Raw genomic sequence first — 57,671 nt, 5'->3', positions numbered from 1 at the left:
TCGGGCGCTACGGGGTCGGGTGCGAGTGTGGTCATGACAGCCGGATCCTCGGGTCGATGAGCCCGTACAGCAGGTCGACGGCGAGGTTGACCAGCGTGTAGACCAGCGCCACGAACAGGCTGACGCCGAGGATCGCGGGCAGGTCCAGCGCCGTCGCGCTGCGGTACGCGTACTGGCCGAGGCCCGGCCAGCCGAAGATGTTCTCCACCAGCACCGTGCCGGAGAGCAGCGAGGCGAAGGCCAGACCGGAGACGGTGATCACCGGGACCAGCCCGGCCCGCAACAGGTGCCGGCGGAACACCACCCGGGCGGGCAGGCCCTTGGCGTACGCGGCCCGGATGTAGTCCTGCTGGAGCACCTCCAGCATGGACGAGCGGACGAACCGGACCAGCATCGCCACGGTCAGGCTGGTCAGCACGAGCACCGGCAGGACCAGGTGCTGGGCGGCGTCCCAGGCGACGTCCCACTGACCGGCGAGGGCGGCGTCGACGGTGTACATCCCGGTCACCGTCGGCGGCGGGCTGAAGTCGGTGGAGAGCCGGCCGCCGCTGGGTGCCAGGCCGAGCTGGTAGAAGAACACGTAGAGCACGACGAGCGACAGCCAGAACGGCGGGGTGGACAGGCCGAGCAGCGCGCCGACGCGGATCAGCTGGTCGGTGATCCGGCCGTTGCGGACCGCGGCGAGCATGCCGATCCCGGTGCCGATCAGCAGCGCCAGCACCATGGTGGGGATGGCCAGTTCCATGGTCGCCGGCACGTACTGCAACAGGTCGTCGGCCACGGTACGGCCGGTCTGCTGGGAGATGCCGAGGTCGCCCGTCAGCAGGTTGCCCAGGTACTGGAAGTACTGCACGTACAGCGGCTGGTCCAGGCCCCACTTCTCGCGGAACGCGGCCACCGTCGCGGGGTCGTTGAGCGCCTGGTCGGAGAGGTTGGCCGTGACCGGGTCGCCGGGCACCACGGTGACCAGGCCGAACGTCACGATCGTGACGCCCAGCAGCAGGCCTGCCGTGATCGCCACCCGCTTGGCCAGGAACACCAGCAGCGACCGGTGCGGCCGAGGCCGGGACGCGGTCGTGGTGACCGCGCCCGGCTTGGCGTCGTCGACTGTCGTCGTCATGAGATGGTTACTCCCGGCCGACGGCGGCCAGGTCGACCTGCCAGCCCGCGGCGGTGTAGTCGGTGCCGGTCAGGTCGCTGCTCGCCACGACGGTGGAGGAGTTGTTGGCCAGGACGACGTACGGCGAGGCGGCGTTCATCGCCCGCTGCCACTCCTGCATGGCGGTGGCCCGGGCGGCCAGGTCGAGGGTCTCGGTGACCTTCTTGCCGGCGGCCACGACGGCCGGGTCGGCCCGCTCCACCGTCCAGCCCGAGCGCAGTGCGGTGGCCTGGCCGGGGGACATGTTGTTGATCAGCGAGTCGGCGACCGGGTAGTTGAGGCTCTGCGGGGTGAACCCGAGCGCCATCTTGCCCGTACGCATCTCGTCGAGGAACGTGGTGAGCGGCTGCGGGGTCAGCTCCAGCTTGATGCCGGCCTCGGCGGCGTCGCCCTGCACCTTGGTCGCCACCGTGCCCAGGTCGACGCCCTTGTACGTGATGGCCGGGTAGTTGAACTTGACGGTGGGGTTGGTCAGCCCCGCCTCGGCGAGCAACGCCTTGGCCTTCGCCACGTCACGCTTCGACTCCTCGCCGGCGGGCAGCGCGCCCGGGTAGGCCGGGGCCACCAGCCCGGCGCCGGGGGCGGCGCCCTTGCCGTACAGCCCGGCGATGCCCTGGTAGTCGATGGAGGCCCGCAGCGCCTGGTTGAACTTCGCGTTCGAGGTGACCCCGGAAACGGCCGGGTCGGCGTTGAGGAAGAGGAAGTAGACGGTGTCCTGCATGGCGGAGGTCTTCAGCGTGTCCGGCAGACCCTCCAGCAGCTTGCCGGAGATGTCCAGCGCGATCTCGGAGCCGCCGGCCCGCTGCATGGTCAGCTTCTGGGTCTGCACGTCCATGTTGCGCAGCACGACCCGGCCGAACGCTGGCTTGGTGCCCCAGTAGTTGGGGTTGGCCTCCAGCACCACCTGCGCCGACGGGTCGTACGACTTCAGCACGTACGGGCCGCTGCCGATGGAGTTCTTGTCGAGGTACTGCTGGGCGGTGTCGGTCTTCGCGGCGTCCGCGGCGTCCGTTGCGCCGTTCTCCTTGGCGACCTTGGAGTTGACCACGCCGGTCGAGGGCATCGCGAGGACCACGGGGATGTTCGGGTCGGCGGTCGCCGAGGTGACCACCACGGTCCGCTCGTCGGTCTTGGCGACCGTGAGGCCGCTGACCATGACCGCCGGGCTGGCCTTGACGTTCTTCAGCCGGTTGAGGGAGAAGACCACGTCGTCGGCGGTCAGCGGGCTGCCGTCGGAGAACTTCACCCCCTCGCGGAGCTTGAAGGTGAAGGTCTTCGCGTCGGCGGAGGCCTCGTACGACTCGGCCAGCGCCGGGACGGGCTTGCTGACGTCCGAGCCCTTGAAGGTCAGCAGGGTGTCGTAGAGGGAGTGCACGGCGGTGAGGCCGGTCGCCTCGTAGATCCGGCCGGGGTCGAGCGTCTTGAGGACGAACGAGGTGTTGACGGTGAGGGTCTTGGCCGAACCACCGTTACCGTTTCCTCCGCTGCCGCCCGCGGTGCACGCGGTGCTGGAGGCTATGACCAGCGCCGCCAGAGCGATTGCTCCGACGCGGAGCCGGCGAGGGGACACCGACATGCTGTTCCTACCTTCGTATGGGCCGGCCCGCGCGGGACGGGCTCTGGGGGTTGTCGCGCCGACGTCGCCGGTGACGCCGAGGTCGGGGGCCGGTGTCAACCGATGGCGGCTCGCGGGGCTTCGCCCGTAGACCGTCATGAGGTTGGATGTATCCGGACGGGACTCCTGTCTGGTTCGTGCCCCGACGTCGCTTGTCTAGTTACGCCAAACACGTTCGCCTTGTGTTTGACCATGCTAGACAGAGGCGTATAGTTGCGTCAAACATTTCTAGCCACACTGTTTGGAACGAGGAAAGACGCATGCTCGGTGACCAGCTCCGCGACCTGCGCCAGCAGCACTCCCTCACGCTGCGCCAGCTCGCGGCCGCGGCCGACGTCTCGCCCGCCCTACTCAGCCAGATCGAGAACGGCGCCACAGACCCCAGCCTGGCCACCCTGCGTAAGCTCGCCAAGGTCTTCGACACCTCCATCGCGGCGCTGTTCTCCGAGCCGGACGCGCCGCTGGTGCACATCAGCCGGCCCGGCTCGCGGACCCGACTCGCCGCTCCCCCCGGGCAGATCGCCTACGACCGGCTCACCCCAGGGCGGGGCGACCTGGAAGTGCTCGAAGCCGAACTGGCACCCGGCGACTCCAGCTCCAACGAGCCGTGGGCGCACCCCTCGACCGAGTGCGCGATCGCCGTCACCGGCGAGGTCGTCGCCGAGATCGGTGGCGAGAAGTACGTGCTCAGCACCGGCGAGGCGATCACCTTCGACTCCCGGCTGCCCCACCTCTACCGCAACGCCAGCGACCAGCGGGCCCGGCTCATCATCGCGGTCACCCCGCCCACCCCCTGACCCACCCGGCACGTCACCCGGCCCGCGTCGCGCACGCGGGCGGTACGACGCCGCCCGTCGAAAGGACCCCGCAGTGGACCGCGACAGCGTCGACTGGTTCGGCTACCTGCCGGCCGTCACCACCCCGTTCACCGCCACCGGCGAGCTGGACCTCGCCGCCTGGCGCGTCCAACTGGACTGGCTCGCCGCCGAGCGGCTGCACGGGATCATCGTCGGGGGCACCACGGGCGAGTGGTTTAGCCTCACCGAACAGGAACGCGCCGCGCTGTTCCGGACGGCCGCCGAACGGGTCGGCGACCGCCTCACGGTGCTCGGCGGCTGCAACGCGTACACGCCAGCGGAGGCGATCCGGCACGCCGAGGCCGCCCGGGACGCCGGCCTGCACGGCATCCTGCTCACCCCACCGCCGTACGTGGTGCCCACCCGGTCGGAGATCGTGGCCTTCTACCGGACCGTCTCCGAGGCGGTCGACCTGCCGCTCTGCGTCTACAACTGGCCCCGTGGCACCGGCGTCGACCTGGACGCCGACCTGCTGTCGGAGCTGAGCGGGCTGGACACCGTGGTGGCGGTCAAGAACTCCACCCCGGACTTCGGCGGATTCGTCCGCAGCCTCGTCGCCCTGCGCCACCGCGTGCGCTACTTCGGCATCCCCACCAACGAGGTCGGCATCGAGCTGATGACCACGATCGGTGGCGACGGGCTGATGGGTGCCGGCGCCGTGCTCGGCGCCGACCACCCCGACTTCTTCCGCGCCCTGCGCGCCGGGGACCTCGACCGGGCCCGGCTCCTCGGCGCCCGCGACCGGGTGATCATGGAAGACTGGTTCGGGCCGGACTACGGCGCCCGGTTCGGCAACGCCCAGGCGATCATGAAGTACGCGCTCACCCTGCGCGGCGTACCGGCCGGTCACGTCCGCGCGCCGCTGCTCCCGCTGACCCCCGCCGAACAGGACCGCGTCCGGGCCACCATGACCCAGCTCGACCTGCTCCCATGACTTCGTACGACACGGCGGTCATCGGCGGCGGTCTGCTCGGCTGCGCGACCGCCTGGCACCTGGCCCGCGCCGGCAACCGGGTCCTGCTCGTCGAGAAGGACCAGGTCAACCGGCACGCCTCCGGGCAGAACGCCGGCAGCCTGCACTTCCAGCTGGAGTTCCGGATGGTCGAGCACGGCGACGACGCGGCCCGCGCGGCGGCCCGCGCGCTCCCGCTGCACCTGGACGCCATGCGGGCCTGGGCCACCGTCGAGGACGAGCTCGGCGAGCGGTGCGGGGTGTCCCGCACCGGCGGGCTGATGCTCGCCGAGACCCCGGCGCAGATCGCCGTGCTGGACCGCAAGGCCGCCCTGGAACGCGAGTACGGCCTCGACGTCGCCGTGCTCTCCGGCCCGGAGCTGCGCCGGTTCGCGCCGTACCTGGCGGACACCGTGCTCGCCGCCGGTCACGTGCCCGGCGAGGGCAAGGCCAACCCCCGGCTGGTCACCCCGGCGCTGGCCCGGGCCGCCGGCCGGTACGGCGCCGTGCTGCGTACCGGCTGCCGGGTCACCGGGCTGCACCGGCGCGGCCGGCACTGGGAACTGCGCACCGGGCCCGGGCCCGGGGACACCGCCGGGGAGACCCACCTGGCCGACACGGTGGTGCTCGCCGGCGGGGTCTGGACCGCCGAGCTGGCCTCGATGGCCGACGTCCGGCTGCCGGTCTTCCCGGTCGGGTTGACGATGAGCGCCACCGCCCGCAGCCGGCCGTTCCTGCCGCACCTGATCCAGCACGTCGGCCGGCGACTGTCGATGAAGCAGACCGAGGACGGCAACGTGCTGATCGGTGGCGGATGGCCGGCCAAGCTGGTCAGCCGGGCCGGACAGGTCGACCTGGAGACCAACCCGGAGTTGCGGTACGAGTCGCTGGTCGGCAACGCCGACGCCGCTCGGGTGGTCCCGGCGGTGTTCGACCTGCCGGTGATCCGGACGTGGACGGGCATGACCACGCTCACCCCGGACCACCTGCCGTTGCTCGGCGCGGTCCCGCGCCGGCCCGGACTGTTCGTCGCCACCGGCGGCTCGGCCTTCACCCTCGGCCTCACCTACGCCCGGCTCCTCGCCGGCATGGTCGTGACCGGCGAGACCGACCGGTCGATCGAGGACTACTCACCCTCCCGCTTCGGAGCGCTGAACTTTGTCTGAACACCGCCCGTCGAACCCTCCGGGCACGCCGAGGCGCACCCCGATGGGCCGACCCGAGCCGGTCACCATCGAGGTGGACGGGCGGACCGTTCCCGCCCACCCGGGCGAGTCGCTGGCCACCGCGTTGCTCGCCGCCGGTGAGCGGTCCGTCGGCACCACGCGCGGCGGTGCCCGCCGGGCGCCCTACTGCAACATGGGGATCTGCTTCGAGTGCGTCGTGACGGTGAACGACGTGCCCTGCCAGCGTTCCTGCCTGATCCGGGTGCGGGCCGGCATGCGGGTCCGCACGGCGGTGCCCCGGTGAGCGCGCCCGACGTGGTGGTGGTCGGCGCCGGCCCAGCCGGGCTGGCCGCCGCCGCCACCCTCGGCCGGCACGGCGCCGCCGTCACCGTCGTCGACGAGCAGGAGCAGCCGGGCGGGCAGATCTACCGCCAACCGCCGGCCGGGTTCACCCCGCCGCCCGGATCGTCCTCCGCCGGTCGGGCGCTCCTGGCCGAGGCCACCGCCGCTCCCGGCGTCCGGTGGCTCGCCGACACCACGGTGTGGGGCGTCCTCGGCACCCGGGCCGGCCTCGACGGGTACGCCGGCGACCAGCCCCCGCCGGGCCGCTACCGGGTCGCCACGCACGGTCCGGCCGGGGTTCGCCTGCTCGAACCCCGGGCGGTGCTGATCACCGCCGGCGCGTACGACCTGCCGGTGCCGTTTCCGGGCTGGACCCTGCCGGGAGTGCTCACGGCGGGTGGTGTGCAGACGTTCGTCAAGGCACAGGGCCTGCTGCCGGGCGGCCGGTTCGTCCTCGCCGGGGGCCACCCGCTGCTGCTGGTCGTGGCCGCCCAACTGGTTCGGGCCGGCGCCCGGGTGGTCGAGGTCGCGCTGATCCAGCGCCGCCGCGACCTCCTTCCCGGACCGGCCGGGCTGGCCGCCGTGGCGGGTGCGGGAGGCAAGATCGCCGAGGGTGTCGACGCGCTGCGCGTCCTACACCGGGCGGGCGTGCCCGTCCGGTTCGGCACGGTGGTCCGCCGCGCCGCCGGCGACCCGGACCTGACCACGGTGACCCTCGCCGAGGTCGGCCCCACGGGGCTGCCGGTGCCCGGGACCGACCGGGACGTTCCCTGCGACGTGCTGGCGCTGGGGTACGGCTTCGTCCCCTCCGTCGAGCTGGCCCGGCAGGCCGGTTGCGCGGTGACCTGGGATTCCCCCGCAGGCGGCTGGGTGGTTCGGCACGACGAGTGGCTGCGGACCTCGGTGCCTCAGATCGCGGTGGCCGGCGAGCTGACCGGCGTCGCGGGTGCCGAGCAGGCGGAGGTCGAGGGCCGGCTCGCCGCCCTCGGCGTGCTGCGCGACCTGGGGCTGCTTGACGAGCACCGGGCCGTCACGCTGGCCCGCCCGATCCGCCGGGAACTGCGCCGCCGGCGACGCTTCGTCACGCAGGTGCTCGACCGGTTCGCGCCGGACCGGGCGGCCCTGGGCAGCCTGGTCACCGACGACACCGTGCTCTGCCGGTGCGAGGAGGTGCGGGCCGGCGACGTGCGCCGCGCGCTGCGGGCCAATCCGCACCTCGGCACCGCGAACGCCGTGAAGCTGGTGACCCGCGCCGGGATGGGCCTGTGCCAGGGGCGGTCCTGCCAGCCGGGCCTCTGCCAGCTCATCTCCACGCTGACCGGCCGGGGGCCGGAACAGGTCGGCGCGTTCACCGCTCAGGCGCCGGTCAAGCCCGTCCCGCTGCGCGCCCTCGCGGTCGGCGACGAATTACAGTCCCACAAGTAGTTGGCATCGACCGAGGCATCGTGATCGAGGTCTTCCGTCCGCCGGCGACGCAGATCGACGGTCGGCGTACATCCAGGGGCTGCTGAAGAACGCGCCGATCCTGGGCACCGGGTACCACTACCGCGGTAGCGACGGGACAGTGCTGGTCCGAGTCACCGGCGTCGAGCCTGGATGGGAGCAGGTGGCCGACTACGCGCTCGAGTGGGCGATGAGCCACGCGCGAACGTGACAGGGCTGACCAACCGCAGACAGCGGCATGTGGTCCATCCGGCGAGCGCCGTGCCCGCACTTGGGCGGGATGCCAGGTATGGCGGGTGCCTCACACTCAGGTATGGCGACGACTCCTTCGTGGCATCACGGTGCGTGACTTGGACCTTGTCCGCTTCGCCCAGGGCTCAACACCGCCCCTGCAAGACCCTCGGCTTCATGACACCATCCGAGAAGATCGCCGAGTTCCTGCGCACACCCTGGAACCCGCCGTGTCAAGCATCAGCCGGGATGGGACCGAGCGCTTCCTGTGATTGTGATCCGACCACTGATCTGCGGTACTCGTCCGCCACCTGAAGTGCGGAAGGTCCAGCGACCTAATAGGGCCTTGCAAGAGCCTGACCGTGGTCCGCTCACCAGCCCCGTGGTTAGTCGACTCTATGCGGGGTACGCACCGAAGCCGCGTGTGCAGGCCCGTTGAACCCGGCCGTTCTTGCCGACCTAATGGAGAGGAACAACGGTGTCACACGAGTACCGCAAAAGCCCCGAGGCAGTTTCTCGTCTGTCACCCGAGCAATACCGAGTTACTCAGGAAGCGGGGACGGAGCCAGCCTTCGACAACGCCTACTGGGACAACGAGGAGCCGGGGATCTACGTCGACGTCGTGTCCGGTGAACCTCTGTTCGCTTCCGTCAACAAGTACGACAGCGGCACCGGCTGGCCGACCTTCACCAGGCCGATCGAATCGGAGAACGTGGTCGAGGTCCGGGAGTCGAGCCACGCGATGTTCGGCACCGAGGTCCGGTCGGCGCACGGGGACAGCCACGTGGGCCACGTCTTCGACGACGGTCCGCCGGAAACTGGCGGACTGCGTTACTGCATGAACTCGGCGGCGCTTCGGTTCATCCCACGCGACGACCTTGAGCGCGAGGGCTACGACGAGTACCGCAGAATTTTCGAGCACCCGGACGGGGAGCGACGATGACCGAGACGACTGAGAAGGCGATTCTGGCCGGCGGCTGCTTCTGGGGCATGGAAGACCTCATCCGGAAGCACCCGGGCGTAGTCGACACCAGGGTCGGATACACCGGCGGAGACGTGCCGAACGCGACGTATCGGAACCATGGATCCCACGCCGAGGCGGTCGAGGTCGTCTTCGACCCCGCGAAACTGGCCTACCGAGAGCTTCTCGAGTTCTTCTTCCAGGCCCACGACCCGACAACGAAGAATCGCCAGGGCAACGACGTGGGAACCAGCTACCGGTCGGCCATCTTCTATTGCGACGAGCAGCAGCGAAAGGTCGCCGAAGAGACGATCGCTGACGTCGACGCCTCCGGCCTGTGGCCGGGCAGGGTGGTCACCGAGATCACCCCCGCTGGCCCCTTCTGGGAGGCCGAGCCGGAACACCAGGACTACCTGGAGCGAAATCCCGGCGGTTACACGTGCCACTACGTCCGGCCGAACTGGAAGCTTTCCCCTCGCAAGGAGAACGCGAGCTAACGCGCGGGTAGGTGTAGACGCCCTGCCAGGTGGTACTCGAAGGCCCTTACGAGGAGAGGAGACCAGGTGGCTGTCAAGACCGAAGCGCCAACGCGTGTCGCAGGCGTCCGGCCGTTCACCATAGAGATCCCCGAGGCGGAAATCGACGCGCTGCGTGCGCGCATCAGGGCAACGCGCTGGCCCGAGAAACAGACCGTTGACGATCAGTCGCAGGGCGTGCCGCTCCAGACGAGCCAGGCGCTCGCGCGCTATTGGGAGCAGGAGTACGACTGGCGCAAGGTCGAGGCGAGACTGAACGCCCTACCGAATTTCATCACCGAGATCGACGGGCTTGACATCCATTTCATCCACGTTCGCTCAAAACACGAAGACGCGCTGCCGCTCATCGTCACGCACGGCTGGCCCGGCTCGGTGATCGAGCAGTTGAAGATCGTCGGTCCGCTCACCGATCCCACAGCCCACGGCGCGGACGCGTCGGACGCCTTCCACCTGGTGATTCCGTCGATGCCCGGCTACGGTTTTTCGGGTAAGCCGACCACGCCCGGCTGGGGCCCGGAGCGCATCGCACGTGCCTGGATCGAGTTGATGAAGCGCCTCCGCTACACGAGGTTTGTGGCGCAAGGCGGTGACTGGGGAGCGCTTGTCACGGATCTGATAGGGCTGCAGACGCCTCCGGAACTGCTCGGCATTCACACCAACATGCCTGGTACGGTTCCACCCGATATTGACAAGCTGATCCAGTCCGACATCACCGGGCTGAACCAGGCACTCGGCTCACTGCCCGCCAATCTCTCCGACGAGGAAAAGCGCGCCTGTGAGCAGATGGATTTTTTCTGGAAGCACGGCGCCTACGCTCTCATGATGGGCACCCGCCCAGAGACGTTGACCGGACTCGCGGATTCGCCCATCGCTTTGGCGAGCTTCATGCTCGACCATGACGCAGCCAGTCTGGAGCTGATCTGCGGGGCCTTCGCCGGGCAGCCTGGAGGCCTCACGCGGGACGACATCCTCGACAACATCACGCTCTTCTGGCTGACGAACACGGGGGTTTCGGCGGCGCGTCTCTACGCGGAGAACAAGTTCTCCTTCCTCGCCGCCAAGGGAGTCACGGTCCCGGCCGCCGTGAGCGTCTTCCCTGACGAGCTCTATCAGGCCCCGCGGAGTTGGGCAGAACGGGCCTATCCCAATCTCATCCACTACAACAGGCTCGACCGGGGCGGGCACTTTGCGGCCTGGGAACAGCCGCAACTCTTGTCAGAAGAGCTCCGCGTCGGCTTCCGGCCGCTTCGCTAGATCCTTGGTCGCCAACTTCTCGGCACTTGAGTCCTCCCTGAATGAGCGGGGCCGGTCAGGGGTGGATCTTGAATGTATTGCCGCTTTCTGCTCCGGTCCGGTCGGCTTCTGACGCGCGTTGTCTCGCTGCCGGGGCCAAGGCTGGCCGGAGACACCCGTCAGGGGCTTGGCCTTGACGCCGGCGAGAACGACGAACCCTGGGGGCGCCGGAGGCGCGGGTGGCTGCGGCACCGCGGCCTGGCTCCGTCGGCTTTATTCCGGCGTACGAGCACGGCCTCACCTGACCCCCCGAGACCGGACCCCCTCCCGACTTGGCACCCTGCCGAGCAGGAGGAAACCGCGTGGGTCGACAGAGCACGTACGTACCCCCGAGGAGTTCTGGTGTCAGGCCGTAGCGCTGGTGCTGGATTCCGACCGCAGGATCTGGGACGTGGGTCGGGAGTTGGGCGTCAACCACGAGACGCTGCGTAACCGGGTGGCTCAGCTGAGGCAGGAACCGGTGCAGCAGGGTGGGTCCTGGCACGTGATACGACCCGACAGGTGATGACGGCCAGGAGTAGTGACCGCGTGGGGAGGGGGCGGGCGGTTGGCCGGAGGCGGCGGCTTGACCCGGCTGTCCCGTACCGCCGGTCTGCTGGGGCTACGCTACCCCGGCAGGCCGGAGCTGAACGAAGAGCGGCACGCCACCTGGCTTGAGCTCTTCTTCGACCTGGTATTCGTCCTGGCTCTGTTGGGCGTGACCGCACGGTTGGACACCCGGGCATCGCCGAGTGCAGCAGAGCTCGTCGTTGCCGTCGTGCTCTACTTGCTCATCCAGTGGTCATGGATCGGCCAGTCTTTCTACGACACCCGCTACGACCCGGACGACACTCTGCACCGACTGCTCGTGCTGGCCGCGACGCTCGGCGCGGGCGCCATTACCCTCGGTGTGCCGGAAGCTCCATCCGGGCTGTTGTTGCCGGTCGGGTACCTGATCGTGCGTGGCTGTCTGCTCCTGATGTACCTGCGAGTCCTTACAGCCGACCGGTCCTCCTGGGATCTGGTCGCCGTCTACCTCACCGGATTTGGTACCGGCTGGTTGCTCTGGGCTGGGTCGCTGGCCATCTCCCCGGCTGCGCGGCCGGCAGTGTGGATCACCGCACTGGCCATCGAGCTGCTCACCCCGTGGCTCGGCCGCCGCTGGCTCCGCCGCCATCCCGTACACCGCACCCACCTGCCTGAACGGCTGGGGCAGTTCACCATCATTCTGCTCGGCGCCACGCTGACCAATCTGCGTGACGCGGTACCCACCGCGCACCCGCCCGCCCGCGTGGTGGCCGCCGCCTTTGCGGCCTTCCTCCTGCCAGCCAGCATCTGGTGGATCTACACCACCTACGTGAACAGCAGGCTCGCCGTGCCGCAGTTGGGCAGCGGTCAGGGCTACGCCTATCTCCACTCACCCGCTGGCGCCGCCGTGCTCTTCCTGGGATGGGCGCTGGGTGTAGCGGTGTACGAGATCGGGCAGTCGCGTCAGATGCCGTTCAACGCGCGACTCGTGCTGGGCGGGTCGATCGTCACGTGGATGCTGTGCGGGTTGGGTCTGCACCGCTTCGCTCTCGGTCGCCTGCCCCGGCGCCGGTTCATCGTTGGCCTGGTCGGAATCACGCTGGCCATCGTGGTGACACTGGTGGTCACCGAACCTGGCCTGCTGCTCGGGCTCACCTCGGCGCTTCTCGTCGGGTACGCCATCGTGGTCAGCCCGCAGATCGTCAAGGCCACCAAAGATTATCGATGAGCTTCCCTGCCGTAACGGCGGCGCCGGCAACCACCAGCTGGTGCCGTTGCCAGGCATCGGCAGGACCACGCCCGGCGTCGACAAGCTGTTCATCGAAGTCAGCCAGACTGCCTCATTTCTGTCGAAGGAATTGCAGGATCTTCGCGGTGAGTTCGGCAGGCCGTTCCTCGAAGATCCAATGACCGGAGTCCTCGATGACGCCGCCGCTTACAGTCGTGGCGTACTGCTTGACCTGGCTAAGTACTGCGGGCCCGAGGCTGGCTTGGGCGCCGAGGGCGAGTACCGGCATGGCCAGTTTTGTTTTGCCGTACTCGGCGTTGTCGGCGATGTCTTGGGGGAAGGCCCGGAAGTACTCGAAGCTTGCTCGCAGGTGGGCGCCGTCCTGCAAGTGGCGGGCGTACTCGTGGATGTCGTCATCGCCGATGCCGTTCTTCTGCACCCGCAATGAATCGATGAACCGGTCCACCCAGAGGGCTTCCCGACCGGCCACGAGCTGTTCCGGCAGGCCGTTGGCCAGGCTGAAGAAGCCGAAGTTCCAGACGCCGGGTCCCTTCGGGGTCAGGGCCGGCACCTGGTACAGACTCTGGTCGGGGATGGGTGCTTCCGTGAGTACCAGCCTGCTCACCTGGTCGCGGTGCACGGCGGCGTACGCGTACGCGACCATGGTGCCGACGTCGTGGCCGACGAGGCTGACCTCGCGGTCAAGGTCAAGTTGGGCGAGCAGCCCGTACACGTCGCCGGCGAGGGTCTTCTTGTCGTAGCCCCCTGTCGGGGCGTCGCTGCCGCCGGCTCCTCGAAGGTCGGGGGCGATGACCGTGAAGTACTGCGTGAGCTCCGGCAACACCTTGCGCCACATGTACCACGTCTGTGGATACCCGTGTAGCAGCACCAAGGTGTTGCCTTGACCGCCGCGAACGTAGTTGATCGTGACATCACCCACCCGCGCCGTCTGCTCAGTGAACGGATGCGGAACTCGCTCGTTACCCATGGCCACTCCCTCTGCCGCCATACGCAGCGCTCGGGCTACCCGACTCCGGTGCTGGTACACCTCCTGGCTGGCGGCGGCGTTGCGGGAGTTCTCGCCGTTGTGCCCGGCCGGGTCGCCCTTTGTCACAGCCCAGGTGATCGGTGATTTCGCCGTTCAGCGCGGCTTCCAGACCCGCTTGGTCAGCTGCTGCAACAGCCCACCCTCACCGGTGAGTTGCAGACCCACCGCCCTCGCCTGCTCCACTACCCTGGGCCAAGAGCTGATCGTCGATCCCGTCTCCCACCGGCCGCGCCGGTCTATGCTTCGCCATTTGATCAGTATCGACCTCGGTGATCGAAACATCCGTCATCAGGTCCTTGATCAGGAGTTGCACCCTTCGTTTAAGACGAAGGACCCACCGATGCCTTCCACACGTCGTTCCCATGACACCACCGCCGGGCCGGCCACCGAGCGGAGGCGGTCGGTGTGGACCGCGGACCAGGTCCGAGCTCTGGGCCTGACCACCGACCTCGCCACGGCCGCTGACATCCTCGGAATCTCACGGTCAGCGGCCTACAAGCTAGCCCGCCGGAACTCCTTCCCGTGCCGCTCATCCGCGCCTGCACCCACTACCGGGTGCAGGCGGGATGGTCACTATGCGATGGATGACTCCACGGGGTTGGGTTGGGCCGGGGCGCGCGTGGTTGCGAGCAGGTCGTCCAGCAGCGACCGCGTGTGGACGAGTTGGTCGATGTCGTTGGTGATCCGGCGGCGCTCTGCTTCGAGACGTTCGCGGCAGTCGTCTAGCAGCAGGGATTCGCCGGACAGGCATGCCAGGATCTCGCCGATGAGGTCCATGCCGAGGCCCGCGGCGAGGAGGGTCTGGATGTGCGCCACCCTGCGGATTTCTGAGTCGCTGAAGATCCGGTACCCGCTGGGGGTTCGGTCCGGCCTCAGGGCACCCTTCTCCTCGTAGTAGCGCAACGCTCGCACGCTGACTCCGGTCCGGTCCGCCAGCTCTCCGATTTTCATCTGGCCGCTCCGTTCGCTACTCGGGCTTGACTCTCACACCGACGTGAGAGTTTAGCGTGCCAGGCATGCTCCGACTTGCCATCCTCATGTTCTGCGTCTTCAGCATTACCACCGGTGAATCGTGGTGGCCGGAATCATGCCCGAAGTCGCCACCGACCTCGAGGTCACCGTCGGCACCGCAGGCCTGCTGATCACTGCCTACGCCGTGGGCATGATCATCGGCGGCCCGGTGCTCACCGCGGTGACCGCCGGGATCGACAGGAAGCGGCTGATGCTGGCACTGCTGGCTGTCGCGGTCGTAGGGAACGCGGTCTCCGCCCTCGCCCCCGAATTCTCCTTCCTCTTGACCGCCCGGGTGGTCACCGCGCTGGTGACCTCGACCTTCTTCGCCCAAGCCATCGTGGTCGCAGTGCAGTCCGCGCCACCCAAGCGAGCCGGGACCATGGTTGCCCGGCTGGCCTTCGGGATGAATCTGGCCATGATCCTTGGAGCGCCCATCGGCACCCAGATCGGCAGCCAGTGGGGTTGGCGCGCGACGTTCGCCGCGATTGCCGTTGCGTGCCTGATGGGGCTGGGCCTTGTGTTCCTGCAGCTCGCACCGCCGAGCGACGCGGGTCGGACCTCGGCGGTCTCGGAGTTGCTGGTGTTGCGACAGCGGCCGGTGCTGGTGGCGCTGGCCATCACTGCGGTCGGCAACGTCGGTGTTCTCATGGTGTTCAACTACCTCGCCCCGCTGCTTACGGATCTGGGCGGCCACCCCGCCACCCGGCTGCCGGTCCTGCTCCTCGCCTACGGCATCGGCGCGACGATCGGCAACCTAGTCGGCGGCACGCTCTACGACCGCAACCCGTGGCTCTTCCAACCAGCCCTCCTCGGGCTGCTGGCCGCAACCCTTGTGGGCACCTGGTTCGTCGCCGCCTCAACCACACTCACCGCGGTGGCGGTCGTGGCAATCGGCCTCCTCGGCTTCGCGATCATCCCCGGCATGCAAGCACGCGTGATGATGACCGCCGCCGAAGCGCCCACGCTGGCCATGGCCGTCAACGCGTCCGGATACCAGGTCGCTGCTGCCTGCGCCGGCCTGTTCGGCGGACTGATCGCCGATTCCGCTGCTGGTCCCAGGCCCATCTACCTCGTAGCCGCGGGCTTGACCATGTGCGGCCTGCTCACGACCGCCGTGGCTACCCGTTCCCTGCACGGGACCCACCGCGAAGGCGCCGCAGTGACCGCGGACTGACGCCCGTCGACCTGGGTCTCGAACGATTCGGGCCCAGGACTCACCCCAGATGTCCGCTGGGCACACCCACTCCTCCTCCTCGCGGGTCGCGGTGCGATCCGTGACACGAGAGCCGACTCAGTCTGTTCCAGCAGCGTCCGTACGCGCGTCAAGGTCCGGTCGACATGGCGGACCGGGCGGCGGCCCGCTCCCCAGGAGGGCGGGTCGACGGCAGACAGTGAGGATGGCAGCAGAAGCGGGGGGTTCGGGTCACGTTGTGCGCTGACGCACTCCGCGGGCGACTCGGACAACGAGCCAGGTGCCGCCGGCCAAGAGACTCAGTCCGAACAAGGCGATGACAGTCTCATAGATCCGAGAAGAATCGCCGAGAGACGGCCCATCCGGCGGCAGGCCATCCCAAGCGCTCCAAGCGCCGTAGACGAACAGCACACCGACAACTGCCAACGCGAGCGCCACAAGCAGAGACGCGGCCCGCCCGATCCACTTCAACATCGCAGCAGTATTGCAGCCCTAGCCGCCCCCGGCGAGGCCAGACGACTCCAGAATGGAGTTGTCAACGGTTCCGGAGGGTGGTTGGGGATCTTGCGGCGCCTTCGGTGTCCGTCTCTCCTTGATGAGGGTGGCGACGGTCTTGCGGAAGGTGTGGGTGACCCAGTCGAGATCGATGTCGGCGCCGGCCTGGCGCCACTGACGGCGGACGTTGTTGGGCGACAGCCAGGTGCCGCGTCTGGAGGCGAGGATCGCGTCACGGGGGTTGTCGGCGGCGACGAGCTTGCGGGTCAGGAGCATGCCGACGGGGAAGCTGCAAGTAGAAGCCCGCAGCGGCCCGCGGGCCGCACCCCGCGCCTGGGCGGTCGGCGGCACCGCAGCTCCAGCCCGTTCCGTCGGCGCCGCCCCGCCGACCCGCATAGAATCCGGCCGACCGGCACGAAACAGGCCATTCCGAGCCAGGCGTACTGTCAGACTGGCGCCGTGACGAAGGAAGGACCGACGGCAGGAGGTGACAGGGGGAAGACCCCAGGGCGCAAGCCCGTACGCGCGCACCTGCGCGACGCCGTCGTCAGCCTGCTCGGCAGGCGGCGGGTACGCGAAGGCACCCGCACGGCCACCGAGGAGCTCTTCTTCGACTTGGTCTTCGTGTTCGCCTTCGTCCAGCTCGTCGCGCTGATCCGGAGCGACTACACCCCTCAGGGCGTGCTTCGCGGAATGCTCGTGCTGGCCCTGCTGTGGTGGTCCTGGGGCGCCTTCGCGTGGCTGACCAACAACCTGCAGGCCAGTTTCGGGGTGATGCGGTTCGGGTTGTTCGTGGTCACCGGGATCACTTTCGTGATGGCGCTGTCGACCCTCGTCGCGTTCACCGACCGGCCCGGCGGGCTGTACGGCCCGCTCGTCTTCCCCATCTGCTATTTCCTCGTGCGGTCGCTGCACCTGGCGCTGTACGCGTACGCCGTCTCGGCCCGGCACGTGGCCCGGCACATCCTGGTGCCCGCGGTGCCGATGGTCGCCAGCACCGCCCTGCTCGTCTACGCCGCGCTCGTGCCGCACCGACTCCTCACCGACCAGCGACAGGTCGCCATCGCCGTGACCCTCCTCTGGCTGCTGGCCGTGCTCGTGGACTACGTGGGTAGCTTCACGTTGCCCGTCTGGGAGATCGGCATCTTCTCCGCCCGGCACTGGTGCGAGCGGTACGGGTTGATCCTGATCGTGGCCGTGGGCGAGAACATCATCTCGATCGGAACATCCAGCTCCAACGTGTCGCTCAGTTGGCAGCTCCTGTTCGCCGTCATGCTGGCCATGACCGTCACCGGGGCGGTGCTCTGGACCTACTTCGACGTGGTGGCGCTCGTCGGTGAGCAGGTGCTCGAGCGGGCCGACCCGAAGACCAGATTCGCCCTCGCCCGGGACGCCTACAGCTACCTGCACCTCCCCATGGTCGCCGGCATCCTCCTGCCAGCCCTCGGGATACGCGAGCTCGTCAAGAACGTCGGCCACATCGATGGACATCACCCCGACGAACGGCTCTCCGCCATCGGTCTCTTCGGCCTCTACGGGGGGATGGCCCTCTTCCTCCTGGCCAACGTCGCCTACCAGCTGCGGATGGCCCACACGATCAGGACAATCATCTGGACCCGGGTGGCTGCCGTTCTGGTGCTGGCCGCGTTCGTCCCTGTCGCACGGCGGATATCGGCCATCGGTGCGCTGGGCCTGCTGGCGGCTGTCTCCTTCATTCTGATCGTCGTGGAGGTCATCGTGGCCGACGGGCAGCGCCGTCGCCTGCGCGAGTCGGGCCTGGCCGCCCGGATGCAGGTTTGAGGAACCTGCATCCGGCGGCCGACTAGATGGTCACGACGATCGTGTTGGCGGTTGCCTCGCCACTGCCCCCGTTCACGCCGCGGGTAGCGTCGTGCCGTGCTTGGGTGGGCATTGCGTCGGTGGGGATTCGGGGTGCGGTGGCGGCGATGAGGGCGGCCATCCGGCAGCGGGGCTGTCAAGACATGTCGACTTGAAGCTCGTGAGCCGGCTGGAGTTCGGCTCGGGGGCAGTGGCGATGCGATACGAGCCGAGAGGGTTGCCATCGGGCTGGTAGCCCGAGCCGGCGGCATCATCATGGGGCTTTGGTTCACGGATCTCGTTACTGCAATGCGGCCCAGTGGCTGTCCACAGCTACCGCCTCGCCAACGGACCCGCCGGCTTTCGGGCGAGGTATTGGCGACCGAGGGTCAGGTCCATACACTCACCGCGTGATCCCGCCCGGATACCCCGCCCAGTCTCGACCATCGATGGTTCGCCCGCCCTGGTCGCTTGCGGGCCCAGCGCTTAGTGCGTTCCTCGCCGCCGGACTCCTCATCGCGCCCGTCGGACCGCTGGTCAGCGCCATTACGCGCGACCTCGGACTGTCCACGGCGGGCATGACGATGACCGTGGTCGCACAGTACGTGGTGGCAACGGTGGCCCTGGTCGCGCCCGGCTATCTGCTCGGCCGGCGGTGGCCCACCGCAATCGCGTTGCCTGCGCTGGCGCTCCTGATCATCGGTAGCGTCGTGAGCGCGTTCACGCCGGGGGCGGCACTGTTCGCGGTCGGGCGGGTGATCGTCGGGCTGGGTGCCGGAACCGCGGCCGGCGCCGCCCTTGCCCTCGCCAGTCAACTGGTCCGCGGGCGCTCCCGGGCCCGGCTGGCGCTCGGCCTCGCGCTCGGCGCCGCTCTCCTGCTCGGACCCGTCGTGAGCGGCATGCTGGCGCAGGCGCTGAGTTGGCGGACGGCGCTTTTGGCCGACGTGCTGGTGGCCACGGTCGCGCTGTTCAGCACCATAGCAAGCGGCATCGCCATGTGGGTCCTGCGTCCGTCCCAGCCCAGCCCGCCGGCCACCCCTGCTGCCACAACGCCGCGGCCCGGCGCAACCTGGATCGGTGACCCAGGGCGCTGACAATCCGCCCAGTCGTGCCACCGGATGTCGTGGAGGCGGAGACGGTGGCGATGATCTACGACGAGGTCGACGGGTTGCCGGGCCGCACCAGGCCAACGACAGCGACCGGTCAGATTCGTCTTGGTCGGATGCGATGCCCAGCCCGATGCTGCCCCTCGGCCAGCAGGAGGTCCACGGCGGCGAGGACTGCCTGCCAGGCCCGGGTGGCCTCCGGGTCGCGGCGCTTGGCGAGTCGCTCGAAGATGGCGAGGCTACGCTGCACGGACTCCAGGTGCGGATCAAAGACCGAGGGCCGGTTCCAGCGGAGATAGCCCGGTGTCACGTGGAGCCGGACGTAGTTGGCGTTTCGGTAGCGCGGGTTGCTCAGTGAGCGCTGGCGGAGGTAGGCCAACTTCCCGAGCGCCAGCGTGTCGGCGAGAGGCAGCTTCTCGTCATTGGCCACGTAGGGCATTTTTGGCTGAGGTCTTCGCCCTCAAGCCAACGGTTTGCGGCCTGTGACGATCGTGAGGGCCAGGGCCGCCGTCGGGGTTGGGACGATCGCACGTCGTGCCGCAGTGGCAATGGACGCTTACCCGACAGATCGTGGCGATTGTCGTTGGCGGGGACGAAGGTTGTGGTCGCGGTCTGAGCACGGGGAGGCGCTACACGATGGACGCGTTGTCGGAACCTCAGTCGATGGCAGGACCTCGCCGGCCTGACGCCGGGCCGGTGGCCGGGCGGGGCGACACTCCGTGGCGGGGTCTCGTCCGACTGGCCCGACTCCGCTTCCTGCTGTACAACCTCCTGCCGGTGGGTCTCGCCGTGGCGGTGTCGGTACACCAGGGCTATCCGCTAGATCTCACGTGGTACGCCGTCGCGCAACTGTTCGCGTGGACGGTCCACGTCATGACGCACTACTGCAACGAGTATTTCGACCTGGCGGCCGACCGGGCGAACGTCTACTTCACGCCGTGGACGGGCGGCAGCCGGGCCCTCGTCGACGGGGTGGTCGCACCCGTGGTGTCGTTCCGCGCCGGAGTCGTCCTGTTCGGCGTGTCGGCGTTGATGGTGGCTGTCATGCCGTCCTGGCAGGCGCGCGTGCTCGCCGCCGCGGCCGTGGTGCTGGCCTGGTTCTACACGGCGCCACCGTTGCGGCTGAACTACCGGGGCGCGGGGGAGATGACGGTCGCCGCGATACTCAACGGCCTGTGGCCGGCCGTCGCGGTGGTGCTCCAGGCCGGCACCGTACCGATGGTGCTGTTGGCCGTGCTGGCGCCCACCGCGGTGCTGCAGGTCGCCCGGATGATGGTGATGAACCTGGGCGACCGCCGATCGGACGCGATGGTCGGCAAGCGCACGCTGCCCGTCATCATCGGTTACCGGCCGGCGGTGCGGGTGATCGTCGGGGCGCAGTTGGTCGGGTACGCGACGCTCACCGTCTTCGCGTTGCTCGGCTGGGTGCCGTGGCTGGTCTGGGCGGCGATGGCCGCCACCGCGCCGCTGTCGGCCTGGCTCGTCGGGCAGCTCCGCGGCGGCGCGATGCGCGACCTCGACCCCCGGCGCATGACACCGGTGGTGTTCTGGGCCTCGAACCACGTGTCCCTGATCGTCGCGGCGGCGATGCTGGGCGTGATCCTGGATGCGGCGCGCCGTTCCGCGGACGGTGGTGCGCTGGCCGTGCTCGGCGCGGTTCTCGCCGGCTACGGGATGCTGTTCGCCCACCGCCTCTGGTTGGCGCGCCGACACTCCGAGCGCGGGCAGGATCTCGCCCAGCGTGCGCGTCCTGAGCCGGCTCAACGAGGTTGAGCGGACGGCTCCCGTGGTGCCCCGGTCGCGTGATCGACTTCCGTCTCCGCCACGACGTCGCCGTCGGAGACCGGTGGGGCCGGTGATCCCGACCGACGTTGGATGAAGTAGTACAGCGGTGTGGCCGCCAGCGTGGTGATGACGGTCATCAGGGCCAGGACGGTGTACAGCGCCGGCGTCACCAGTCCCTTTTCCAGGCCGATGTTCAGCAGGACGAGTTCCATCAGTCCGCGCGCGTTCATCAGGGCGCCGACCGAGGCCGCGGCGCCCCACGGTAGACCGGCCGTGCGGGCACCGATGGTGCACGCCACGCCCTTGCTCAGGAAGGCCACCACGACCACGATCACCAGGACCAGCAGCACACCGGGATCCGTCAACACGCTGAACTGCGTGGCCAGGCCGGAGTAGACGAAGAACGTCGGCAGCAGCAGCCGGACCGTGACCGGCTCGATGCACACCCGCAGGGCCTCGGTGAAGCGGCCACGGGGTATGGCGACGCCGAACAGGAAGGCCCCCACCACCGCGTAGATCCCGACCGCCTCGGTGTACGCGGCACAGAGCAGCAGAATGATCATCGTCGTGATGAGCCCGGCGGGACGCAGCCCGTCGTCGTCCATGGCCCAACGGGCGAGCCTGACGGACAGGGTGCGACCCACGGTCAGGACCACGAGGACGTAGAGCAGGCCGCCGCCGAGGGCGAGCAGCGCGACCGACGCGTCGCCCTGGGCCGAGGAGACCACCACGGCCAGCAGGACCCAGGCGACGGTGTCGTCGACGGCGGCGCACGCCAGGGCCACCGTCCCGGTGGGGCTGCCGCCGAGATTGTTCTCGTGGATGATGCGCGCCAGCATCGGAAAGGCGGTGATCGCCATTGCCGTGCCGACGAAGAGGGCCGCCTGCCATGCGGCCACCTTCTCGTCGAAGAACGTCCGGTTGCTGGCCAGCACCCAGCCCAGCACCGCGCCGGTGGCGATCGGTGCGATGACGCCGGCGACGGACGACCCGAGCGCCGAACGGAGGTGTCCCGTGAGCACGTCGGTGCGGAACGACATCCCGACGACGAACATGTAGAGGACCAGGCCGAGCTGGCCGGCCACGTAGAGCACGATCAGCGATGGGTGGGCGATGCGGCTACCGGCGTCGCCGGCGTCCAGATGCAGCGTGGTCGGGAACAGCCAGCCCTGCAGGGCGGGCAGCAGGAGACCGAGCAGCGTCGGCCCCAGCAGGAAGCCCGCGACCATGTCGGCGACGACCTGTGGCTGGCCCAGTCGGCGGAGGAGGAGTCCGACCGACCAGCAGGTGAACAGCACCACCGCGAGTTGGAGGAAGAAGTGCAGGGACAGGGCGAGATTCGACGGCATCATCACCTCGGCGGTCGCAGGCTTTTTGGTGTGGGCAGGAAGAACTGACGCATGCCGTACCGCGGTGGCCGACGCCGGCACCGGCGGGGAGCCGCGCAGTTCGCCGATGACCACGAGGTGATCGCCGGCCGGGAGGGTGGGGCACCACATCGAGGTCCGCGGTGGCGCGCGCGCCGTCGGTCGGCCAGGACGGCCGCCGGACGGGGAGGTTCGCGGCCGTACGCGCGAGAACTGGTGCTGCCAGAACGCGGACGCGCGCGTCGCGCCGCCGTGCGGCAGGTCGAGCGAGGAATTGGCGCGACTCGGCGCGGCACCGGACGTCGCGTCGGCCGTTCGCGCGACGCCGAGAAGTGGCGGCGGCAGGCACGCGTTTCCACTGGCGAGCAGGTCGTTGTCCGTGGCCGACCAGCGCGATCCGCCGGGGCGAGAATGGCAACCTCGGGAGGGTTTACGCATCAGGTCGCGGAAGTCCTCTGGCTTCATCTGTCGTCCTTTCGGGGCGACGGTTCGCCGACGACGCGACTGCGTCAGATAATCGTGTTGCGCAAGCGGATACGTCAATGATTCAGCGCTTGGTTCAGCAATCGTGGAGAGTGTCTGACCGCTGGTGAGGTGGGCCGTGGGCCGGGGGCGGGTGGAGGCGCGGCGGGGCAGGTCGGTGTGCCGGGAGCCGTGAATACCCTGGTAGTTGCCACTGGTCGGGTGGCTGCGGGATCGGCCTCGACGTGCTGGTGGGTTCCTCGCTCGGCCCGTCGGGCCGACGGCGAACTCGGCCGGTGCGGCGCCGGCTCGCGTTGGTACGTGCTGCCGGGCGCGTTTCCCGTGGGCGTTCGGCGGGGCGCGTTACGAAGGTGCGGAAACGAGAATTGGGCCCGCAGAAAATCCCACGTCGCGAGTGGCCTGTCCGGGCATCGGATTCGCAGAGAAATTGATCACCGTTGGGTCGGAGCCGAGTTCACGGATATGCCTGTGTGGTTCGCGTGTGCGGCGTGGCTGAATCGGTCGTCGGGAATCTTCAGCGTATTCAGGGTCGGGGGCGCTGTCCTCCGACTGCCGTGCGGCAACAGTTTCCCCGATCCGCCTGTTGGCGCTGACGTCAGGTCGGCGCCAGGAGCGGCATCATGCCGTACTGCGGCGGATCCGGCGCCGTCACGCCTGGGGTCGTCCCACCGCGTCGGTGCCGCGCGAATGGTTGGCGGCACCGGCGATCCTCCTGCCCCATCGGACACGGCCGGAGAGCATCAGCACCGCCGCCGGCGCGGTGGGCAGGGCCACTGCCCCGACTTCCGTGATCCAGACTCCTGGACGGTGACCCGTCGCCGCCCCGCGACGCTTCGCCGGCGCGAGCGAGCGGCGATTCGCCGAGCGGAGGTGTCACCGGGGCGGCTGCTGGTTGGTCTCAAGGGATGCAGAGGTTGAGCAGGAGGAGACGATGTGTCGGACATCCAGGAGCAGATCCGGGAGTTGTACGCCGCCGCGGCGTCGCGTCTGGTGTCGCAGTTGTTCGCGATCACCGGTGACTACGCGGAGGCTCAGGACGTAGTACAGGACGCCTTCGTGCGGGCGCTGGCCCGGCCGGGTCGGTTCGGCCAGGTGGAGCATCCGGAGGCGTGGCTGCGTACGGTGGCCCTCAACATCGCCCGGAGCCGGCACCGACGCCGAATGGTCTTCGCCCGGCTGGCGCGCTCCGGCCAACTCGACGGTGGACAGCGGGGGGCCGCGGGCATGTCGCCCGACCACGTCGCCCTCGTCACCGCACTCCAGCGGCTGCCGCGCCCGGCCCGTGAAGCCGTCGTGCTGTACCACATCGCGGACATGACGGTGGCCGACGTGGCGGAGACCTTGGGCTGCTCCGTGGAGGCGGTCAAGACCCGCCTTGTCCGGGCCCGTCGTGCCCTCGCCGTCGGCCTCGACGACACCGCCGACATCACCACCGTTCGACCAGCGATCGTGAACGAGAGAGGTTCTCTCCATGCCTGACCTGGACTTTGCCGGGCTCGACCGGGCCGCCCAGGCGGCCTTCAGACCGGACTTCACCGAGGTACGGCGCCGGGCGGCACGCCGTCGACGGCACACCCGCGTGGCTGCGGCCTCGCTGACCACACTCGCGCTGGTCGCTGTCGCCGGCGTCGCCTCCGCCGGTCTGCACCGCGCGGACCCCCAGGTGTCCGTTCCCGGCCTCGGCGGGACCACGACGCCCGGCTTCATCCCGACGCCAGCGCCTTCCACCAGCCCTGTCCCCGGTGAGGCCCGGACTCCTCGTCCGGGCCCGGTGGTCGCGGGAGACCTCGACCACTTCTACTTCCGCTGGAAGAACTGCCGGGAGGACGACTGCGTGCTGATGGTGTCGGGCACCGCCGACCGTGGGGCGACCTGGCGCAGCCGCGAGCTTCCACTGTCCGGCAACGCGCTGGTCGCCCTCGCCGCGGCCGGGCAGCGCACGCTGATCGCGTCGTACCAGGTCGCCGTCGGGGCCGGAGACCGGCAGGGCTGGCTCGCGAGCGTCGACGGCGGGGAACGGTGGCGGGAGGTGACGGCGGACACGGCCGTCCAGGTGCCCGACGGATGGCGCGTGCTCAACCACATGATCGGCCCGCGCGCCGACCGGATCGTGGCGGCGGACCCGGCCACGGGTGACGTCGTGCAGGTGGCGCAGACCACGGGGCTGGAGTTGCCCGCGCTCGCGGAAGACGTGCCGCCCGAGGCGGGCATCTGGGGCAGCGGCTACACGGCCGTGGACACGATAGACGGCCGGCTCGTCGGCCGGGGCAGCGCGATCACGGTGAGCCGCGACGGAGGCCGTACCTGGCAGCGACACGTCTTCGCCGGGCCGCTCACCGCCGGCCACGACGTCGCGCTCGACGTGGCCACGTGGGACGGCCGCACCGTCTACGCCGTCGGCAGCATCGACGGCACGCTGGTCGTCCATCGCAGTGGTGACGGTGGCCGGACCTGGCAACGCACCGCCGGCAGCGCGGCCGTGGGTGACCGGCAGCTTCGCGCCTCCGTCCGGTCCGACGGAACGCTGGTCATCCAGGCCGGTCTCGTCGCCGACGACCGGCCGCTGATGTTCAGCAGCGGCGACGGGGGGCAGCACCTGTCCCCGATGGAGCCCGCGCCCGGCGCGGCGGCCGTACCGGTACCGGGCGGATACGCGCAGCGCGGCTGGCCGCACACCCCGGGCACGTGGTGGTCCGCCGACGGGAATACCTGGTCCTTCCTGGGCGCGCCCGACCTGCCCTGACGCGGGGCTCCCGCCGGGCCGGCACCGCCCGGCGGGAGCGCGGGACCGGGCAGCGGTGGCGCGGCGAGATCCACGGATGCGTGCGCACCGTCCGCTGCCGACCGCGGCGGCGGTCGCGGCGTGGGTGGCCGCTGCTGGCTCAGGTGGTGCCAGGTGGGGGAGCGGCAGCCTCGACGGCCGGTGCGGAGGCCGCCTCCGCGAGCGCGGCCCGGAGGGTGTCGCGCAGCGGCCCGTCGGGGTGCTCGATCCAGTGCTGGACGGCGACGCGCAGGGTGGCCAGGAAGGTCGCCGCCAGGACCCGGGCCCGCAGCTCCGGGTCGGGGCCGGCCAGCCGGTGGACGAACTCGTCGGCGAGTTCGCGCTCGATGGTGGTGTACGCCGCGATCTGCTGGGCGACGAGTCCCGGGTGTCCCCGCAGTTGGCGGCGGCGGACCAGCCACGAGGGGGGCGTGCTGCCGTACACCTCCTCGGCGAGCTGTTCGGCGGCCCGGCTCAGCGCGCGCCAGGGCGGCGCGTCGGGTGGTTGCTGGCGGACCAGCTCCAGCAGTCGGCGAAGTCGCACGGCGTCGCCGTGGAAGATCGCCTCCTCCTTGCTGGAGAAGTAGTTGGAGAACGTCCGGCGGGACACGTTCGCGGCATCGGCGATCGCCTCGACGGTGACGCGGTCGAGCCCGTGCTCGGAGGCCAGGCGCAGAGCCGCCTCGTGCAGGGCGAGGCGGGTTGCCGCCTTCTTGCGCTCCCGTAGCCCGGTGGCCTCGTCCATGCCGTCAGCCTAGTGCCGACGTGACTCGTTTCTCACTGCGCAAACTTGCCCATTGGGCAAGATCGGCAGATGCTTGTATGCGGCAACCATCTGCGATGTGGGGGAAACGGTGGACGGCACCGCTCGTCAACTCGGCACCAGGCTGCACGAACTGGTCCGGACCGTACGGCTGATCCGGCGGCGCCGGGCCGACGTGCGGCCGCTCGTGCCGCTCGGCCTGGTCGGCATGCTCATGCAGATCGACCGGCTTCCCGCCGGCTGCCACGCGCGGGAGCTCGCCGCCCGCACCGGGCTGGACCCGTCGACCGTGAGCCGCGCGATCGCCTCGCTCGTCGGGCTCGGCCTGGTCGAGCGGGGCGCCGACCCGACCGACATGCGAGCCAGGGTCCTGGCCGTCACCCCTGACGGCCGGGCCGCCCTGACCGAGATCTTCGACTGGTACGGCGGGGTGCTCGAGCGGGCGCTCGCCGACTGGACGCCCGACGAGATCGCGGCGCTGAGCGGGGCGCTCGGCCGGTTCACCCGCGACGTCGAGACCGCCCTCGGACACCACGACAACCTGGAGGCCGCGCGATGAGCGCACCCACCACGACGACCGGCGACACGCCGATGACGCATCGGCAGACGCTGGAGGCGCTCAGCGGCCTGCTGCTGGTGCTCTTCGTCGCCATGCTCAGCGGCACCGTCGTCTCGACGGCGCTGCCGAAGATCATCGGCGCGCTGAACGGGTCGCAGACCCAGTACACGTGGGTGGTCACCGCCACCCTGCTCACCGCGACCGCGACCACCCCGATCTGGGGCAAGCTCGCCGACCTGTTCAACAAGAAGCTCCTGGTGCAGGTCGCCATCGTCGTCTTCCTGGTCGGCTCGGTGGTCGCCGGCCTCGCCCAGACCGCCGGCCAGCTCATCGCCGCGCGTGCGTTCCAGGGCATCGGCGTCGGCGGCCTCCAGGCGCTCGTCCAGGTCGCCATCGCGGCGATGATCCCGCCGCGGGAGCGCGGCCGGTACAACGGCTACCTCGGCGGCGTCATGGCCGTGGCGACGGTCGGCGGCCCGCTGCTGGGTGGGCTCATCGTCGACACGTCCTGGCTCGGCTGGCGCTGGTGCTTCTTCGTCGGGGTCCCCGTCGCCGTCCTCGCGCTGATCCTCCTCCAGGTCACCCTGCGCCTGCCCACGGTCCGCCGCGACAACGTGAAGATCGACTACCTGGGCGCCAGCCTGATCGCCGCCGGGGTCAGCGTGCTGCTCATCTGGATCTCCTTCGTCGACGACTCGTTCGCCTGGGTCTCCTGGCAGAGCGCGGCGATGGTGGGCGGCTCGGTCCTGCTGCTCGCCCTGGCGGTCTGGGTGGAGGCGCGGGCTGACGAGCCGGTGGTCCCGCTCGACCTGGTCCGCCAGCGCACCACCGCCCTGGCCATCCTCGGCAGCCTCGCGGTCGGCATGGCCATGTTCGGCGGCGCCGTCTTCCTCGGCCAGTACTTCCAGATCGGCCGCGGCTACAGCCCGACGGAGGCCGGGTTGCTCACCATCCCGATGATGGCCGGCGTCCTCGGCTCGTCGATCGTCGCCGGTCGCCTGATCACCAGGACCGGGAAGATCAAGCCCTACATCCTCGTCGGGGCGGTCGTGCTTGTCGCCGGTTTCGCCCTGCTCGGCACCATCGACCACGAGACGTCGCTGGTGCTGGTCGGCGCGGCCATGTTCATCGTGGGCGTCGGGGTCGGCATGACCATGCAGAACCTCGTCCTCGCCGTGCAGAACACCGTCTCCCTCAAGGACATCGGCGCGGCCAGCTCCACCGTGGCGTTCTTCCGCTCCCTCGGCGGCACCATCGGGGTGTCGGTGCTCGGCGCGGTCCTCGCCCGCCGGGTCACCGAGCAGATCACCACGGACCTCGCCGCCGCGGGCATGGCCACCTCCGGCGGGGGGACCGGCAGCCTCAACATCGACGCCATGCCGGCCGCGGTCCAGCAGATCGTCCGGGCCGCGTACGGCGACGCCACCGGACACATCTTCCTGATCTCCGCGGCCATCGCCGTCGTCGGCGTCCTCGCGGCGGCCCTGCTCAAGCCGGTCACCCTGCGCACCAGCCTGGACCTGCCGGACGCCGCCTCGGCGGCCGTCGCCGCCGACGCCGTCGACGGCGCTCCCGCCTTCGACCAGGTGGACGTGGACGCCGTGGCGAAGGAGTCGTCGGCCCGCCGCTGAGGTCCGCCCCACGTCAGCAGGGGCCGCCGCCGTAGGAAGACGGCGGCGGCCCCGTTCGTCGGCGGGGAGGCGGAGCCGGCGTCGGGCCCGCGCACCCTGCGCGACGGTCGCGTGGTCGAGGGCGACGCGGCCTGTTCCGCCACGGGTGCGGCGGACGCGGGAAACACGTCGGGGAGGGACGGTGACCGTCCCTCCCCGACGTCGACCGGGCCGCCTCAGGACAGGAACTTGTCCAGGGCCGCCTCGATGGTGCCGGAGTCCGGCGCCGCGTACGACTTCATGGTGTTCTTGTTGTACGAGATGAAGCTCGGGCACCGGTTCGCCGGGGCGCTCACGGTGCCGCCGTCGCCGATCTTCTCGCCGGTCTTCGCCGCGTAGAAGGTCAGCTCGTAGCGCGACGAGATGTAGTCGATGGTGACCTGCTTGTCGGAGCTGTCCTTGTACTGGCACTTGCGGGGCGTGCCCTCGCTGCCCTCCACGAACTTCAGGCAGCCGACCACGGAGACCGACTCGAAGTCGGCGCTCTTGGCGTAGTACGGCTTGTTCGAGGCGATCGACTTCGACGACCAGAACGTCAGCCGGTCGGGGTTGTTCGAGAAGACGTACGCCTTGGCGCCGGACGCGCCGTTGTAGGGCGCCGCGTTGAGGATCTGGCTGCCCTCGCAGACGTCGCCCAGGTCGCTGGAGTAGCGGGCGGTCACCGCGTTGTTGCTGTTGCCGGGGTCCTGCGACTCGGACTGCCCGGGGGTGGGGGTGGCGTCGGTGCCGGGCTCGCTGGACCCGCTCGGGGTGGCGGACGCGACCGGAGTGGGATCGTCGTCGTCGTTGACGAGGACGAACCCGACGCCGGCGCCGCAGAGCACGAGCAGGACCACCACGGCGGCGGCGGACAGGCCGATGATCAGGCCCTTGTTCGACTTCTGCGGCGGCGGGACCGGGGCCCCGAACTGCGGTGGCTGCCCTGGCTGGCCGTATCCGGGGTACCCGCCCTGCGGGGCCGGGTACCCACCCTGCGGGGCCGGGGGCCCGCTCCACGGGTTGACGTTCGGATCCGGCTGCCCTCCGTACGGAGGGTGACTGTCGGTCATCTGAAGCCCTTATCGATGTCGATGTGTGCCCAGGCACGGGGATCATGCAACAGGGTAGTGAGCGCTCCAAATCTCGACAGTTGCCGGCGATCAGGTCGAGGCCCGGGTCATAGCCGCCAAGAACCGGCGATCACTGTCCGTGGAGGAGGCGGCTGCCCTGAGTCGACGGGGGTCGGCGGCGGCCCGGTGGCGTCGGAAAGGCGGATCCGGGCCGTGCAGCGGGATTCCGCGCCCTGCGCCGCTCAAGTGTGGACGCCGCGCCGGGCGCGCCTGCCCCGTGACGAGAATCACTCATGCTGCCGGTCCGCGATGTGGGCGGCGCCGCGCGGCCGGGCGCCTCGGTCGGCCCGCCGTGTCGCCCGCCGCCGGGCGCGGGGTGTCGCCGCCGTCGCCGCGTAGCCGTCGCCGTGGTGGCCGCTCGGTCCGTGGCTCCGGGCGGCCGTAGATGTCGACGTATCTCAATTGGTTCTTGTTCGCGCAAGTCTTTCACGTGCGGTTCTTCAACATCGTCCTCACATCGTGAACACCAAGAAAATATACGTAGATGAATATGATGGCTAAGGTTTCCTCATCGTCCACCGCCTGCCGGGTGCGCCACGAGCCATCCGAAGGCCACGACAGTAGGAGGACCGGGAGATGACGCTCCCTCGCACTCGACGGCGTATCCTCGCCGGCGCGGTCGGCGTGTTCGCCAGCGCCGCCATGGTCACCACCATGATCGGCGCCCCGGCGACAGCCGCCCCCGGAACCGGCGAGATCCGCAGCGCCGGCGGCGCGACGGCCGTGGCCGACAGCTACATCGTGGTGCTCAAGGACAGCAGCGTCGGCGGTCGCGCCGGCACCCGGCAGGCCGAGGTGCGCAGCAGCGCCGGCTCGCTGGCCGCGCGTTTCGGCGGGACGGTCGGGCAGGTCTACGGCGACGCGCTCAACGGCTTCGAGGTGCGGCTGTCGGAGCAGGCCGCCAAGCGCCTCGCCGCGCACCCCGCCGTCGACTACGTCGAGCAGAACCACACCGTGACGACGACCGCCACCCAGTCCAACCCGCCGTGGGGTCTGGACCGCATCGACCAGCGGGCCCTGCCGCTCAGCCGCACGTACACCTACAACAGCAGCGGCACCGGCGTCACCGCGTACATCATCGACACCGGCATCCGGACCACCCACGTCGACTTCGCCGGCCAGGCCGTCGACGGCTACGACGCGATCGACAACGCGCTGCCGGCCGCCGACTGCAACGGCCACGGCACGCACGTCGCGGGCACCGTCGGCGGCAACACCTACGGCGTCGCGAAGAACGTCCGGCTGGTGGCCGTGCGGGTGCTGAACTGCCAGGGCAGCGGCACCTGGGCGCAGGTCATCGCCGGCATCAACTGGGTGACGTCGAACCACCAGGCGGGCCAGGCCGCGGTGGCGAACATGAGCCTCGGCGGCTCCTACAACAGCTCCCTGAACACCGCCGTGGCGAACTCCATCGCCGACGGCATCACCTACGCCGTGGCCTCCGGCAACTCGAACGCCAACGCCTGCAACTACTCGCCGGCCTCGGTCCCGACGGCGCTCACCGTCAACGCCTCGCAGAGCAACGACGCGCGGGCCTCGTTCTCCAACTGGGGCACCTGCACCGACCTGTTCGCCCCCGGCGTGGGCGTCCTGTCGGCCTGGTCCACCAGCGACACCGCCACCTCGTCCATCAGCGGCACCTCGATGGCCTCGCCGCACGTCGCGGGCGCGGCTGCCCGGGTGCTCAGCGTCAACCCGGGCTGGACGCCCGCCCAGGTCCACTCGTACCTGGTCAGCCAGGCCACGACCAACGTGATCACCAACCCGGGCAGCGGCTCGCCGAACCGCCTGCTCTACCTCGCTCCGACCTTCTGACCCTCCGGCGCCGGTGGCCTGACGGCTCCGGCGGGAACGGTCGCACCGGCCCCGAGGCGTCCCGCCCCGGGGCCGGCCCGCGTCCGGGCCGCTCTTCGCCGCCTGCGGAGTCGTCCGCCCAGGTCCGGGCGCCGGTCGGTGCGAGGCCGCCGTCCCGCGGCCGTCCGCGCGCCGGCAGACTTGCCGGATGTCATCGACGATGCTGGTGGTCGGCCCGGAGTTGGCCGCCGCCCTGGTCGCCCTGGCCGTGGTGGCGGCCGTCGTGGTCCGGGCCGGTGGGCTCGGGCACGGCCGGCAGGTGCTGGTCGCCGCGGCCCGCGCCGCGATCCAGTTGGCGGCCGTGTCGCTGCTGATCACCGCGATCGTGGTGTCGCTGTGGGCGACGGCGGCCTTCGTCGTCCTGATGTGCGCGGTGGCGGCGGCCACCTCCGGCCGGCGGATCACCGGCCGGTGGGACTGGTGGGCGGGCGTGCCGATCGCGGCGGGGAGCATGGCCGTGGTGGCGGGGCTGCTGTCGGCGGGGCTCGTGCCGATGCGGGGGATCGCCGTCATCCCGGTGGCCGGAATCCTCATCGGCGGGGCGATGACCGCGACGTCGCTGGCGGGCCGGCGGGTGCTGGACGAACTGACCGCCCGTGGGGGAGAGGTGGAGGCCGCCCTGGCGTTGGGACTGCCGGCACGGGAGGCCGTCCTGCTCGTGTGCCGTCCGGTGGCCGGGCAGGCGCTGGTGCCGGCGCTCGACCAGACCCGCACGGTGGGCCTGGTGACGCTGCCGGGCGCGTTCGTCGGCGTGCTGCTGGGCGGCGCCAGTCCACTCACGGCCGGGATCACGCAGTTGGTCGTGCTGGTGGGGCTCCTCGCGGTGGAGGCGGTCGCGGTCGTCATCACCGTCGAACTCGTGGCCCGCGGCCGGTTGCGTCCGGCCCGGGCGGAGCTGCTCCCGTTCGACCTGCGGGCGGTCGGTGGCGGCCGGCGGGTCCGGACCTGACGCCGGGGGCGGTCCGGACCCGCCGGCCGTCAGACCGGTACGGGGTGATCCGACTCGAACCGGGCCCGGGTCAGGAACGCCAGCTGGGCCCGCTTGTCGGGCATGTCCACCTCGTCGCCGAAGGCGAAGCCCTCCCGCTCCAGCCGGTCCAGTGCGCGCTGGTTGCGTACGTCGGGTTCGACCACGATCCGCTGCCGCGTGGGGTCGCCGAACAGGTAGCGGGCGAGGGCGGGGCCGAGGGCGGTGGTGAGGCCGCGCGGCGGGCGGTTGCCGGGCGCGAGCAGCAGGTGCATCCCGACGTCGCCGGGCCGGACGGCGTAGCGCTCGCCGACCGGGTCCGCCTCGGGCTGGTAGGTCTGGAACAGGCCGACCGGCGTGTCGTCGAGCATGATCAGGTACGCGTGGTGGGTGGTGAGCCCGTCGACGAACTCGTAGATCTCCCGCACGTCGTCCACCGAGTACGAACCCATGCCCCAGAACGACGCCCGCGGCTCGGTCACCCAGCCGTGCACCAGTTCCGCGTGGCGCTTCGGGTCCAGCACGACGAGCGACAGCTCGCCGAATCCGGGGATCTTCTCCTGGTAGATCACGATGTCTGTGCTCCTGGTTCCGGGGTGAGTTCTCGCCAGTCGGTGACCACCGGGACCAACTCGCCGCCGGCCCACAGTGGGAGTTGGTCGTCGAAGTGCGGGTCACCGGGCCGTCCGGAGGCGCCGAACGGCACGACCCAGCGGCTGTCCGCGCGGTCGGTCAGGTCCCACACGTAGCGGGCCACCGGGCCGCGCCAGCACGCGTCGGACACGCCCGGGACGCTGGAGGTGGACAGCACGCAGTCGGTGTCGCCGGCCAGCGCGACCCGTTCCCGCATCGCGCGTACGGCCGCGTCGACCGCCGGCGCCACGCCGAGGTGGACCGGGTGCAGCACGTGCCGCCGGCCCCACGGCCCGGGCGGGTCGCCCGCCGCGGCGTCCGCCAGCGCACCGGCCGCCGCCGGGGCGACGTCCCCGCCCAGGCGGTGCAGCCCGGCGACCACCCCGTCGAGGGCGTGGCCGATGCGGGCCAGCGGGTCGGTCCACGGCGTGAACAGCGGGTCGAACGCGCTCGGGGCGCGCAGCGGGCGCAGGCAGGGGTGGTCGTGCAGCCGCCGGACCAGGGCCGCGCGCCAGGCGGCGAAGGCGCCGGCGTCCGTGCTGTCGGCCCCCATCCGCCCGTCCCAGGCGAGCAGCCGGTCCCGCAGGCGCCGCGCCGGCTCGCCGAGGCCGTCGGGGTCCAGCCGGTCGAGCACGCCGCGCAGGGTCGCGGCCTCCAGCCGGGTGTCCATGTGCACGGCTGCCGGGCCGGCACCGCCGGCCAGCAGGGCGCGGATGCGGCGGGCGCGGTGCGGCGGGGCGAAGTCGGTGCCGAGGTCGGCGGTGTCGGGGCGCCGGTCGTTGGCGCAGACCGCTGTCCCGTCGACGGCGGTGCGGCGTGGTGGCGCGTAGCCGCCGTGCCACCGGTACCGCGGATCCCAGCCGGGCACCGGCTCCCGCCGGCACCGGTCGTCGCGGATCGGGACGAGCCCCGCGACCAGGTGGACCACCGCCCCGTGCCGGTCCGCGACGAGGACGCTGTTGACCGGCTCGACCCAGTCCCGCAGCGCGTCGGCGACGTCGTCGGCGCTTGTCGCCCGCAGCAGCGGCAGCAGCGCGTCGAAGCCGAGGCGCCCCTCGACCCGGCTCGGGGTGCGCAGGCTGATCGCCTCGCCGGTGTGCCGGTCGAGGTCGACGACCGGCCCCCGGGGCGTCTCGATCACCTCGACGGACTCCGGCTCGCCGCCGCGCACCTCGATCCGCTCGATGTGGCGGTGCGTCGGCGCCCAGCCGTCCGCCTCGCGGACCAGCACCCGGTCGCCGTCGCGGCGTACCTGTTCCCGGTAGAGGTCCTGGTAGTCGGCCATCGCGTTGGTGACCGCCCAGGCCACCTCGCCCGCGTGCCCGAAGTGGGGCAGGCCGGGGACGCCGGGGAACGCGAGGCCGAGCACGTCGAACTCGGGGCAGGCGAGGCGCACCTGCTGGTAGACGCCGGGCAGTTCGAGGATGCGGTGGGGGTCGCCGGCGACGACCGGCGCCCGGCCGGTGACCGGGTCGGCGGGCACCGCCCAGGCGTTGCTGCCCGACCCGCCCGGCCCCTCGACGGCGAACAGGCCGGACGCGGCCGGGCCGAGGGCGCCGGCGACGTGGGCGTGCCACAGCTTGTTGGGGAAGGTGGAGAAGAGCACGTGCTGGACGAGGAAGACGCCCAGCGGTGACCACGGCCGCCACGGGCCCGGCGCGCAGCCGACCGCCGCGAACTCGGGCGCCGCCGCCGCGCCCTCGGCGAGCCCCTCGTTGACCCCGTCCACATAGGCGGTGACCCACCGCCTGGTGTCGGGGGCGAGCCGGTCGAAGCAGCGCCGCGCGGTGTCGTCGAGGCGGGCGCGGCGGGCGAACCTGTCCCAGCCCAGCTCCGCGGGGCCGACGTGCTCGGCGAGGCGACCCTCCGAGCGCCACCGCTCGACCTCGATCTGCCAGGCCCGGTCGACGGCGGCCACCCGCCCCTGGAGGCGGGCGAGGTCGTCGACGGTGTCGGCTCGCAGGTGCGGGACGCCCCACCGGTCGCGATAGACGCCGGTCATCGCGGCGTGGGTCGGATGGACGGCCGTGCCGCCTGCCACATGGACATCAACTTAGGTTACCCTCCCCTAACTGAGGCAGACCTTACCTGGAGGGTACGTGAAGCGGAACTGGGAAGCCCTGGTGCTGAAGGCGATGGGCGGCCGTGACTTCCGGCTGACCGTGCTCGGCGCCGAGTCAGTGGGCGGGAACTACCGCCGCCTGCACATGGACGGCGGCGGGCTGTTGGCGGCGTGCGGCGTGCACCCCACCATGTGGGTCCGGCTGTGGTTCGACAACGACGGCCGCCCGCACCAGCGCGCGTACACCCTCGTCGACCCGGACCCGGCGACGGGCCGGTTCGACCTGGAGTTCGCCATCCACGACGGGTGCGCCGCCCGCTGGGCCGCGGCCGCGAAGCCCGGCGACACCATCGACGCCACCATGCAGGGCAGCGCGTTCAGCCTGCCGGATCCCGCCCCGCGGCACCTGTACCTGGTCGGCGACGCCGCCTCGCTCCCGGCGGTGAACAGCCTGCTCGACGCGGCCCCCGACGTCCCCGCCACGGTCTGGCTGGAGTACGCCGACGACGGCGAGAAGGCCCTGACGCCGCGCGCCCGGGCGGGGCACGAGGTCACGTGGGTGCCGCGCCGCGACGACGGGCGGCACCTGGTCGACACGGTCTGCGCCGCGCTGCCCGCCGCCGACGACGGCGCGCACTACTGGGTGGCCTGCGAGGCGGCCAGCACGCGCGGCATCACCAGGCATGTGCGGCGGACGCTGGGCGTCGGCAGGCACCAGGTCACCTCGCTGGGCTACTGGAGCGCCCGGTGAAGGGTCGGCTCGGCACCCTCACCGCGCTCTACGTCACCCAGTACCTCGGCATCGGCTTCATCACCGTCGGGCTGACCGCCATCCTGCGCGACGGCGGCACCTCCCTCGACACGCTGGCGCTGCTGCAGTTCGTCGGCCTGGTCTGGCCGGTCAAGTTCCTCTGGGCGCCGATCCTCGACCGGTACGGCTCCCGCCGCCGCGGCCACTACCGGTCCTGGCTGCTGGTGCTCCAGGGCGGCCTGGTGCTGGCCCTGCTGGCGCTGCTGCCGTTCGACCGCCCGGCCGAGCGGCTCGGCCCGGTCGTCGCGATCTGCGTCGCGTACGTGTTCCTCTCCGCGACGCAGGACATCGCCGTCGACGCGGTCGCCGTCCGGCTGCTGTCGGAGCAGGCGCGGGGTGTCGGCAACGGGATCCAGGTAGCCGCGAGCTACGTCGGCAACCTGCTCGGCGGCGGCGCCTGCGTGATCGTCTACGACCGGTTCGGCTGGGTGCCCGCGATCCTGCTGCTGGCCGTGCTGACCGTCGTCGGCCTGCTGGTGGTGTGGCGGTTCCGGGAGCCCGCCCGCGCCGACCGCGTCCGCACGGGCCAGGCGTACCGGGCGCTGCTGTCCGTGTTCGGCCAGCCCGGCTGCCGGTGGTGGACCTTCGGCGTGGTGCCCCTGGTCTACACCGGAGCCGGCGCGGCGTACGCCCTCGTCACGCCGGCCCTGGTCGACGCGGACTGGTCGCTGGAGCGCATCGGCGTGGTGACCGGCGTGGTGACCAGCGTGCCGGCCGTCGCGGCCGGTCTTGTCGCCGGGATCGGGATCGGCCGGTTCGGGCGGGCCGGCGTGCTCGTCGCCGGGGGAGTGGCGCTGGCGGCGTCCACGGCGACGTTGCTGCCGCTGATGAACGGCCGTGCCCCGCTGGGCGGGACGGTCGCCGCGCTGTGCTGCTTCATGGCCGCGTACACGGTCGCCAACGTCGTGCTCTACACGGTCAACATGGACTACTCCCGCCCCGGCACGGGCGGCACGGACTTCACCGTGCTGTCGTCGTTCGGGCTGGTCTGCTCGTTCGTGGCCGCCTCCGTCGCGTTGGCCGCGGCCGGTCAGGTCGGTTATCCCGCGGTGGCGATGGCCGCCGTCGTCCTGGTGGGACTCGGCGTCGCGGTGGGCGTGGCACACCAGCGCCGGTTCCGGCGCCCCGCCGGGGCGGCGCCCGGGGAGCGGGTGTTGGCGACAGCGTCGAACTGAGCGAAATCGATGCGACGCGGCAACATCTTTGACACGAAGTTAGGTTAGGGTAACCTAACTTCGCTCGATCATCGGATCGCGGGCGGCAGGCGACGTCCACGTCCCCTGCCACCGTGTCCACTCCCGACCGCTGAGGACCCGCATGAGCCTGCCCGGATCCACCGTCCAGGCACCGTCGACCGGGGTGACCCCCGGGACGAACGGCGCCCGCGCCCACCTGTTCACCGCCGGTTCGGTCGAGGACTACCGGCGCGTGCTGGCCGCCGGCATCGACCGGGTGGCGACCCGGGTGGCCGGCGCGGACCGGCCGTTCACGGGCGTGACACCGGACGAGCTGGCGCCCCGGATCGCCGGCATCGACCTGGACCGGCCGCTCGGCGACACCGGCGCCGCGCTCGACGAGCTCCAGGACGTCTACCTGCGCGACGCCGTCTTCTTCCACCACCCCCGCTACCTGGCACATCTCAACTGCCCGGTGGTGATCCCCGCGCTGCTCGCCGAGGCCGTGCTCAGCGCCGTCAACTCCTCCCTGGACACCTGGGACCAGAGCGCCGGGGGCACCCTGATCGAGCGCCGGCTGGTCGACTGGACGGCCGAGCGGATCGGCCTGGGGCCGGCCGCCGACGGCGTCTTCACCAGCGGCGGGACGCAGTCCAACCTCCAGGCGATGCTGCTCGCCCGCGAGGAGACCTGCGCCCGGGTGACCGGCCGGGCGACCGGGCAGCAGTCCCGGCCGGAGCTGCTGTCCCGACTGCGCATCATCACCTCGGCGGCCGGCCACTTCAGCGTGCAGAAGGCGGCCAGGCTGCTCGGCCTCGGCGCGGACGCGGTGGTCACCGTGCCCACCGACACCGACCGGCGGATGCGCACGGACGAGCTGGCCCGCCAGATCGACCGCTGCCGCGGCGAGGGGCTGGTGGTGATGGCGGTGGTGGCCACCGCCGGCACCACCGACTTCGGCACCATCGACCCGCTGCCGCAGATCGCCGACGTCTGCGCGGCGGCCGGCGTATGGCTGCACGTCGACGCCGCGTACGGCTGCGGGCTGCTGGTGTCGCCGACCCGGCGGCACCTGCTCGACGGCATCGAACGGGCCGACTCGGTCACCGTCGACTACCACAAGTCGTTCTTCCAGCCGGTCAGCTCCAGCGCCCTGCTGGTGCGCGACCGGCGGGTGCTGCGGCACGCCACCTGGCACGCCGACTACCTCAATCCCGCCCGGATGGTCGAGCAGCGCATCCCCAACCAGGTCGACAAGAGCATCCAGACCACCCGCCGCTTCGACGCGCTGAAGCTCTGGCTGACCCTGCGGATCATGGGGCCGGACGCCATCGGCGCGCTCTTCGACGAGGTGGTGGACCGGGCCGCCGACGCCTGGCGACTGCTCACCGAGGATCCCCGCTTCGAGGTGGTCACGCGGTCGCAGCTCAGCACCGTGGTCTTCCGCTACCTGCCGAGCGGCCCCGGCCGCGACCTCGTCGACGACGCCAACCTGTACGCCCGCGAGGCGCTGGCGGCCTCCGGCGCCGGGCTGGTCGCCGGGACCAGGGTCGACGGCGCGCACCACCTCAAGTTCACCCTGCTCAACCCCGAGACCACGCTGGACGACATCGCCCACGTCCTCGACCTCGTCGCCGACCACGCCGGCTGGTACGCGCGCACCAGGGCGACCGCCGAGCTGACCTGCCCCGTCGGCTGACGACCCGTCCCCGCTCTGGAGATAACCGCATGTCGACGCACGACTTCATCGCCGTCGGGCTGGGCCCGTACAACCTGGGCCTGGCCTGCCTGACCGAACCGATCGAGGACCTCGACGGCCTCTTCCTGGAGGCGCGGGACACCTTCAGCTGGCATCCCGGGATGCTGCTGGAGTCGACCCGCCTCCAGACGCCGTTCATCGCCGACCTGGTCACACTCGCCGACCCGACCTCCCCCTACTCCTTCCTGGCCTATCTGAAGGAGTCGGGGCGGCTCTACCCGTTCTACATCCGGGAGAGCTTCTTCCCGCTGCGCAGCGAGTACGACGACTACTGCCGCTGGGCCGCCGGCAAGCTCGGCGGCGTCCGCTTCGGACAGCGGGTCACGTCCGTCGAGTTCGACCCTGGCGACGAGCGCTACGTCGTGCGGGCCACGGTGACCGCCACGGGGGAGCAGGCCACGTACCGGGCCCGGCACCTCGTGCTCGGCACCGGCACCCCGCCGCACGTGCCCGACGCCTGCCGGGGGCTCGGCGGCGACGCGATCCACAACTCGCAGTACCTGGAGCACCGGGCGGCGCTGCGCGCCATGCGCAGCATCACCGTCGTCGGCAGTGGGCAGAGCGCGGCCGAGATCTACCACGACCTGCTCGGCGACATCGACGCCTGCGGCTACCAGCTGAACTGGGTCACCCGGTCGCCCCGGTTCTTCCCGCTCGAATACACCAAGTTGACCCTGGAGATGACCTCGCCGGACTACGTGGACTACTTCCACGCCCTGCCGGAGGCGACCCGCTACCGGCTGGAGTCCGCGCAGAAGGGGCTGTTCAAGGGCATCAACGCCGACCTCATCAACGACATCTACGACCTGCTCTACGCCAAGAGCATCGGCGGCCCGGTCCGCACCCGGTTGCTGACCAACACCGCGCTGACCACCGCCGCGTACGACGAGCCGAGCGGGACGTACGCGCTGGGGCTGCGCAACGTCGAGCAGGACCGCGACTTCACCCTGGACACCGAGGGTCTCGTGCTCGCCACCGGCTACCACTACCGGGTCCCGGAGTTCCTCGAGCCGGTGCGCGACCGCATCCGCTGGGACGACCACGGCCGCTTCGACGTGGCCCGCAACTACAGCATCGACCACACCGGCCGGGGCATCTTCCTGCAGAACGCCGGCACCCACACGCACAGCATCACCTCACCCGACCTGGGCATGGGCCCGTACCGCAACTCGTGGATCATCCGGGAGCTGCTCGGCCGCGAGCACTACCCGGTCGAGAAGAGCATCGCCTTCCAGGAGTTCGGCGTACCGGCCGGAGCCACGTCGTGACCGAGATCGTCCACCGCCGCGTCGACGGCCGGCTCGGCGAGTTCGCGCTGCGTACCCTCGACCCGGACGCCGACGCCGCGCTGCTGCACCGCTGGGTGACCCACCCGAAGGCGGCGTTCTGGCTGATGCAGGACGCCGACGTGGCCCGGGTCGCGCAGGAGTACCGGCGGATCGCCGCCCACCCGCACCACGACGCGTTCCTCGGCCTGCACGAGGGGCGGCCCGCCTTCCTCGCCGAGCGGTACGACCCCGCCCGCGTCGAACTCGTCGGCCTGTACGACGCGGTCGACGGCGACGTCGGCATGCACTTCCTCTGCGCACCCACCGACGCGCCCGTGCACGGCTTCACCCGCGCGGTGATCACCACCGTGCTGGCGTGGCTGTTCGCCGACCCGGCCACCCGGCGGGTCGTCGTGGAGCCCGACGTGCACAACACGGCGGTGCACGCGCTCAACGCGGCCGTCGGCTTCACCGTCGTCGGCCCGATCGCCAAGCCGGAGAAGGACGCGCTGCTCAGCGTCTGCACCCGCGCCCAGTTCGAGGCCGCGACCGGCGCGACAGACATCCACCCCGCCGCAACCCGAGGAGACCTGCCCGCGTGAATCCCTCCGCATCCGTGGCCCACCTGACGCCGGCGAGCTGGGCCCGCGCCAACCGGCTGCTGGTCCGCAAGGCCCTGGCCGAGTTCGCCCACGAACGGCTGCTCGCACCCCAGCCGGTCCCCGCCGACGCGGACGGCCCGGCGGCGGGGGAGCGCCGGTACGAGGTGCGCGGCGACGGCGGCGACGTGGTCTACCGGTTCACCGCGAGCCTGCTGGCCCTGGACCACTGGCGGATCGACGCCGACAGCATCACCCGCCACCGCGGCGACACCGAGCTGCCGCTGGACGCCCTCGACTTCTGCCTCGACCTGCGCGGCGCGCTGGGCCTGCGCGACGAGATTCTCCCCGTCTACCTGGAGGAGATCAGCTCCACCCTCGCCAGCACCGCGTACAAGCTCGACAAGCCGGCGGTCAGCGCCGCCGACCTCGCCCGCGCCGACTTCCAGACCATCGAGACCGAGATGACCGAGGGCCACCCGGGCTTCGTGGCGAACAACGGCCGCATCGGCTTCGGCATCGACGAATACCACGCGTACGCGCCGGAGGCCGCCCGCCCGGTCCGGCTGTTCTGGCTGGCCGCGCACCGGGACCGGACAACCTTCACCTGCGCCGCCGACCTCGACTACGACACCCTGCTCCGCGCCGAACTCGGCGACGACACCCTCGCCGCCTTCGCGGGCACCCTGACCGGGCTCGGCCTCGACCCGGCCGACTACCTGCTCATCCCGGTGCACCCGTGGCAGTGGTGGAACCGGATCTCCGTCACGTTCGCCGCCGAGGTGGCGCAGCGCCGGCTGGTGTGCCTCGGGCCCGGCCCGGACGAGTACCTCGCCCAGCAGTCCATCCGCACCTTCTTCAACGTCACCGACCCGACCCGGTACTACGTCAAGACGGCGCTGTCCGTGCTGAACATGGGCTTCCTGCGGGGGCTGTCCGCCGCGTACATGGAGGCCACCCCGGCGATCAACGACTGGCTCGCCGACCTGATCGACGGCGACGAGATCCTCAAGCGCACCAGGTTGACCATCATCCGCGAGCGGGCCGCCATCGGGTACCGGCACCTGGAGTACGAGGCGGCGACCGACCGGTACTCCCCGTACCGGAAGATGCTGGCCGCGCTGTGGCGGGAGAGCCCGGTGCCCGGCCTGGAGCCGGGCCGGCGACTGGCCACCATGGCGTCCCTGCTGCACACCGACCGCGACGGCCGGTCGTTCGCCGCCGCGCTGATCGCGCAGTCCGGGCTGGCGCCGCAGGTGTGGCTACGCCGCTACCTCGACGCCTACCTCACCCCGCTGCTGCACAGCTTCTACGCCCACGACCTGGCCTTCATGCCGCACGGCGAGAACGTCATCCTCGTCCTCGACGGCGGGACGGTCGAGCGGGCCATCTTCAAGGACATCGCCGAGGAGATCGTGGTGATGGACCCGGACGCCGACCTGCCCCCGCAGGTGGGGCGGGTGCGCGCCGACGTGCCCGAGGACATGAAGCTGCTGTCGATCTTCACCGACGTCTTCGACTGCTTCCTGCGCTACCTCAACGCGATCCTGGTCACCGAGGGCGTGCTGGACGAGGACACCTTCTGGCACACCGTCGCCCGGTGCGCGGCCGACTACGCCGACAGCGTCCCGCACCTGGCCGAGCGGCTGCGGCGTTACGACCTGTTCGCCCCGGAGTTCGCGCTGTCCTGCCTCAACCGGCTCCAGCTGCGCAACAACCGGCAGATGGTCGACCTCGCCGACCCGTCGGCCGCGCTGCAACTGGTCGGCACCCTGGCCAACCCCATCGCCCGCTTCGCGCCGACCCGATGACCGCCACGACTGTCGCGCCCGCCAGCGGGACAGCCGTCGGCGGCGCGGGCGGCCGGGTGCGGGGCCGGTGGCTGATCCTCGGCGTGCTCTGCCTCGCCCAGGTCACCGTGGTGCTCGACAACACGGTGCTGACCGTGGCCATCCCGGTGCTCACGACCGAGCTGTCCGCCAGCACCGCCGACGTCCAGTGGATGATCAACGCGTACGCCCTGGTCCAGTGCGGCCTGCTGCTCACCGCGGGCAGCGCCGCCGACCGGTACGGCCGCCGTCGGATGCTGCTGGCCGGTCTCGTGCTGTTCGGGCTCGGGTCGCTGGCGGCCGGGCTCGCGCAGTCCGGCGGCCAGCTGATCGCCGCCCGCGCCGGGATGGGGATCGGCGGGGCGCTCCTGGTCACCGCCACCCTCGCGGTGGCGATGCAGGTCTTCGACGACGCCGAGCGGTCCCGCGCGATCGGGCTCTGGGCCGCGGCGAGCGCGCTGGGGTTCGCAGCCGGGCCGCCGTTCGGCGGGCTCGTCCTCGCCCACCTGCCCTGGGGGGCGATCTTCCTGGTCAACGTCCCGATCGTGCTGGTCTGCCTGGTGGCGGCGTGGGTGCTGGTGCCGGAGTCGCGCCGCCCGACCGGCGGGCGCCTCGACCTGGGCGGGGTGCTGCTCTCCACGGCGGGCCTGACCGCGGTGGTCTACGCGATCATCGCGGGGCCGGAGCGGGGCTGGACGGCCGCCCCGGTGCTGGGCGCGGCCGGTGCCGGGGTCGTCCTCCTCGCCGCCTTCGCGGCCTGGGAGCGGCGGGTCGCCGACCCGATGCTGGACATGCACTTCTTCCGCAGCCGGCGCTTCGTGGGCGCGGTCTCCGGGGTCGTCCTGATCACCTTCGGCGCCACCGGCGCGCTGTTCCTGCTGACCCAGCACCTCCAGTTCGTGCGCGGCTACCCGGCCTGGGAGGCGGGGCTGCGGATGGTGCCGTTCGCGCTCTCCATCGTCCTGCTCAACGTGGCCGGCGTCGCCGCCCGGGTGATCCGCCGGCTCGGGCTGCCCCGGTCGATCGCGCTCGGGATGACGCTGCTCGCCGCCGGACTCGCCCTCATCACCCACGCCCCGACGGACGGCTACGGGGTGCTGCTGCCGGGGCTGCTCGTGATGGGCGCCGGCTGCGCCGTGGCGAACCCGGCCATCGTCGAGGCGGTGATGAGCGCGATCCCGCCGGAGAAGGCCGGGGCCGGGGCGGGGGTGGACGGCACCATGACGGAGGTCGGCAGCAGCCTCGGCGTCGCCGTGCTCGGCGCGATCCTGAACGCCCGGTTCGCCGCCCTGCTGCCCGCCGCGCTGGCCGGCGCCGGGTCGTTCCCCGCCGCTCTGGCGGCCGCCGGGACCGAGGCGGAACGGGGGCTCGTCGCCGGCGCGTTCCGCTCCGCGCTGGAGACCGGCCAGACGGTGGGCGCGGTGGCCGTCTTCGCCGGCGGCTGCGTCGCCGCCGCGCTGCTGCGCCGGGCCGAGCGGGCCGGCTGAGCCGGCGTCCTCCGGCCGACCGCGCCGACGCCGCCACGCCGGTGGCGTCGGCGTCAGGCCGGTGGCGTCGGCGTCAGGGTCGGCGGAGCGTCCGCAGCGCGCCGGCCCAGGCGACGACCTGGTCCAGCATGGTGCTGACGGCCTCCTCGTGGTGGGCCGCCGGCCGGAAGTCACGGAAGTTCACGAAGTCGGTCGTCAGGGAGAGCGCGACCTGCGACCGGACGTCGGCCACCCCGAGCTGCCCGAGCACCAGCCGCAGGTGCTCGGCCGCGCGGGTGCCGCCGTGCACGCCGTAGCTGACGAGACCGGCGGACTTGTGCTGCCACTCCTGGAAGAGGAAGTCGACGGCGTCCTTCAGCGCGCCCGGGATCGAGTGGTTGTACTCCGGGGTGACGAAGACGAACCCGTCGAACCCGGCCACCGTCGCCGCCCACCGGCGTACGGCCGGACGCGTCGACGGCGCCATCGACGGCGGCAGCACCTCGTCGAAGTGCGGCAGGCGGTAGTCGGCGATGTCGACCAGCTCGACGGTGAGGTCGGCCCGCCTGGCGGCGAGGTCCCGCACCCAGCGCGCCACGACGTCGGCCTTGCGTCCGGGCCGCGTACTGCCGACGACGACACCGATCCTGACCATGGTTGATCTCCTCTACGGGGTGGGGACGGGGCTGGTGGGGGCCGGCGCGGCGTTCAGGCCCCGGGCCAGCTCCACCGCGCCGTGCAGGGACGACAGGCCGCCGAGGGCGGCGGGGAGCAACGGCGGCGCCGGACGGCCGGGGCGGCCCGCCGACCGGGCATGATCGGCGACGAGCGGGACGAAGCCGGGCAGCCCGGCGGCGAACCCGCCGCCGACGATCGCCGCCGCCGGGTCCAGCAGTTCGCCGAGGCTGACCACCGCCGCCGCCAGGGCGCGGCAGCTCGCGTCGACCGCGTCGACCGCCCAGTCGCGGCCCGCACGCAGCCCGTCGCGCAGATCGTCGAAGCTCACCTCAACTCCCCGAGCGTCGGCAGCCCGGCGCAGGGTGGCCGGACCGGACGCGACCGACTGGAGGCAGCCGCGCCGGCCGCAGTCGCAGCGCGGACCGTCGAGGGCGACGACCATGTGCCCGATCTCCGCCGAGGACCGGCCCGGCACGGGCCGTCCCGCCAGCACCACGCCGCCACCGATGCCGGTGCCGACGCCCAGGTAGACCACGTCGTCGTGGCCGGCGTGCCGGGCCTCCGCCAGCGCCGCGAGGTCACCGTCGTCGGCGACGGCCGTCGCCGCGCCGGGGAAGAGCCGATTCAGGGCGTCGGTGAGGTCCAGGCCGGCCCAGCTCGGCCGGCCGGGCCATGTCGTGACGGTGCCCGCCGCGTCCGTGGTCGCCGGCATCGCCACCCCGACCGCGCCGACCGGCCCCCACGCGTCGCGCAGCCGGGTCACCTCGGCGGCCAACGCGGCCAGGTCGGCGGCCGCGTCGGCGCCGTGCGGCCAGCGGAAGGTCCGGTCGTACGCCGGCCGGCCGGCCGCCTCGGCGCGCAGCGCCACCTTGGTGCCGCCGACGTCGACGCCGAGTACTCCAACAGCGCTTTGCCCGTCGGGCCCGGGGCGCTGCGGGTCGGGCCCGACGGTGGGACGCTGCGGGTCGGGCACGGCGGCTCAGCCCTTGAGCACGTGGAGGACCACCAGTGCCACCGCGGCGACGGCGAAGACCACCGGCGTCAGGGTCTCGGCGGCCGGGTCCTTCGCGCGGGCGTGGTAGACCACTGCGCCGACCATCTGCAGGGCGATGCCGACGGCCGCCGCGATGCCCAGCGGCGCCCAGAGCAGCCCGAGCAGCAGACCGGCGATCGCGGCGATCTCCAGTACCCCGAGCACGCGGGTCAGGCCGGGGGAGACGCCCAGGTGGTCCATTCGCTGGCGCATCTGTGCCTTCCCGGTCAGCTTCGGCACGGCGGTGCCCAGGAAGACTGCGGCGAGGATGGCGGTCAGGACGATGACGGGAATGTGCACCTGAGGTCCTTCGGGTGAGGTGGGAGGATGCGGACGACCGTACCGGCGCCGGATCGGCCCGGCAGACGGCGGAGGGCGCGCCGGGTCCTCACCGGACGGTCGCGACGAGGGCGCGGGCGGCCAGCCGGTAGCCCAGCGACCCGAGCCCGACGATGACGCCGCTGGCCAGCGGGGCGATGACCGAGTCGTGCCGGAAGCTCTCCCGGGCCCAGACGTTGGACAGGTGCACCTCGATGAAGGGCCGCGGATAGTTGGCCAGCGCGTCGCGCAGGCTCCAGCCGGCGATCATCAGCGCGCCCGGGTTGACGATGGCGCCGACGGTGTCGTAGCGGTTCTGGATCGCGCGGATCAGGGCGCCCTCGCAGTCGTGCTGCTCGGCCACCACCCGCCAGCCGCGCGCGGCGACCTCCTCGCCGACGGCCCGTTCGATGTCGTCGAGGGTGTCGGTGCCGTAGATCTCCGGCTCCCGCCTGCCGAGGATGCCCAGGTTCGGGCCGTTCAGCAGCAGCACGTCCGACACGCTTCACCTCGCGGGGGCGCGGGTCCTGTCCCGGCAGGACCCGATGAGTGGTCCTCCGCAGTCTTACTGCGCGGCCGGCGGGGGGCGACCCGGCGACGGCTCGCGCGCGGGTGGAGTAAGGGGTACGTAGGGGCTGTTAGGGGCGGTGACCCGACGTCCGGTTCGGTTACCGTCCTCCGTGCTGAAGCGATGCCGCCGGCTCCACGGGGGCGTCACCTACCTCGAACCGGCCATCCGGCGCCCCGGTGCGCCCGGACCGCGTACCGGCGGTCCCGGGTCGTCCCGCCCGATGTCCGGCAAAGCCCCTGGTCTGCCCGAGTTGGGAAGTGGGAAGTCATGAGTGGTCAGCCCTCGACGGTGTCGGAGTTCCCCGAGTGGCCGCAGTTCGGTGACGAGGAGCGCGCCGGACTGATCCGCGCCCTCGAGCAGGGCCAGTGGTGGCGGATGGGCGGCAGCGAGGTCGACTCCTTCGAGCAGGAGTTCGGCACCTACCACGGCACGCCGCACGCGCTCGCCGTCACCAACGGCACCCACGCCCTCGAGGTTGCCCTGGAGGTGCTCGGCGTCGGCCCCGGCACCGAGGTGATCGTCCCCGCCTTCACGTTCATCTCGTCGTCGCTGGCCGCGCAGCGCCTGGGCGCCGTCGCCGTGCCGGTCGACGTCAACCTGGACACCTACAACATGGACCCGGCCGCGGTCGAGGCCGCCATCACGCCGCGCACCAAGGTCATCATGCCGGTGCACATGGCCGGCCAGTTCGCCGACATGGACGCGCTGAGCAAGCTCGCCGCCGACGCCGGGGTGGCGCTGCTCCAGGACGCCGCGCACGCCCAGGGCGCGCAGTGGCAGGGCAAGCGGGCCGGAGAACTCGGCTCGGTGGCCGCATTCAGCTTCCAGAACGGCAAGCTGATGACCGCCGGCGAGGGCGGCGCGATCCTCTTCCCCGACGAGGAACTGCGCGAGCGGGCGTTCCTCGTGCACAGCTGCGGCCGGCCCCGCACCGACCGGGACTACCTGCACAGCACCACCGGCTCGAACTACCGGATGGGCGAGTTCACCGCCGCCGTGCTGCGTGCCCAGCTGGGCCGGCTGGACGAGCAGATCGCGGTACGCGAGCAGCGCTGGCCACTGCTGGCCAGCCTGCTCGCCGAGGTTCCCGGCGTCGTCCCGCAGGCCACCGACCCGCGCACCGACCGTAACCCGCACTACATGGCCATGTTCCGGGTCCCCGGGATCACCATGGAGCGCCGCCGCGCCGTGGTGGACGCGCTGATCGCGCGGGGCGTCCCCGCGTTCGTGGCGTTCCGGGCCATCTACCGGTGCGAGGGCTTCTGGAAGGCCGGCGCCCCCGACGAGTCGGTCGAGGCGATCGCGGCCCGCTGCCCCAACGTCGAGCAGATCCACGCCGACTGCATCTGGCTGCACCACCGCACCCTGCTCGGCACCGAGCAGCAGATGCACGAGATCGCGGCCGTGCTCGCCGACGTCCTCGCCGGATGACCGGCCTGCCCCCGGCCGCCGCGACCGACCGCCCGGTGCGAGTCGCGGTGGCCGGCCTCGGGTGGGCCGGGCGCGAGATCTGGCTGCCCCGGCTCGCCGCGCACCCGGGCTTCACGGTGACCGCCGTGGTCGACCCGGAGCCCGGCGTCCGCGACCGGGCCCGCGACAGCCACCACGTCCCCGCCGCGTACGCCGACATCGACGAACTGCCGGCCGGCGCGGTCGACCTGGTGGTCGTCGCCGTGCCGAACCACCTGCACGCCGCCGTCGCCGCCCGGCTGCTGCGCCGGGGCGTACCGGTGTTCCTGGAGAAGCCGGTCTGCCTGACCTCCGCCGAGGCGACCCTGCTCGCGGATGCGGAGCGCGCAGGCGGCGCGGTGCTGCTCGCCGGCAGCGCCGCCCGCTACCGGGCCGACGTCCGGGCGCTGGCCGAGGCGGCCGGCGAACTGGGCCCGATCCGGCACGTCGACGTGGCCTGGGTCCGCGCGCGGGGCGTGCCCGACGCCGGCGGCTGGTTCACCCGGCGCGACCTCTCCGGCGGCGGCGCGCTGGTGGACCTCGGCTGGCACCTGCTCGACACGGTGCTGCCGATGCTCGGCCCGACCCGGGTCACCCACGCCGTCGGCAGCGTCTCCGACGACTTCGTCAACGACAGCGCGGCCCACGCCGCCTGGCGCAGCGAGGCCGACACCGCCGGCCACGCCCCCGGCGACGTCGAGGACACCGCCCGCGGCTTCCTGCTCACCGACACCGGCGCGTCCGTCACCCTGCACGCGTGCTGGGCCTCGCACGAGGCGCTGGACCGCACCACCATCACGGTGCACGGCGCGGCCGGTTCGGCGACGCTGCGCTGCACGTTCGGATTCAGCCCGAACCGGGACCCGGAGCCGGTGCTGACCCGCACCCGCGACGGCGAGGCCGTCCGGCTGCCGCTGTCCGCCGAGCCGATCGGCGCCGAGTACGACCGTCAGCTCGACGCCCTGCCCGGCCTGCTCGCCGACCCCGCCAGCCGGGGTGCGGCCGTGGCCGAGGCCCGCCGGACCATCGACATCATCGAACGCATCTACCACTGCGCCCGGCCCACCATGCCGGATCGGCAGTACGCCCTCGCGGGCGACAGCGGCCGGTGAGAACCACCGGCGACCTCATTCGCCCCGGGGAGCAGCCATGAGCCAATCACCGTCCACGGTCGACGCTCCGTCGTCCGGCGTAACCCGCCCCGCTCCGGTACGGGGGCCGATCCGGGCCGTCGTGTTCGACCTCGACGGCGTCGTGGTCGACAGTTCGGCCGTGATGCGGGAGGCGTTCAGTATCGCGTACGCCGAGGTGGTGGGCGACGGGCCGGCCCCGTTCGAGGAGTACAACCAGCACATGGGCCGGTACTTCCCGGACATCATGCGGCTCATGGGGCTGCCGCTGGAGATGGAGGAGCCGTTCGTCCGGGAGAGCTACCGGATGGCCCACCTGGTGCCGCTGTTCCCTGGAGTACGGGAGACGCTGGAAACGCTGCACGGCCGGGGCATCAAGATGGCCATCGCCACCGGCAAGAGCGGCCCGCGGGCGCGCTCGCTGCTCGACACGCTCGGGGTGCTCGGTCTGTTCGACCACGTGATCGGCTCCGACGAGGTGGCCCGGCCGAAGCCGGCGCCAGACATCGTGCTCCAGGCGCTGGGGCTGATGGACGTGCCGGCGCACCAGGCCATGATGGTCGGAGATGCGGTGATCGACCTGCTGAGCGGGCGGGAGGCCGGGGCGACGACGGTGGCCACGACGTGGCACGGCGGGGATGCGAGTGGGTTGTTGGCCGCCGGGCCGGACCTGGTCGCGCATGCGCCGAGGGATCTGCTCGCACACTGCCCGTCGGCCCTCGTCCCCTGACCCACTCCTTCGGACTCTGCGCCAGCCGTCGGCCGTAGGGCACCTGGCGGGCGTACCAGCCGAGCTGCATCCGGGTCTCCACCCCCGCCAGGTCCATCAGGTGGCGCAGGCGCCGTTGCAGGGTGCGCAGGGACAGGTCGAGCTGGGCGGCGACGACCTGGTCGGTGAGCCCGGCCAGCAGCAGCGTCAGGATCCTGCGGTCCAGGTCGGTCGGACCGTCGGTGCCGGCTCTGGCGGCTTCGGTCACGCCTCCCGAGGGGGTCTGCTCCAGTGGGAGGGCGTGCCGCCACACGACCTCGAAGAGCGCGTCCATCGCGGCCAGCAGCCCGGTGCGGTGCAGCAGCACCGCGCCGGGCTCACCGGCCCGGCGTGGTGGTCGACGGCACCAGGGCCAGTTCCGCGTCGGCCAGGATGAGCTTGATCGGCAACGACTCGACCACCCGCACCTGGACGCCGCTGCGCAGGGACTCCAGGGTCTCGGCGACCACCCCGGGTTCGGCGAGCGCCGGGCGGTCCACCACGACCCGGACGCGTACCCCCTGGTCCACCGCCGCCGACTCGACCGCGTCACTGCCCGGCGGCACGGCGATGAAGGGCAGTGTGACGAAGCCGCGCACCTCGGTACGGGCGGCGTGCTGCACCCGGGCGAACCGGTGGCGGGACCGCGCCGACGCCGGTGACCACCTCGATCAGTTCGTCGATGGTGCGTCCCGCGACCGCCCCGCGGTACTCCTCGGCGAGCATGACAAGCGCCAGTTCGGCGCTGCGAAGTGCGTTGCGCTGCTCGCTGACGAGCGCGCCGAGCGCGACCGCGGGCGGCGCCACCGAGAACGCGCCGTCCGATCCGGATTTCACCAGGCCGCAGGCGAGCAGGTGGGACAGCGCCGCCTCGACCGCCGCGGTGGGCATCCGCAGGGCGGCCGCCAGCTCGTCCGGGCCGGCCTGCGCGCGCCGGACCAGCAGGCCGTAGACCGCCTCGTCCTCGGGGCTTAGGCCTAACGCGGCCAGCATCGATGGCTGCCTCCCTCCGCCCGCGGCGACGCGGAGAGTATGGGCCATGAGGATGGATCTTGAACAGTCCCGGCCGCCGGTCGGATGGCCGGGCGGGGCCCCGGGACGAGCCGCATCCCGGAGCCCCGCCAACCACATCACCGCACGCCGTACGCCCGGGTGATCGTCTGGCGTACGCCGTTGCCGTGCTCGTCGGTGAGGTCGACGCGCAGGGAGACGTTCTTTCCGGCGGCCGCCGACTGGTCCACAGTGGTGACGAATCCGGCCCCCTTTCGGGTGACGGTCACCTCCTGCCACGTCGTCCCGTCGTCGAAGGAGACCCACGCCTGCGCCGCCGTGATCTGCCCGGCGTCGTAGTCGCGCTGACCGGCGCCGCCGAAGCCGATCTCGAACCCGGCGGTCGCCGGGGTCAGGTTCCGCGTGTCGACGGCGATGTCGTAGGACGGGACCAGGATCGGCAGGGCGTAGAGGCCGTTGTCGGACGGCCGCTGCGACCGGAACCGGAACTCCGTCTCGGTGCCGTAGAAGAGGCTCCAGTTCGGGTGGCTGGGCCCGGGGTTGAACCGCATGGTCGTCACCCGCAGCCGGTAGGCCGCGTCGGCGTCCGGCACGTCCCAGATCCCCTGCGGCCAGGCGCTGCGTCCGAGGCTGACGCCGTCGGCGAACAGTTCCGCGTTGCCGACGTCGCCGAAGCCGCCGATGCCGTAATGGTCGGGTTCGGAGTCACCCCACACCAGCATCGCGGCGCCGATCTGGCCCTCCTGCCTCTCGGCGATGCGCTCCGGCGACAGGTCCGCCCGCCGGGTGCCGGTCGAGCGCATCGGGCCGCGGTACCAGTCCTCCGACCGGACGGACCCCGCCTCGGCGGTCCGCGGCGCGGCGAGCATCGTCTCGTCCCGGATGCTCGCCCCGGCCATGAGGCGCTGGGTCTGCACACCGGCGGTCACGAACGAGGCCCGTTCGACCGGAACGGCGAAAGTGTCGGAGACGAGCGACACGGTGCTGGGGTAGTTAGCCGGGAAGAACTGGATTCCGTCGATGATGACCCGGTTGGTGCGGGTGGAATGGATCCGCTCGTCGACCCGGGCCAAATTCTTCTCTCTGACCTGCAGCGGCACGTCCGGCCGGGTCATCCGCTCGTCCGCGAACGCCACGTTGTAGACGTAGGGGCTCGTGACGACGGCGTCCCAGGCCAGCGTCACCGGTCCGGCGGCCAGCGCAGCCCACAGGGCGGACTCCTCCATCGCGGTGACCGTCAGACCCGGGATCGTCGACGCGGCGATCGCAGACCATCGGCCCGGCTCGTCCCGTCCGAAGATGACGGCCTTGACGTCTGCGGCCGCGGCTGCGGTGAGGACCTTCGCGACATCGGTCGAGTGCACCAGCGCGATCTTCCCGGTCGCCGTGGCCAGCTCCGCCTCACTGCCTGCTCCGGCGTCGACCAGCTCGGCGGTGCCGGATCCGTCGAACCGGGTCGGCACGCCGGCCTGGAGCCGGCTCGGCCCGATGTAGACGGGGTTGAGAGCGATCCCGCCGCTAGTGCGCAGGACCAGCTCGGGCGCGTACAGCCGGTGGTAGCTGCCCAGCTGGAAGCCGCCGTCGGTGACCGGCGTGGTCCGGCCGACGTAGACCTCGTCGACGGACTTCCCGCCGGTGTAGCCGCCGCTGATGTACGCGGTGTCCCACCAGCGGCCGTACTCCAGCGCGACATTTTGCGCCTCGATCGGCCGCTCGGCGGTGACCTTCTGCCGGATCGCCGTCCGGGCGTCGTAGGTGATGGTCCGGTCGACGTCGTCGTTGTTGACCACCAACTCCGGGTCGCCCATGAACGTCACCGAGTGGACCAGGCCGTTCGCCCCGGTGGTGCCCGCGTCACGGCTGGCGATCACGGCGTTGATCGAGTAGCGGCCCTCGCGCAGCCGCAGCGTCGGCTCGGTCGTGAACGACGCGAACCGCAGGGCGGTCAGCCGGTCCGCGTCCACGACGTCCACGAACGACGGCGTGGCCGGCGCCTCGCCGCGGCGGTCGATCAGCTCCAGCTTCACGGTGACCGCATGCGGCTCCAGGTACGCCGCGATCGCCGTGACGACGGTGCTGCCGTCGGCTGCGGTGGCGACGAGCCGGGCCCCGATCGCGCCGTACTCGGCGGCCCTCAACTTGACGGCCGGGTCGAGGACGACGGGCACCTCGGCCGTGCCGTGCGCCGGGACGGTGACCGTGCCGATCCCGGCCGCGAACGTCCGCTTCGGCAGCGGCGCTCCGTTCTCGGCGGTCGCTCCGGCGATCGTGAGGTCGAACGCGACCGCCTTGTCGCCGGTGTTGGTGAGTGTGACCGTCGTCGTGGTCTTCGGCTGGTGCAGGTGCGGCCAGGCGTACGATCCCGCGTCGACGACACCGGGGCCGACGACCGTCGCGGTAAGCGGGCGCAGGGCGTCGACGACACCGGCGCCCACCTCGTGCACCCGGCCCGTGGTGCTCGGCGTCGCCGCCGAGATCAGCGCCGCCTTGCGCTGCTGCGCCGTCCAGCCGGGGTGCTTCTGCTTCAGCAACGCGGCAACCGCGGCGACGTGCGGGGTCGCCATCGACGTGCCCGACATCCGGGTGTACCGGCCGGTGCCGGACTCGGCCGCGAGGATCTCCACACCCGGCGCTGCGATCTCGGGCTTGACGGTGTGGGTGCCGGTGACCGGGCCACGGCTGGTGAACCGTGCGGTCTGACCCGCGGGGTCCACCGCGCCCACGGTGAGAACGTCCTTCGCGCACGCGGGCGCGCTGATCGTCTGGAGCGTGGGGCCCGCGTTGCCGGCGGCGACCACGAACAGCGAGGCGCTCTGCTGCGCGAGCGCCTGCGCGGCGACGCCGATCGGATCGGTGCAGTCGGTACCGACGCTGCCGCCGAGGCTCATGCTGATCACGTCGGCCTTCTGGTCGACGGCCCACTGCATGCCGTTGATGATCCAGGACTCCTGGCCCTGTCCGTAACTGTTGAGCACCTTGCCGATGAGCAGCTTCGCGCCGGGCGCGACGCCCTTCTCGACACCGCCGGAGGCAGCGCCGGTGCCCGCTACCGTCGACGCGACGTGTGTGCCGTGCCCGTTCAGGTCCACGTCGGCGCCACCGGAGTCGGTGGTGAAGTTCTTCGCGTCGGCCACCTGCCCGGCGAGGTCCGGGTGCTTGCCGTCGTAGCCGGAATCGAGGACGGCCACCGTGGTGCCCGTCCCGTCGAAGCCCGCCGCCCACGCCTGCGGGGCGTGGATCTGCGCGGCACTCTCGGCCATCGCCACGCTGACCCGCTCGTCCAGCCACAGCTTCGCGATCCCCGGCCCGTCACCGTCGGTCAGGTCGCGCCAGAACTCCGCGGCCTGCTCCTTGTCCGCAGACAGGGCGACGGCGTCCGCGACCGGCAGGGTCGCCTCGACGGTCGCGCCCTGCGGGGCCTGCGGCGCTTGGCGGGTACGCGTCACCGCGCCCCCGTAGGTGGCGAGCAACGGCAGGGCCGCGGCCGACCGGTCGTCGTAGCCCTGGCGTACCAACGCGCTGACGTTGAACAGTTGCTCGTCGAGGGTGCCCTCGGAGATCATCGGGACCGCGCGGGCCGGGACGACGTAGACGTCACCGCGGAAGACGCGGGTGATGTAGCCGTCCGGGTCGGCGTTCGGGCCCGGGACGAGTGACGCCGACGGGCGGCCTGCGGCGTCGACGGAGTACACGGCGAGGTCGCCGGTGATCAGTGTGACCGGTGTACCGGCCGGGGTCGTCGTGCCGGACGCCGAGCCGACGATCGGCCGCTGCGGCGCCGCCGCGGCGGCCGGCGCCGCGGCGGCGGCAACGCTCACCGTCAGGGCGACGACACCCACGGCCCGGCCGAACCGGGCCCATCGGTGGTGGACAGACATGGGATTTCCTTCCGCGAATGCGTGGTCTGCACGGATCGTGGCAGCGCATCGTCTCGCGGAATACGGATCACGGCTGGCGGTTCTGCGCCTTGGCGGCACTCCGCCACTGCCGGTGATGTCCATCCGGACTTCGATCAGATGCCGGCAGGCTCCTTCGGTCACGTCGGTGGCGATCGGCCATCCGGGCGACAATGCTGGCTTCCCTCACAGGTGAGATGTGCGAAGGTCGTGACTGCCCGCTCAGTGTGTCGGGTCGTCGTCGACCTGGGGTCCGGCTTCGAGGAAGCGCAGCATCGACGCGGCCAGCACCTCGGCGACAGGAGGCGGGACCAGGTCGGTGCGGACGGTGACGCGCAGGAGGACGTCCTCTCGGCCGGGAAGCACCTCGACGAGGCAGGCGCCCGACCACTCCCGGGCGTACGGTTCGACGACCTCCTCGGTGCGGCAGCCGGGCAGTTCCAGCGGAAGCACCACGTTGTCCTGGTAGGCGAAGGCGGGCAGGCTGTTGGCCACCTCGCGGGGCAGGCCGAGGGCCGGGTCGGCGGCGCTCTCCAGGAAGGGGATGTCCTGGGCGGCCATCAGCTCGTCCAGGGTCTGCTGGACGGCCCGCGCCAGGTCCTTCCGCGGCCCGTCGAACCGGACCCGGAGGCAGTTGGTGTTGATCCTGCTCGTGAAGGTGGAGTCGAGGATGCGGCTGCCCCGTTGGGCGACGATCATCACCATGCCGATGTCGTCCTGCTGGTGGATGGCGCGCAGTGCGGAGGCGTAGGCGGCGGCGAAGTAGGCGGAGCGGCTGAACCGGCGTTCGCGGGCGGCGCGGTCCCAGCGTTCCAGCACGGCGGAAGTGACGGTGACGATGTGCCCGGTCTTCGGGCCCCAGGTCGGGGTCTGCTCCAGGAGTTCCTGGGGTCGGCCCTCGCCCTGGCGGGAGAGTCCGCGCAGTTGCCCGCGCCAGTAGACCCGCTGCGTCTCCAGGTCGGTGGCGTCGCGTAGGCGGGTGTATTCGTCGTGGAACTGGCGCAGGGTGGGCGCGGGCCGCTCCCACACCGGGGCCTTCCCAGCGAGCCGGGCGGTGTAGGAGTGGCTGAGGTCGCGTACCAGCAGTGCGTGTGACCAGCCGTCGAAGGCGATGTGGTGGATGCCGACGCCGAACAGGATGCGGTTGGTGGAGCGTTCGCGGATGAGGGCGGCGCGCCAGTTGCGGCCCTGGGTGTAGTCGAGGGGTTGTTGCACGGCTTCGGCGAGTTGGTCCAGGGCGTCCTGTTCGTTGGTGGCGTCGGTGAGCAGTCGTAGCTGGGGCATGCCGGGGTTGGGCGGGATGACGGCGACGGGCGGGTCGACGCGTCGGTAGCGGGCGTGCAGTGCCTCGTGTCGGCGGTGCACGTCGCCGAGCGCGGCCATCAGCGCCCGCAGGTCCAGCTCACCCTCGATCCACCAGGTGGTGGGGCAGACCAGGTCGAAGGGGAGCCAGACGAACTTGGCGACCGAGACGGTCAGCGGCACGGGCCCGGACGGGTCGGGGCGTCCGGCGACGGGCGGTTCCAGCCTTGCATGGGTGCGGCGGGGTGCGGTGGTGAGCCAGCGGGCCAGTTCGTGTGGCGTGGGGGTGCGGTGGATCTGGGAGACGGGTACGACCACGTCGGCGGCTTCGTCGATGGCGGTGGCGAGGGCAGCGGACTGGAGGGAGGTGCCGCCGAGGTCGAAGAAGCTGTCGCGGGTGCCGATGCCCTCGATGCCCAGCACGGCGGCGAACACGCCCGTGACCAGCCGTTCCTCGTCGGTCGCGGGTGCGACGTAGTCCACGCCGAGGTCGGGGCGCTGCGAGCCGGGTTCGGGTAGGGCGCGTCGGTCGATCTTGCCGGTGCCGCCGACGGGGAACCTGTCGAGGACCATGATCACGGCCGGGACCATGTACGGGGGCAGGGCGGTCGCGGCGTGTGCGCGTAGTTCGTTCACGACCGGGGTTCGGCCGTCCCGGCCGGTCACATAGCCCGCCAACCGGGCGACACCCTGGTCTTCCCGGCGGACGACCACCGCCGTGCCGACGTCGGGGTGCTGTTCGAGGACGGCCTCGATCTCGCCGAGTTCGATGCGGATGCCGTTGACTTTGACCTGGTGGTCCATGCGGCCGAGGATTTCCAGGGCCCCGGTGGTGTTCCATCGGCCGAGGTCGCCGGTGCGGTAGGCGGGGCCGCCGCCGTGGGGGTCGGTGACGAAGCGTTGGGTGGTGAGTTCGGGGCGGTTGAGGTAGCCGTCGGCGACGCCGAAGCCGGTGATGAGGATTTCGCCGGGGACGCCCATGGGCACGAGGTTCAGGTTCGCGTCGACGACGCGGATCTGTCGGTTGGGCATGGGCCGGCCGATCGGCACGTACGCGCCGCTCCACCCGGCCCTGGCGTCGTACCAGGTGCAGGCGACGGCGGCCTCGGCCGGCCCGTAGGCGTTGACGAGTCGGGTGCCGGCGGCCAGCCAGCGCTGGGCCATGTGGGGCGGGATGGGTTCCCCGGCGAGGGTCACGCAGGACATGCTCGGGCAGTCGGCGGGGTCGACCGCGGCGAGATTGGTGGGCGGGCAGAACGCGTGGCTGGTCTGCTCCTTGGCGATCAGCTCTGTCAACCGGCGGGCGTCGAGCAGGTCGTCGCGGGAGCAGACCACGACGCGTGCGCCGGAGGTCAGGGCGGTGTAGATCTCGCCCAGGGCCACGTCGAACACCGGCGCGCAGCAGTGCAGCATCCGGCTGTCGGGGCCGACCTCGCACTCCTCGCGCATCCAGCTGAGGAAGTTCGTCAGCATGGCATGGGTCAACACCACGCCCTTCGGCTTCCCGGTCGACCCCGACGTGTAGATCACGAACGCCGGCGCGGAGGTGTCCACCGCCGGCAGGTCGGCGGGTTCGGTCGCTTCCACCGTGGGCCAGTCGTCGTCCAGGGCGACCACCCGTACGCCGTCCTCGGCCGGGACGCGTGGGGCGA

General features: G+C 71.5%; 50 protein-coding genes and 1 pseudogene (1 of these 51 running past the window's edge). 30 read left to right on the top strand and 21 right to left on the bottom strand.

Annotated features, from left to right (window positions below):
- The 3 genes in view from ABT006_RS25385 to ABT006_RS25375 are tightly spaced (at most 7 nt apart) and all read right to left on the bottom strand, a layout consistent with a single transcriptional unit that may run on beyond the window.
- Window positions 1-35, bottom strand: partial view of an ABC transporter permease gene (locus ABT006_RS25385; protein ID WP_350710275.1) — the 5' portion only. Its footprint begins 883 nt before the window's first position; only the first 35 of its 918 coding nucleotides appear in the window; the start codon lies at window positions 33-35; its stop codon lies beyond the left edge, outside the window.
- Window positions 32-1,120: an ABC transporter permease gene (locus tag ABT006_RS25380; protein ID WP_350710273.1), complete on the bottom strand. Its 1,089-nt coding sequence runs from the start codon at window positions 1,118-1,120 to the stop codon at window positions 32-34. Before ABT006_RS25380 ends, ABT006_RS25385 begins: the two co-directional genes overlap by 4 nt.
- A 7-nt stretch (window positions 1,121-1,127) precedes the next feature.
- Entirely contained in the window at window positions 1,128-2,735 is a 1,608-nt protein-coding gene (locus ABT006_RS25375) for an ABC transporter substrate-binding protein (RefSeq protein ID WP_350710272.1), read from the bottom strand.
- Between the two features lie 299 nt (window positions 2,736-3,034).
- Between ABT006_RS25375 and ABT006_RS25370 the strand changes: the two genes are divergently transcribed.
- The 10 genes from ABT006_RS25370 (at window position 3,035) to ABT006_RS25325 (ending at window position 12,290) form a co-directional block, all read left to right on the top strand.
- The gene (locus tag ABT006_RS25370) at window positions 3,035-3,571 is read left to right on the top strand and encodes a helix-turn-helix domain-containing protein (RefSeq protein ID WP_350710270.1); all 537 of its coding nucleotides are present in this window, start codon (window positions 3,035-3,037) and stop codon (window positions 3,569-3,571) included.
- A gap of 73 nt (window positions 3,572-3,644) precedes the next feature.
- Window positions 3,645-4,565 carry a dihydrodipicolinate synthase family protein gene (locus tag ABT006_RS25365; protein WP_350710268.1) on the top strand — a complete coding sequence of 307 codons (921 nt, stop codon included), beginning with the start codon at window positions 3,645-3,647 and terminating at the stop codon, window positions 4,563-4,565.
- The gene (locus ABT006_RS25360; protein WP_350710267.1) at window positions 4,562-5,749 is read left to right on the top strand and encodes an NAD(P)/FAD-dependent oxidoreductase; all 1,188 of its coding nucleotides are present in this window, start codon (window positions 4,562-4,564) and stop codon (window positions 5,747-5,749) included. The genes ABT006_RS25365 and ABT006_RS25360 overlap by 4 nt, the downstream gene beginning before the upstream one ends.
- A gap of 43 nt (window positions 5,750-5,792) precedes the next feature.
- Window positions 5,793-6,053 carry a (2Fe-2S)-binding protein gene (locus ABT006_RS25355; protein WP_350710265.1) on the top strand — a complete coding sequence of 87 codons (261 nt, stop codon included), beginning with the start codon at window positions 5,793-5,795 and terminating at the stop codon, window positions 6,051-6,053.
- Window positions 6,050-7,516 carry an FAD/NAD(P)-dependent oxidoreductase gene (locus ABT006_RS25350; protein WP_350710263.1) on the top strand — a complete coding sequence of 489 codons (1,467 nt, stop codon included), beginning with the start codon at window positions 6,050-6,052 and terminating at the stop codon, window positions 7,514-7,516. The genes ABT006_RS25355 and ABT006_RS25350 overlap by 4 nt, the downstream gene beginning before the upstream one ends.
- Before the next feature lie 727 nt (window positions 7,517-8,243).
- On the top strand, window positions 8,244-8,708 hold the full coding sequence (gene msrB, locus ABT006_RS25345; RefSeq protein WP_350710261.1) for a peptide-methionine (R)-S-oxide reductase MsrB: 465 nt from the start codon (window positions 8,244-8,246) through the stop codon (window positions 8,706-8,708).
- Window positions 8,705-9,223, top strand: a complete 519-nt coding sequence (gene msrA, locus ABT006_RS25340; protein ID WP_350710260.1) for a peptide-methionine (S)-S-oxide reductase MsrA — start codon at window positions 8,705-8,707, stop codon at window positions 9,221-9,223. The genes msrB and msrA overlap by 4 nt, the downstream gene beginning before the upstream one ends.
- Window positions 9,224-9,289: 66 nt before the next feature.
- Window positions 9,290-10,516, top strand: a complete 1,227-nt coding sequence (locus ABT006_RS25335; protein WP_350710258.1) for an epoxide hydrolase family protein — start codon at window positions 9,290-9,292, stop codon at window positions 10,514-10,516.
- Window positions 10,517-10,634: 118 nt separating this feature from the next.
- Window positions 10,635-11,060, top strand: a complete 426-nt coding sequence (locus ABT006_RS25330; RefSeq protein ID WP_350710256.1) for a transposase — start codon at window positions 10,635-10,637, stop codon at window positions 11,058-11,060.
- Between the two features lie 60 nt (window positions 11,061-11,120).
- Window positions 11,121-12,290, top strand: coding sequence for a low temperature requirement protein A (locus tag ABT006_RS25325; RefSeq protein WP_350710255.1), 1,170 nt, complete (start codon window positions 11,121-11,123; stop codon window positions 12,288-12,290).
- Between the two features lie 112 nt (window positions 12,291-12,402).
- On the opposite strand, the gene ABT006_RS25320 is transcribed toward ABT006_RS25325, so the two are convergent.
- From ABT006_RS25320 to ABT006_RS25310, 3 genes and pseudogenes are all read right to left on the bottom strand, one after another.
- Entirely contained in the window at window positions 12,403-13,278 is an 876-nt protein-coding gene (locus tag ABT006_RS25320; RefSeq protein ID WP_350710253.1) for an alpha/beta fold hydrolase, read from the bottom strand.
- A gap of 57 nt (window positions 13,279-13,335) precedes the next feature.
- Window positions 13,336-13,627, bottom strand: a pseudogene (locus tag ABT006_RS35165) (IS256 family transposase); the annotation flags it as partial.
- 284 nt (window positions 13,628-13,911) lie between these two features.
- Complete coding sequence (locus ABT006_RS25310) at window positions 13,912-14,289, bottom strand: MerR family transcriptional regulator (RefSeq protein ID WP_350710251.1); 378 nt, start codon at window positions 14,287-14,289, stop codon at window positions 13,912-13,914.
- 124 nt (window positions 14,290-14,413) lie between these two features.
- On the opposite strand from ABT006_RS25310, the gene ABT006_RS25305 reads away from it, so the two are divergent.
- Window positions 14,414-15,526, top strand: a complete 1,113-nt coding sequence (locus tag ABT006_RS25305; protein ID WP_350710249.1) for an MFS transporter — start codon at window positions 14,414-14,416, stop codon at window positions 15,524-15,526.
- A 510-nt stretch (window positions 15,527-16,036) separates the two neighbouring features.
- On the opposite strand, the gene ABT006_RS25300 is transcribed toward ABT006_RS25305, so the two are convergent.
- A complete protein-coding gene (locus ABT006_RS25300; RefSeq protein ID WP_350710248.1) occupies window positions 16,037-16,315 on the bottom strand; it encodes a site-specific integrase in 279 nt (92 codons plus the stop codon).
- A 183-nt stretch (window positions 16,316-16,498) separates the two neighbouring features.
- On the opposite strand from ABT006_RS25300, the gene ABT006_RS25295 reads away from it, so the two are divergent.
- Both ABT006_RS25295 and ABT006_RS25290 read left to right on the top strand, forming a co-directional pair.
- Complete coding sequence (locus tag ABT006_RS25295) at window positions 16,499-17,839, top strand: low temperature requirement protein A (protein WP_350710246.1); 1,341 nt, start codon at window positions 16,499-16,501, stop codon at window positions 17,837-17,839.
- A gap of 428 nt (window positions 17,840-18,267) precedes the next feature.
- Complete coding sequence (locus ABT006_RS25290) at window positions 18,268-18,951, top strand: MFS transporter (protein WP_350710245.1); 684 nt, start codon at window positions 18,268-18,270, stop codon at window positions 18,949-18,951.
- Window positions 18,952-19,060: 109 nt separating this feature from the next.
- Here ABT006_RS25290 and ABT006_RS25285 read toward each other — a convergent pair whose 3' ends face one another.
- A complete protein-coding gene (locus ABT006_RS25285; RefSeq protein ID WP_350710243.1) occupies window positions 19,061-19,393 on the bottom strand; it encodes a hypothetical protein in 333 nt (110 codons plus the stop codon).
- Window positions 19,394-19,626: 233 nt separating this feature from the next.
- Between ABT006_RS25285 and ABT006_RS25280 the strand changes: the two genes are divergently transcribed.
- Entirely contained in the window at window positions 19,627-20,736 is a 1,110-nt protein-coding gene (locus tag ABT006_RS25280) for a prenyltransferase (RefSeq protein WP_350710242.1), read from the top strand.
- Here the strand turns inward: ABT006_RS25280 and ABT006_RS25275 are convergent.
- Window positions 20,724-22,097 (bottom strand): cation:proton antiporter, encoded by a 1,374-nt coding sequence (locus ABT006_RS25275; protein WP_350710240.1) that lies wholly within the window; start codon window positions 22,095-22,097, stop codon window positions 20,724-20,726. The two genes, ABT006_RS25280 and ABT006_RS25275, sit on opposite strands and share 13 nt — an antisense overlap.
- 1,434 nt (window positions 22,098-23,531) lie before the next feature.
- Between ABT006_RS25275 and ABT006_RS25270 the strand changes: the two genes are divergently transcribed.
- Window positions 23,532-24,077, top strand: a complete 546-nt coding sequence (locus ABT006_RS25270; RefSeq protein WP_350710238.1) for an RNA polymerase sigma factor — start codon at window positions 23,532-23,534, stop codon at window positions 24,075-24,077.
- Entirely contained in the window at window positions 24,070-25,341 is a 1,272-nt protein-coding gene (locus ABT006_RS25265) for a WD40/YVTN/BNR-like repeat-containing protein (protein ID WP_350710236.1), read from the top strand. Before ABT006_RS25270 ends, ABT006_RS25265 begins: the two co-directional genes overlap by 8 nt.
- 139 nt (window positions 25,342-25,480) lie before the next feature.
- Here ABT006_RS25265 and ABT006_RS25260 read toward each other — a convergent pair whose 3' ends face one another.
- Entirely contained in the window at window positions 25,481-26,104 is a 624-nt protein-coding gene (locus tag ABT006_RS25260; protein ID WP_350710234.1) for a TetR/AcrR family transcriptional regulator, read from the bottom strand.
- Between the two features lie 97 nt (window positions 26,105-26,201).
- Between ABT006_RS25260 and ABT006_RS25255 the strand changes: the two genes are divergently transcribed.
- Together ABT006_RS25255 and ABT006_RS25250 are read left to right on the top strand one after the other, a co-directional pair.
- Window positions 26,202-26,681, top strand: coding sequence for a MarR family winged helix-turn-helix transcriptional regulator (locus tag ABT006_RS25255; RefSeq protein ID WP_350710232.1), 480 nt, complete (start codon window positions 26,202-26,204; stop codon window positions 26,679-26,681).
- A complete protein-coding gene (locus ABT006_RS25250; RefSeq protein ID WP_350710230.1) occupies window positions 26,678-28,312 on the top strand; it encodes an MDR family MFS transporter in 1,635 nt (544 codons plus the stop codon). Before ABT006_RS25255 ends, ABT006_RS25250 begins: the two co-directional genes overlap by 4 nt.
- 215 nt (window positions 28,313-28,527) lie before the next feature.
- Here ABT006_RS25250 and ABT006_RS25245 read toward each other — a convergent pair whose 3' ends face one another.
- The gene (locus ABT006_RS25245; protein WP_350710228.1) at window positions 28,528-29,400 is read right to left on the bottom strand and encodes a hypothetical protein; all 873 of its coding nucleotides are present in this window, start codon (window positions 29,398-29,400) and stop codon (window positions 28,528-28,530) included.
- A gap of 636 nt (window positions 29,401-30,036) precedes the next feature.
- Between ABT006_RS25245 and ABT006_RS25240 the strand changes: the two genes are divergently transcribed.
- A complete protein-coding gene (locus tag ABT006_RS25240; RefSeq protein ID WP_350710227.1) occupies window positions 30,037-31,275 on the top strand; it encodes a S8 family peptidase in 1,239 nt (412 codons plus the stop codon).
- A gap of 187 nt (window positions 31,276-31,462) precedes the next feature.
- Window positions 31,463-32,263 (top strand): ABC transporter permease, encoded by an 801-nt coding sequence (locus ABT006_RS25235; RefSeq protein ID WP_350710225.1) that lies wholly within the window; start codon window positions 31,463-31,465, stop codon window positions 32,261-32,263.
- A gap of 29 nt (window positions 32,264-32,292) precedes the next feature.
- Here ABT006_RS25235 and ABT006_RS25230 read toward each other — a convergent pair whose 3' ends face one another.
- Complete coding sequence (locus ABT006_RS25230) at window positions 32,293-32,853, bottom strand: GNAT family N-acetyltransferase (RefSeq protein ID WP_350710223.1); 561 nt, start codon at window positions 32,851-32,853, stop codon at window positions 32,293-32,295.
- Window positions 32,850-34,916, bottom strand: a complete 2,067-nt coding sequence (locus tag ABT006_RS25225; protein ID WP_350710221.1) for a penicillin acylase family protein — start codon at window positions 34,914-34,916, stop codon at window positions 32,850-32,852. The genes ABT006_RS25230 and ABT006_RS25225 overlap by 4 nt, the downstream gene beginning before the upstream one ends.
- Before the next feature lie 97 nt (window positions 34,917-35,013).
- On the opposite strand from ABT006_RS25225, the gene ABT006_RS25220 reads away from it, so the two are divergent.
- From ABT006_RS25220 to ABT006_RS25190, 7 genes are all read left to right on the top strand, one after another.
- The gene (locus ABT006_RS25220) at window positions 35,014-35,727 is read left to right on the top strand and encodes a siderophore-interacting protein (protein ID WP_350710220.1); all 714 of its coding nucleotides are present in this window, start codon (window positions 35,014-35,016) and stop codon (window positions 35,725-35,727) included.
- Complete coding sequence (locus ABT006_RS25215) at window positions 35,724-36,962, top strand: MFS transporter (protein ID WP_350710218.1); 1,239 nt, start codon at window positions 35,724-35,726, stop codon at window positions 36,960-36,962. The genes ABT006_RS25220 and ABT006_RS25215 overlap by 4 nt, the downstream gene beginning before the upstream one ends.
- Before the next feature lie 142 nt (window positions 36,963-37,104).
- Window positions 37,105-38,661 carry a pyridoxal phosphate-dependent decarboxylase family protein gene (locus tag ABT006_RS25210; protein ID WP_350710216.1) on the top strand — a complete coding sequence of 519 codons (1,557 nt, stop codon included), beginning with the start codon at window positions 37,105-37,107 and terminating at the stop codon, window positions 38,659-38,661.
- A 29-nt stretch (window positions 38,662-38,690) separates the two neighbouring features.
- The gene (locus ABT006_RS25205; protein WP_350710214.1) at window positions 38,691-39,989 is read left to right on the top strand and encodes a lysine N(6)-hydroxylase/L-ornithine N(5)-oxygenase family protein; all 1,299 of its coding nucleotides are present in this window, start codon (window positions 38,691-38,693) and stop codon (window positions 39,987-39,989) included.
- Window positions 39,990-39,994: 5 nt separating this feature from the next.
- On the top strand, window positions 39,995-40,591 hold the full coding sequence (locus ABT006_RS25200; protein ID WP_350710384.1) for a GNAT family N-acetyltransferase: 597 nt from the start codon (window positions 39,995-39,997) through the stop codon (window positions 40,589-40,591).
- Window positions 40,588-42,399, top strand: a complete 1,812-nt coding sequence (locus ABT006_RS25195; protein ID WP_350710212.1) for an IucA/IucC family protein — start codon at window positions 40,588-40,590, stop codon at window positions 42,397-42,399. The genes ABT006_RS25200 and ABT006_RS25195 overlap by 4 nt, the downstream gene beginning before the upstream one ends.
- Window positions 42,396-43,904: an MFS transporter gene (locus tag ABT006_RS25190; protein WP_350710211.1), complete on the top strand. Its 1,509-nt coding sequence runs from the start codon at window positions 42,396-42,398 to the stop codon at window positions 43,902-43,904. The genes ABT006_RS25195 and ABT006_RS25190 overlap by 4 nt, the downstream gene beginning before the upstream one ends.
- 73 nt (window positions 43,905-43,977) lie before the next feature.
- Here the strand turns inward: ABT006_RS25190 and ABT006_RS25185 are convergent, their stop codons facing one another.
- The 4 genes from ABT006_RS25185 to ABT006_RS25170 form a co-directional block, all read right to left on the bottom strand.
- Window positions 43,978-44,538: an NADPH-dependent FMN reductase gene (locus ABT006_RS25185; protein WP_350710209.1), complete on the bottom strand. Its 561-nt coding sequence runs from the start codon at window positions 44,536-44,538 to the stop codon at window positions 43,978-43,980.
- A 12-nt stretch (window positions 44,539-44,550) separates the two neighbouring features.
- The gene (locus ABT006_RS25180) at window positions 44,551-45,534 is read right to left on the bottom strand and encodes an ROK family protein (RefSeq protein ID WP_350710208.1); all 984 of its coding nucleotides are present in this window, start codon (window positions 45,532-45,534) and stop codon (window positions 44,551-44,553) included.
- Window positions 45,535-45,540: 6 nt separating this feature from the next.
- Complete coding sequence (locus ABT006_RS25175; RefSeq protein ID WP_350710207.1) at window positions 45,541-45,894, bottom strand: DoxX family protein; 354 nt, start codon at window positions 45,892-45,894, stop codon at window positions 45,541-45,543.
- A gap of 88 nt (window positions 45,895-45,982) precedes the next feature.
- Window positions 45,983-46,414 carry a type II 3-dehydroquinate dehydratase gene (locus tag ABT006_RS25170; RefSeq protein ID WP_350710205.1) on the bottom strand — a complete coding sequence of 144 codons (432 nt, stop codon included), beginning with the start codon at window positions 46,412-46,414 and terminating at the stop codon, window positions 45,983-45,985.
- A gap of 336 nt (window positions 46,415-46,750) precedes the next feature.
- On the opposite strand from ABT006_RS25170, the gene ABT006_RS25165 reads away from it, so the two are divergent.
- From ABT006_RS25165 to ABT006_RS25155, 3 genes are read left to right on the top strand one after another with little or no spacing between them, the layout of a single operon-like run.
- Entirely contained in the window at window positions 46,751-47,914 is a 1,164-nt protein-coding gene (locus ABT006_RS25165; protein ID WP_350710203.1) for a DegT/DnrJ/EryC1/StrS family aminotransferase, read from the top strand.
- Window positions 47,911-49,044 (top strand): Gfo/Idh/MocA family protein, encoded by a 1,134-nt coding sequence (locus tag ABT006_RS25160; protein WP_350710202.1) that lies wholly within the window; start codon window positions 47,911-47,913, stop codon window positions 49,042-49,044. The genes ABT006_RS25165 and ABT006_RS25160 overlap by 4 nt, the downstream gene beginning before the upstream one ends.
- Window positions 49,045-49,081: 37 nt before the next feature.
- The gene (locus ABT006_RS25155) at window positions 49,082-49,792 is read left to right on the top strand and encodes an HAD-IA family hydrolase (protein ID WP_350710200.1); all 711 of its coding nucleotides are present in this window, start codon (window positions 49,082-49,084) and stop codon (window positions 49,790-49,792) included.
- Between the two features lie 356 nt (window positions 49,793-50,148).
- Here ABT006_RS25155 and ABT006_RS25150 read toward each other — a convergent pair whose 3' ends face one another.
- From ABT006_RS25150 to ABT006_RS25135, 4 genes are all read right to left on the bottom strand, one after another.
- Window positions 50,149-50,376 (bottom strand): hypothetical protein, encoded by a 228-nt coding sequence (locus tag ABT006_RS25150; RefSeq protein ID WP_350710198.1) that lies wholly within the window; start codon window positions 50,374-50,376, stop codon window positions 50,149-50,151.
- Entirely contained in the window at window positions 50,360-50,851 is a 492-nt protein-coding gene (locus ABT006_RS25145) for a helix-turn-helix domain-containing protein (RefSeq protein WP_350710197.1), read from the bottom strand. The genes ABT006_RS25150 and ABT006_RS25145 overlap by 17 nt, the downstream gene beginning before the upstream one ends.
- Before the next feature lie 89 nt (window positions 50,852-50,940).
- Entirely contained in the window at window positions 50,941-54,699 is a 3,759-nt protein-coding gene (locus tag ABT006_RS25140) for a S8 family peptidase (RefSeq protein WP_350710195.1), read from the bottom strand.
- A gap of 240 nt (window positions 54,700-54,939) precedes the next feature.
- Window positions 54,940-57,671, bottom strand: a 2,732-nt coding sequence (locus ABT006_RS25135) for a non-ribosomal peptide synthetase (RefSeq protein ID WP_350710193.1), incomplete at its 5' end; no start/stop codon positions are given.

Source organism: Micromonospora sp. NPDC002717 (assembly GCF_040295705.1).
In the GTDB taxonomy this organism is placed as follows: Bacteria; Actinomycetota; Actinomycetes; order Mycobacteriales; family Micromonosporaceae; genus Micromonospora.
This window is presented reverse-complemented; position numbering and strand designations above follow the sequence as displayed.

Excerpts from the sequence above, each read along its gene's own strand:
- ABT006_RS25250 (WP_350710230.1), top strand. The coding sequence starts at position 26,678 with ATGAGCGCACCCACCACGACGACCGGCGACACGCCGATGACGCATCGG.
- ABT006_RS25140 (WP_350710195.1), bottom strand. The coding sequence starts at position 54,699 with ATGTCTGTCCACCACCGATGGGCCCGGTTCGGCCGGGCCGTGGGTGTC.
- ABT006_RS25245 (WP_350710228.1), bottom strand. The coding sequence starts at position 29,400 with ATGACCGACAGTCACCCTCCGTACGGAGGGCAGCCGGATCCGAACGTC.
- ABT006_RS25320 (WP_350710253.1), bottom strand. The coding sequence starts at position 13,278 with ATGGGTAACGAGCGAGTTCCGCATCCGTTCACTGAGCAGACGGCGCGG.
- ABT006_RS25185 (WP_350710209.1), bottom strand. The coding sequence starts at position 44,538 with ATGGTCAGGATCGGTGTCGTCGTCGGCAGTACGCGGCCCGGACGCAAG.
- ABT006_RS25375 (WP_350710272.1), bottom strand. The coding sequence starts at position 2,735 with ATGTCGGTGTCCCCTCGCCGGCTCCGCGTCGGAGCAATCGCTCTGGCG.
- ABT006_RS25225 (WP_350710221.1), bottom strand. The coding sequence starts at position 34,916 with ATGACCGGCGTCTATCGCGACCGGTGGGGCGTCCCGCACCTGCGAGCC.
- ABT006_RS25190 (WP_350710211.1), top strand. The coding sequence starts at position 42,396 with ATGACCGCCACGACTGTCGCGCCCGCCAGCGGGACAGCCGTCGGCGGC.
- ABT006_RS25275 (WP_350710240.1), bottom strand. The coding sequence starts at position 22,097 with ATGCCGTCGAATCTCGCCCTGTCCCTGCACTTCTTCCTCCAACTCGCG.
- ABT006_RS25355 (WP_350710265.1), top strand. The coding sequence starts at position 5,793 with ATGGGCCGACCCGAGCCGGTCACCATCGAGGTGGACGGGCGGACCGTT.
- ABT006_RS25160 (WP_350710202.1), top strand. The coding sequence starts at position 47,911 with ATGACCGGCCTGCCCCCGGCCGCCGCGACCGACCGCCCGGTGCGAGTC.
- ABT006_RS25155 (WP_350710200.1), top strand. The coding sequence starts at position 49,082 with ATGAGCCAATCACCGTCCACGGTCGACGCTCCGTCGTCCGGCGTAACC.
- ABT006_RS25260 (WP_350710234.1), bottom strand. The coding sequence starts at position 26,104 with ATGGACGAGGCCACCGGGCTACGGGAGCGCAAGAAGGCGGCAACCCGC.
- ABT006_RS25165 (WP_350710203.1), top strand. The coding sequence starts at position 46,751 with ATGAGTGGTCAGCCCTCGACGGTGTCGGAGTTCCCCGAGTGGCCGCAG.
- ABT006_RS25300 (WP_350710248.1), bottom strand. The coding sequence starts at position 16,315 with ATGCTCCTGACCCGCAAGCTCGTCGCCGCCGACAACCCCCGTGACGCG.
- ABT006_RS25240 (WP_350710227.1), top strand. The coding sequence starts at position 30,037 with ATGACGCTCCCTCGCACTCGACGGCGTATCCTCGCCGGCGCGGTCGGC.
- ABT006_RS25360 (WP_350710267.1), top strand. The coding sequence starts at position 4,562 with ATGACTTCGTACGACACGGCGGTCATCGGCGGCGGTCTGCTCGGCTGC.
- ABT006_RS25310 (WP_350710251.1), bottom strand. The coding sequence starts at position 14,289 with ATGAAAATCGGAGAGCTGGCGGACCGGACCGGAGTCAGCGTGCGAGCG.
- ABT006_RS25205 (WP_350710214.1), top strand. The coding sequence starts at position 38,691 with ATGTCGACGCACGACTTCATCGCCGTCGGGCTGGGCCCGTACAACCTG.
- ABT006_RS25380 (WP_350710273.1), bottom strand. The coding sequence starts at position 1,120 with ATGACGACGACAGTCGACGACGCCAAGCCGGGCGCGGTCACCACGACC.
- ABT006_RS25265 (WP_350710236.1), top strand. The coding sequence starts at position 24,070 with ATGCCTGACCTGGACTTTGCCGGGCTCGACCGGGCCGCCCAGGCGGCC.
- ABT006_RS25370 (WP_350710270.1), top strand. The coding sequence starts at position 3,035 with ATGCTCGGTGACCAGCTCCGCGACCTGCGCCAGCAGCACTCCCTCACG.
- ABT006_RS25280 (WP_350710242.1), top strand. The coding sequence starts at position 19,627 with ATGGCAGGACCTCGCCGGCCTGACGCCGGGCCGGTGGCCGGGCGGGGC.
- ABT006_RS25210 (WP_350710216.1), top strand. The coding sequence starts at position 37,105 with ATGAGCCTGCCCGGATCCACCGTCCAGGCACCGTCGACCGGGGTGACC.
- msrA (WP_350710260.1), top strand. The coding sequence starts at position 8,705 with ATGACCGAGACGACTGAGAAGGCGATTCTGGCCGGCGGCTGCTTCTGG.
- ABT006_RS25235 (WP_350710225.1), top strand. The coding sequence starts at position 31,463 with ATGTCATCGACGATGCTGGTGGTCGGCCCGGAGTTGGCCGCCGCCCTG.
- ABT006_RS25145 (WP_350710197.1), bottom strand. The coding sequence starts at position 50,851 with ATGGCCCATACTCTCCGCGTCGCCGCGGGCGGAGGGAGGCAGCCATCG.